The following is a 56,699-nucleotide window of genomic DNA, read 5'->3' as shown; positions in this document are numbered from 1 at the left end:
CGGCCGGGGCGTCGTCGACGTGGTCCTCAACACGCGGGTGACCTGGCGGTTGCGGCTGATCGGCGGGGTCAGCGACCACGTCCTCGACCTCTCCGACGCGCGGCTGTCGGGTTTGGAGCTGATCGGTGGCGCGGCCCGGGTCGACCTGCGGCTACCCCCGACGACCGGCACCCGCACGGTACGGATGACCGGCGGTGTCAACCAGTTCGTGGTCCGGGCGCCCGACGGGCCCCCGGTGCGGGTCCGGGCGGGCTCCGGCGCCGGCAGCGTCGTCTGGTACGGCGATCGGCGGGACGGGCTGGCCCGGGGGGCGACCGTCGGCTCGCCGAACTGGGACCGGGCACCCGACCGGCTCTACCTCGACCTCGTCGCCGGGGCCAACACGGTCACCGTCGTCGAGGACTGAACCGGCCGGCCCCGCGCCGGGGCGGGCGGGCCGGCATAGAGTCGGACGGTGGACCGTACCGAATCGTTGCCGGCGCAGACCCGACCACCCGGCATGGCCGACGAGGACCCGGGCAGCGTGCTGCTGCCCGGCCACGACGTGCCCCTGGGTCGCTACACCACGGTGCGCCGGCTGCTGCCGCAGCGGGCCCGGCGGATGGTCGGGGCGTGGTGTTTCGTGGACCACTTCGGCCCCGACGACGTTGCGCAGCGGCCCGGCATGGAGGTGCCCCCGCACCCGCACACCGGCCTGCAGACGGTGACCTGGCTGCTCGACGGTGAGATCGTGCACCGCGACAGCCTCGGCAACGTCCAGCCGATCCGGCCCGGTCAGCTCAACGTGATGACGTCCGGGCACGGCATCGCCCACTCCGAGCGGTCACCGGCCTCCCACCCGCCGTTGATGCACGGTGTGCAGCTGTGGGTGGCGCTGCCGGATCCGGCGCGGGCCGGTGCGGCCGACTTCGCCCACCACGCCGACCTGCCCCGCTGGCGCACCGGCGACTGGGACCACACCCTGCTCGTCGGTGAGCTGGGTGGCGAGCGGTCCCCGGCGGTGGTGCACACGCCGCTGGTCGGTGCGCAGCTCCAGGCACACGGGCCGGCTCCGGCCACGCTGGGCCTGCGACCCGGCTTCGAGTACGCCCTGCTGGCGATGTCCGGCCGGGCCCGGGTCGACGGACTGTCCCTGGAGCCCGGCGCGCTGCTCCTGCTCGGCGGGGGGCGCGACCGGCTGGAGCTGACCGCCGAACCGGGGAGCCGGCTGATGCTGCTCGGCGGTGAGCCGTTCGACGAGCCGCTCGTCATGTGGTGGAACTTCGTCGGTCGTTCGCACGAGGAGGTGGCCGCCGCCCGGGACGACTGGATGGCCGGCCGGGACCGGTTCGGGCGGGTCGCCGACGACGCGGCCCCGCCGCTGCCCGCCCCGGAACTGCCGACTGTCCGGTTGAAGGCCCGGGACCGGCGGGGGGACCTGCACGGTTGACCCGCCGCCCGGCCGTGTGCTAGCCCACACTATTTCAACAATCAGCCGTACGGGTGATGGCGTGTCATATGATGATCGTGGCAGCGATGCCCACCCGGTTCGGGTGGCCACCCGGCGGTTGGCCGGTGAACAGGCACGCGTGCGCCCCAGGTCACGGTTCGTGACCCGGGGCGCCCGCCTGTGTGGGGACCCCTCCCGCCTCCCGGCCCCGCCGTCTCGCCGGCCGGGCAGCAGACCACCTTCGCCGCCGGCGGCTCAGATGCTCCGCAGGTGTTGTGCGACCCGCAGGTGACGCCTGCGGTCGCCCTGTTCCGCGCGTCGGGCCGGGTCGCCCTCCGGCGCCGGGTCGAGCGCGGCGCAGCGGGCCACCTCGGCGGTGTCGGCGTAGTCCACCGGCGGTAGCGCGCGCAACGCCCGTACCACCTCCGGTGGTGCGCCCTCCCGCTCGGCCTGGCGCACCACGGCGTCGCGCGTCGCCGGGCAGTCCAGCCGGGACAGGTACCGCAGGACCTCGGTTCGACTGGCCACCGGTGAGCCTCCTCGCCGCCTCGTGCCGGTCACGATCGGCGGCGGTTACCCGTCCGCCGGCCGGTCACGCGCCCCGAAGCGGAAAAGTGGCTCGTTGCCGGTGGTACGGCCCGCAGCGGGATCCGGCGTCGGAACCGGACCCGGGCGAGGGCGGGGAACCGGGTCGTTTCCGGGTCGCCGTGGCGGGTAACCGACCGGCCTCATGTCGAAGGGAGCCCCGCATGAACTACGACACCTTCGTCGACCAGGTGGCCCGTCGGGTCCGCACCGACCCGGAGCGGGCCGTGGTGCTGGTCCACGCGACCCTGGCCACCCTCGCCGAGCGGTTGACCGGTGGGGAGGTGCTCGACCTCGCCACCCAGTTGCCCGCGCCGCTGCGGCTGGCACTGCGGCCCAGCCCGAGCACCGAGGCGGCCGAGCGGTTCGGTGCGGCCGAGTTCGTCGCCCGGGTGGCGCAGCGGGCCGACCTGGACGAATCGGCCGCCCGGGACGTGGTGCGGGCGGTCTTCGTCACGGTCCGCGAGGCGGTCAGCGGTGGTGAGTTCGACGATCTGGTGACCCGGTTCCCCCGCGACTACCGGGAACTGGTGGAACCGGCGCTCACCCCCGGGGTGGCCGCCCTGCGCCGGGCCTGACCCCACCGGTCGACCCCGGTGCCACCGGGTGGTCGGGCTCCGGCGGGGGCGTCGGGCCGACCGCCGCCCCGGGCACACAGCCGTTGACCAGGGCAACGACGCCGTGACGGTGGTGCGCCCTGACTTGGCGAGTTGCTCGGACCTGGCCTAACCTGGACCGCACGAGGGGAGTACTTCCCACGAACCATTCCGGTCAGTACGGCGCGCCCCGGGTGCGCCTCGGGTGGTTGCCCACGGCGAACGTGGGTGAAGGAGACCTCGAACATGGCACGGTGTTCGAGGAGGCTCCATGACCGATCTGTCGTACTTTGCTGCCGGTGGGTTGTCGTCGGTCGGCACGCCCACCCTGTGGGCGGTGACCATCGTCGGCGTGCTCGCCCTGCTGGTCCTCGACTTCCTGGTCACCCGACGCCCGCACGAGGTGTCGATCCGGGAGGCGCTGGGCTGGTCGGCCTTCTACATCGCGTTGCCGTTGGCCTTCGGCGGTTGGGTCTGGTACCGCTTCGGCTCCCAGCAGGGCGTCGAGTACCTGACCGGCTACCTGGTCGAGAAGTCCCTGTCGGTCGACAACCTCTTCGTGTTCATGCTGCTGCTGGCCGCCTTCGCGGTGCCCGCGGTGCTCGCCCAACGGGTGCTGCTCTACGGCATCGCCGGGGCGCTGGTGCTGCGCGCGATCTTCATCGCCCTCGGCGCGGCGGCGTTGCAGACCCTCGACTTCGCCTTCCTGCTCTTCGCCATCATCCTGATCGCTACCGCGGTCAAGCTGCTGCGCGACGCCCTGTCCGGGCACGAGCAGGAAGTCGACATCAACAAGATGCGGTCGGTGCGGCTGCTGCGCCGGTTCATGCCGGTCGTCGAGGAGTACCACGGCACCCGGATGACGATCCGGCAGCAGGGTCGCCGGGCCCTCACCCCGTTCGCCCTGGTGGTGGTCGCGGTGCTCGCCACCGACATCGTCTTCGCGGTCGACTCGGTGCCCGCCGTCTACGGCATCACCGAGGACCCCTACCTGGTCTTCGCCACCAACGCGTTCGCGCTGCTCGGGTTGCGGGCGCTCTACTTCGTCCTGCATGCCGCGCTGAGCCGCCTGGTGCACCTCAGCTACGGTCTGGCCATCATCCTGGCCTTCATCGGCGTCAAGCTCGGCCTGCACTGGGCCCACGGGATCTGGTCGGGCGTGCCGGAGATCCCGACCCTGGCCTCGCTCGGCGTCATCATCGGCGTCCTGGCCGTGGTCACCCTGACCAGCCTGCGGGCCACCCGCGACCGGGAGCCCGGCGAGGTCGAGGTCGTCACCGACAAGCACTGACGGTACGCGCCCGGCGGCGACCCGCGACCGGGTCGCCGCCGAAGGCGTGCCGGTCGGCGGGAACCCTCCCGCGCACACCCGCCGGGTGGTACGACTGACGGGTGGGAATCGTGTCACCGGGCTTCCAGGGCCGACGCCGTACGACCGATCCGGCCCTGCCGCCGGGGCAGTACCTGACCGAGGACTTCCCGGTGCTGTCCGCCGGGCCGACCCCCCGGGTCCCGCTGGACCGTTGGGAGTTCGTCCTCGCCACCGAGACCGGCGACGAGTTCCGCTGGTCCTGGGCGGAGCTGATGGCCCTGCCGCAGGAGACCCCCACGGTGGACATCCACTGCGTCACCCGGTGGTCCAAGTTCGGCACCAGCTGGCAGGGCGTCTCGCTGGACGTGCTGCTCGACGGCGTGGACACCGCCGCCGACTACGCCCAGGCCCACTCGTACGGCGGATACACCACCAACCTGCCGCTGGACGACCTGCGTGACGGTCAGGCCTGGGTGGTGCACGGGTACGACGGCGAACCGCTGCCCGCCGAGCATGGTGGCCCGGCCCGGCTGCTGGTGCCGCACCTCTACTTCTGGAAGTCGGCCAAGTGGGTGCGGGGCCTGCGGCTGACCGTGGAGGACGAGCCCGGTTTCTGGGAGACGGCCGGCTACCACGACTACGGCGACCCGTGGCGTGAGCAGCGCTACCAGGGTGACTGAGGTGACCACAGCCGCCCCGGGTGGCCGGGTGGCCGCCCCGCTGGGCTGGCGGGTGGCCCGGCTGGCGCAGCGCCGGATCGAGACGCCCACCGCGCAGACCCTCGTCCTGTCGGTGCCCGGCTGGCCGGGACACCTGCCGGGGCAGCACGTCGACGTCCGGCTCACCGCCCCCGACGGCTACCAGGCGGCCCGTTCCTATTCGTTGGCCGGCCCGCCCGACGGCGACCGGATCGCGTTGACCGTGCAGCGGGTGCCCGACGGCGAGGTGTCGCCGTACCTGACCGACGCCTGGGCCGAGGGGGACCCGGTGGAGGTGCGTGGCCCGGTCGGCGGCTGGTTCGTCTGGCGGTCCGAGCAGACCGCGCCGGTCCTGCTGGTCGCCGGGGGTTCCGGGGTGGTGCCACTGATGGCGATGGTGCGGGCCCGCCGGGCCGCCGGCAGCCGGGCGCCGTTCCGGCTGATCTACTCGGTACGCACCCCGGCGGACGTCATCTACGCCGACGAACTACGTACCCGCGCCCGCGACGACTTCGGCCTGGACGTCAGCTACGTCTACACCCGCGAGGCCCCCGACGGGTGGCGGGGCGAGCCGCACCGGATCGGTCTGGCCGACGTGAACACCCACGGCTGGCCGGCGGACCTGGAACCGCTCTGTTACGTCTGCGGTCCGACCGGTTTCGTGGAGACCGTCGCGGACCTGTTGGTGGGGCTGGGCCACCCGACCCGGCGGGTCCGGACCGAACGGTTCGGGCCGACCGGCTGACCGGCGAGGAGAACCGATGACCGAGATGTCCTACCTGGACGGCAACATGCTCGACGGGCCGTTGCGCGAGCTGCTCGCGGTGGACCTGAGCACGGCGACCGGGCGGTGCGCGTCCTGTGGCATGGTCGGCCCGATGGCCGGACTGCGCGTCTGGGCCCACGCCCCGGGGCTGGTGGGTCGTTGTCCCTCCTGCGCCGAGGTGATGCTGCGGCTGGTCCGGGCCCCCGACCGGGCCTGGCTGGACCTGCGTGGCGCCACCTACCTCCAGGTGCCGATGCCGACCGCCGAACCGTTCCCCCGACCACTCTGACCCGCCACCTGCCTTCGTCCCCGCCGCCGTCGCGGGGTGCGACCGGGCTCGCGGCCGGACGGCCCGGACCCGTGTGGTCCGGGCCCGCGGTCGGCACCTGCGGGTTCCGCCGGTCAGTGCGGTGCGGCGGCGACCGACGCCCGGCGGACCAGCGGGCAGGGCATGGCGACGTGCCGGGCCACCCGGCGGCGGGCCCCCTTCGGCCGGTCGAGCAGCTCCACCATCGTCTCGACCGCCCACGCGCCCATCCCGTGATGCGGCAACGCCACGGTGGTCAGCGCGGGGAACAACCCGTCCGCGATGACCTCCTGGTTGTCGGAGCCGACCACCGACAGCTCCTGCGGCACCCGCAGGCCGAGTTCGGCGGCGGCCCGGTAGACGCCCATCGCCATCCGGTCGGTGAAACAGAACAGCGCCGTCGGCCGGTCGGCCGCGTCGAGCAGGACGCGGGCGGCCCGGTGCCCGCCGGCGGGGTCGCCGACGTCGGCACGTACCAGCTCCGGCCGGTACGGGACCCCGGCGGTCCACAGCGCCTCGCGGTAGCCGAGCAGCCGGCCCCGCGCGGCGGGAACGTCGTCGACGGTGGTGACGAAACCGATCCGGCGGTGCCCGTGGGCGAGCAGTTCCCGCACCGCCGCGGCGGCGCCACCGCGCTCGTCGGGCACCACCGAGGGGAGCGTGGCGTCGTCGCTGCGGGCGTTGAGCAGCACCACCGGCATCGGGCGCAGCTCGTCGGGGACCCGCACCACCCGGTGGTCCGTGGTCGCGTAGAGCACACCGTCGACCCGGTGCCGCGACAGCGCCCGGATCTCCCGCCGTTCGGCCTCGAGGTCGCGTCCGGTGGTGAGCAGCAGCACCCACCCGCGCGCCGATGCGGTCTCCTGCGCGCCGAGGATGAGCCGCCCGGCCTGCCCGGTGGCGGCGATGACGTCGCCGAGCAGCCCCAGCGCGTACGACCGTTGCAGCCGTAGCCCCCGGGCCAGCCCGTTCGCCGCGTAACCGAGTTGCCGGGCCACCGCCTCGACCCGTTCCCGGGTCTGTGCGCTGACCCGGGTGCCGGACTTGTTGTTCAACACGTGGGACACGGTGGTCACCGAGACGCCCGCCGCGGCGGCGACGTCCCGGATGCTCGCCTTCGGTCCCATCGGCTCACCTTCGTGCTGCTCGTGGCTCGGCCGCCGGGGCGACGGTCCGACAACGCTAGCCGAACCGGCCGGGAAGCGGAGACGACGTTCGGCACCCGGTCCACGGGTTGGGCGGGGCGGCGACGGCCCCCGGCACGTGCCGGGCCGGGCGGGTGCTGGCGGTACGGCGGCGTCGCCCGGGCCGATGCCCGCCCGTGCGGTGCACCGGCGGGCATCGACGTCCGGCTCAGATCCGGGAGGTGAAGGCGACCAGCACCTGGTACGGGGCGGGCGTGCCGGTGTTGTCGAAGCAGATCACGTCCACCGGGGCGTCCACCGCGTACGACCACGGCTGGGTCAGGTTGCAGTAGTTGGGCCCGGTGCCCTGCGCGGTGACCTGGGCGTGCGTCTCCTTCTGGCCGAGCTGCTTGAAGGTGACCAGGTAGCGGCCGGCCGGTGCGAGCGGTGCGATGGTGTTGACGCCCACCCCGAGCTGGGAGTTGTCGTTGGTGGGGCCGCCCGCCGCGCTGGCCAGGTGACCGAAGAACTTCGGCGGGGCCAGCGACCCGATCACCGACCGCCCCCGGTGGTAGGAGAGGGTGAAGTCGGTGTTCACCGGCGCACCGGCCTGGTCGAAGCAGAACACGTAGACCAGCACGTCCGTGCCGGAGGCGCCCCACCGGGCCACGGTGCACCGGCGCGGACCGGCGTTCGGCTGGATCGCGGTGGCCTGCACGTTGCCGGCCAGCACCCCGGCCAGCCCGACCCCGGGCAGCCGCACCGACCACTGCCCGACCCCCAGCGGGGCCAGCGCGGCGGGGGCCCCGGTGGACACGTACGACTGGACCAGGCCGCTGACCCCGCCCTGGACGTAGGCGTGTGCGGTGCCGGCCGGCAGCACCCCGGAGCTGGCGGTCCACAGCACGGTGAACCGGCTGTCGTCGCGGGTGCCGCCGGGGGCGAAGCACTGCACGTCGACGATCTCGTCGGTGCCCGACTGGAACCAGCGCACCACGGTGCAGTAGTGCCCGGCCCGGTCCACCGGGGTCACGTGCGGCACCCCGCGCGCACCGGCGCCGATCTGCGGGAAGCGTACCTGGAACCGGCCCGGGGCGAGCTTGATGCCGGTGGCCCAGGCGGCCGGGAAGGCGGTCTTCCAGGTGCCCCACTGCCGGGTGGTGTCCAGCACGGTCCAGCTGGTGACGGTGGGGTTGTCGACGTAGGCGAAACCCCAACGGTCCGCGGTGGCCGCCGCGGCGGGTGCGGTCGGCGCGAGCCCCACGGCCGCCAGCAGGGCGGCCAGTGCGACGGCGACGACACGGCGAACTCTCATCTGTCCCTCCGATTGGTGGTGGTCGAACAGGAACTCAGCGTGAGCGGAAGGCGCGTCGAAAGCAACGGTGTCGTCTACGCGGTGTGACTACAGTCGGGAGCCCGTCACTGATGTATCAGGCGGGCCGGAACGCCCTCGTGCACCGCACGCGTCCTCGCGCGGCGGCGGGAACGGTGACTCCGGGTCACCGGCCGCCCCGCTCCGCTCCGGCGCGCTCCGCCCCGCTCCGGTGCGACGGTGCCGGGGCGATCCGACACGTTTGTCGTGCTGACCGCCGGGAAGGGAGCGGGCATGACGAAACCTCGTGTGGTGATCGTGGGCGCCGGTTTCGCCGGTTACCACGCGGCGAAGACGTTGCGGCGGTTGGCCGGTGGGCGGGCCGAGATCGTGCTGCTGAACTCGACCGACTACTTCCTCTATCTGCCGCTGCTGCCCGAGGTGGCCGCCGGGGTGGTCGAGCCGACCCGGATCTCGGTCCCGTTGACCGGCACCCTGCCCGGGGTGCGGGTCGTCGTCGGCGAGGCCGACCGGGTCGACCTGGCCAACCGCTGGGTGGGTTTCACCAACCCGGAGGGGGAGCGGGGCCAACTGGCCTACGACCGGCTGGTGCTCTGCGTCGGCAGCGTCAACAAGCTGCTGCCCATCCCCGGGGTGACCGAGTACGCCCACGGCTTCCGGGGCCTGCCCGAGGCGGTCTACCTGCACGACCACGTGGTCCGCCAGATCGAGCTGGCCGAGCAGGCGCAGGACCCGGCCGAGCAGCAGGCCCGCGCCACCTTCGTGGTGGTGGGGGCGGGTTACACCGGCACCGAGGTCGCCGCGCACGGGCAGCTCTTCACCGACGCGTTGCACGCGCAGCGCCCCCGGTTGACGGTCCGGCCCCGGTGGATGCTGCTGGACGTCGCCCCCCGGGTCCTGCCGGAGCTGGACGAGCGGATGTCGCGCACCGCCGACCGGGTGCTGCGTCGTCGGGGTGTCGACGTCAGGATGGGCACCTCGGTCGCCGAGGCCACCGCCGACGGGGTACGCCTCACCGACGGCGAGTACGTCCCGACCTGCACGCTGGCCTGGTGCGTCGGGGTCCGTCCCGACCCGTTCGTGGCCGAGTTGGGGCTGCGGACCGAGAAGGGCCGGTTGGTGGTCGACGAGTACCTCAACGTCCCCGGTTTCCCCGAGGTGTACGCCTGCGGCGACGCCGCCGCCGTGCCGGACCTGACCCGCCCCGGCCAGGTCTGCACGATGACCGCCCAGCACGCGCAGCGGCAGGGGAAGCTCGTGGCGCGCAACATCGCCGCCTCCTACGGCCAGGGCCGGCGTCACCCGTACAAGCACCACGACCTGGGTTGGGTGGTCGACCTCGGTGGGAAGGACGCGGCGGCCAACCCGCTGAAACTGTCGCTGTCCGGGTTGCCCGCCAAGGCGGTCACCCGGGGCTACCACCTGCTGGCGATGCCCGGCAACCGGGCGCGGGTGAGCGCCGACTGGGTGCTCGACGCGGCGCTGACCCGCCCGGCGACGCAGCTCGGCCTGGTCCCGGCCAACGCCGTGCCGTTGGAGAGTTCCTCGCCCGAGGTGTCGGCGCGCACCCGCTGACCGAAGCTGATCGGTCCGGCCGCCGGCTCACCCCCGGCGGTCGGACCGGGCCGCGTCGGACCCGCCGACATCGTCACCCCTGCGGTGGTCGACGGGTCCGAACTCGCGCAGCAGCACCTGGACGACCCCGGCCGCCGGGATGGCCAACAGCGCCCCGACCAGCCCGGCCAGTTCGGCCGCGACGAGCACGCTGACCAGCACGGTGAGCGGGTTCAGCCGGACCGCCCGGGACATGATCAGCGGTTGCAGCAGATGGTTCTCCACCTGTTGATAGACGACGAAGAAGACCAGCACCACCAGCCCGGCGGTGGGGGAGCGCAGGAAGCCGGCCCCGGACGCGACGACCGCCCCGAGCGTCGCGCCGACCAGCGGAACCAGGTCGGCGATCCCCACCAGTAGCGCGATCACCGCCGCGAACGGCACCCCCACCAGCACCAGCACGACGTACGTCCCCAGTCCGCAGATCACGCTGATCAGCAGGTTGCCGCTGAGATAGCCGGTGATGACCCGCGAGGTGCCCCGCCCGATCCGCCGCAACCGCACCCCCGTGCCGGCACCGACCGCCCCGAGCATGGTCCGGATGATCCAGGGCGCCTCCAGGACCATGAGGTAGGCCAGCACGACGACGGTGACCAGGCCGGCGAGGGTCCGCAGGACGCCCCGGAACAGTTCCACCGCAGGCTGGCGCAGCTCACCGCCGTACCGCTGGACCTGGTCGCCGTGGCGACGGGCGTAGTCCAACAGGCCGGTCCGGTCGAGCAGGCCGCCCAGCGGTCCCTGCCCGGCGCGGGCCTGCCGCAGCAGTTCGGGGGCCCGGTCGGCGAACCGTCCCAGCTCGTCCAGCAGCGGCACCAGGATCACCGCGCCCACCGCCGCCAGCAGCCCGAACACGGCCAGGAAGACCAGCAGGGTGGCCGTGGCCCGGTGCCGCACCAGCCGGCGCTCCACCAGGTCCACCAGGGGTCTGAGGGCCATCGCGAGGAACGCCGCGAGCAGGATCCAGATCAGCACCCGACGGGTGGACCAGAGCAGGCCGAGCCCGATGACGACCGCCAACACCAGACCGATCACGATCAGCGCCCGGCGGGCGGTACGACGATCGTCGGTGGTCCCCATCCGGCGCGGCTACCCCCGGTCGGAGCCCGGAAACCGTTCTGCCGGACCCCCGGCGGGCGGCGGCTTCACTCGCCGGGGGTGAGGGGCGCTCACCCGTCCGGGGCAGATCATCGAGGCGACCGGAGGTCTTCCGAGGCACGCGGAAGGGAAGGTCGTCATGAAGAGGATCGTGGAGATTGTTCCGGCTCGTCCCGGCTGGTACTCGCGGTGGCGGATCGGCCCCGAGGCGACACGGTGCTACCCGGTGAGCCTCTGGGCGCTGGTGGAGGAGGCCGACGGTTCCGGTCGTGAGGTCGTCGGTGTGGACTGCGCCGGGCAGTGGCCGGGAGCGGAGGAGAACGAGTCGGGTGGGGGATTCGTCCGTTACCTGTTCCAGCTGCCCGATTCCGGTCCTCCGGAGGACGTCGAACGACCCTCCCCCGTCGAGGTCCGGTCGACCGGTCCCCGCCGGCAACCCGCCGTCGTGACGCAGGAGCCCGCCGTCGCCGGATGACCGTCGGCCGTACGCCGACGGGGTCGACCGGGCCGCCCGCCGCCCGCCGCCGGCCCCGGCACGAACATGACCGGGGCGTAGCTGACCCGCCCGGACCCCTCCCGGCCCCCGGCCCCTGGTCCCAGGGTCGGGGGCCACCCCGGCAGCCGGGTGGCTCAGCCCACCTCGCGGACGTCGTCGGCGGCACCTGCCGTCGGTCGCTCCACGGCCAGCAGCTCGGTCAGGCCGGTGCGGTCGAGCAACTGCTGGAGCCGGTCACCCACCCCGGTCAGCCGCAGCGGCCCGACGCCGCCCCGGCTGAGCACCAGGAAGGCGCTCAGGCCCGACGAGTCGCACAGACCGACCCCGCCGAGGTCGACCGTCAGCTCGTGGCAGCCGTCCGCGCGGACCCGGGCCGCCGCCTCGAGCAGCTCCGGAGCGGTGTCGAAGTCGAGGTCACCGGTCAACCGCAGCCGGGCGTGGCCGGCATCGGGCCGGGTCACCTCGATGGACAACAGCTGCGGGCGCATGCCCTCATGTTCCCAGCAACCCCGGACCGGGAAACGTCGGGGGTTCGCGGGACCCATCCGGGGCCGGGCGCGGTCGCCGGGGGTTCAGGCGGTGGCGGCGGGTGGCTTCGGTGCGGCGACGGCGGACTGCTCCGGCGCCTGACGGGCCAGTAGCCCGGTGACCCCCGTCATGTCCAGGATGGTCCCCAGGAACCGGGGCGTGGCTCGCAGGCGGATCAGCGTCCCGGCCCGCTGGCCCTCGCGCCAGGCGTGCACGATGACCGACAACCCGGTGCTGTCGATGAAGGTCAGGCCGGCGAAGTCGATGACGATCACCGGAGGCCGGCCCGTGAGCAACCGGTCGATCTCGGCGCGCAACGGCGCGGAGGTGGTGTAGGCCAGCTCACCCCCGACCGCGATGACCGGTGACCGGGGGTCGGACCCGTCGACCGACATGGTCAGCGGGGCAGCTTCGAAAGTCCTGCCAGGGGATGCCACAGCGCGCCTTTCCGCAGGGCCGACGGTCGGGCTGGATCAGCCGGATCGTAACAATCTCCCGGCGGGTCCGCAGGAGCGCGTATCCGGGCCGCCGGGTGCCGTGCGGTGGCGAAACCCGCCGTGCGGCGTAGGCTGAGCGGAACAGATTGGCGCATACGGACGACCTCCGCGGCCCGGCGAACGGTGACAGGCGGACGGTGACAAGGGGAGTGGGGCTCAGCTGGTGGCTGCTGCCGACGTCAGGGGTTTCGACCCGGGCGACGGACGGATCTCCACGCCGAGTGCCGGACGGGCTCCGGCCCGGTCCGTCGGCGCCCCCGCCGTGCTGCCCCCGCTGGCACCGGACGGCACCAGCCCCGAGCCCGCCCGGTCCGAGCCCCCCTGGCCCGAGCCCGCCCGGTCCGAGCCCGCCTGGTCCGAGGTCGTCGAGCACTTCCGTGAGGGCCTGATCATCTGTGACTCCGACGGCGTGGTGAGGCACGTCAGCCCCGTCGCCGAGCGGTTGCTGCCCGAGGTGACGCCCGGTCGTGGCCTGGCCGCCGGGCTCGCCGTGCTGACCGGGGTCACCGACCCCGACGGGTTCGGCCATCACGGCCGGCGGCTGCGGGTCCGCCGGGTGGCGCTGTCCGGGTCCCGCAGCTGTCTGTACGTCGAGGACGTCACCGACAGCGTCTCCCGGGCGGACGCGCTGCTCGCCGAGCGGGCCCGGTCCGCCTTCCTCGCCGTCGTGGGGGAGAAGCTCGGTAACCCGCTGCACCCCGACCGGGCCGCCGCCGCCGTCATCCGGCTGACCGTACCCACCCTGGCCGAGGTGGCGGTGCTGGTGCTGGCACCCCGGTCCGGGCGGGCCCGGTGGTGGCGGGCGACCCGGGCCGACCACGAGTCCCCCACGGTGGACAGCGGCGTGCTGCCCGCCGCCGCACTGCCCCCGGCGATCGCCGAGGGGCTGTCCGGTGTCGAGCCGCATGCCGTGGACTGGCTCGTCGAGCAGGCGGTCGAGGCCGGTTGGCTGCCGGGGCTGGCCACGTCGGAGGTGACCGCCCGGATGGTCTCGCTGCCTGGCCGGGAGGCCCCGGCCGGGGTGCTGCTGGTGGCCCGCCGCACCCGCTGGTACGACGAGGCCGACCTGGATCTCGTCCGGGCCTTCGCCGCCCGGGCCGGCGCCGCGCTCACCACCGCGGTCCTCTACCGCAACCAGGCCGAGGTGGCCGACACCCTCCAGGCCAGTCTGGTGCCGGTGGAGCCGCCCGAGGTGACCGGCGTGCAGTGGGGGACGGCCTACCGGCCGGCGCAGGCGAGCCTGCGCATCGGTGGCGACTTCTACGGCGCGCACCGGCTGGCCGACGGTGGCGCGGTGTTCTTCCTCGGCGACGTCTCGGGCAAGGGGGTGGAGGCCGCGGTCTTCACCGGCCAGTTGCGTCAGTGTCTCCAGGCGCTCCATCGTGTCGAGTCGCACCCCGGCCGGCTGGTGAAGCTGCTCAACGACGCCCTGCTGGAGACCACCCAGGCGCACGGTCAGGGCCGCTTCGCCACCCTGGTGCTCGGGACGGTACGCCCGCACCGCGACGGCGGCCTGTCGCTGACGATGGCCGGTGGCGGGCACCTGCCGCCGCTGGTGCTGCGCAACTCCGGCGAGGTCGAGACGGTGCCGCTGCGCGGCATGCTGATCGGCGTGGTCCCCGACCCCCGCGTCGGTGAGGTCACCGTACGCCTGGCCGTGGGGGAGACCTGTCTGCTCTACAGCGACGGGGTGACCGAGGCCCGGGGCGGTCGACGTGGTGACGAGCAGTTCGGCCAGGACCGGTTGGTCCATGCGGTGACCGCCTGCCACCGGATGCCCGCCCCGGCGCTCGCCGAGCGGGTCGAGCAGGTCACCTGCGACTGGCTGGGGCACGGTGACCACGACGACATCGCGGTGCTGGCCCTGCGGGCGACCGGGCCGGGCGGTCGTCCCCGACGGCACCTGCACTCCGTCCCGGCTGTCCCGGGCACGGCCGAGAGGAACCCCCGATCGTGACCGTCCCGACCGCCCCGGTTGACCCGGCGCACGCCTTCGCCGACTTCCTCGCCTGTCTGGAGGAGGCGGACGAGTACGGCGCGATCGAGGTCGCCACCGGGTTGCTCGACGCCGGTGTCCCCGCGGAGCGGGTGCTGCTCGACCTGGTCGCACCGGCCCAGGTCGAGGTGGGTGAGCGGTGGGCCCGCAACGAGTGGAGTGTGGCGCAGGAACACGCGGCGACCCACATCAGCGAGCGGGTGGTGGCGGCGATCGCCGGGTACGCCGATCCGCGTCCCACCCGGGGGCGGATCGTGGTGGCCTGCATGGATGGTGAGTGGCACGCCCTGCCGCCCCGGCTGGTCGCGGAGGTGCTGCGACTGCGCGGCTGGCAGGTGACGTTCCTGGGGGCCAGTGTGCCGGCTGCGCACCTGGTGTCCTACCTGCACCGGCACGACGCGCACGCGGTCGCGTTGGCCTGTGCCCTGCCCATGCGGCTGCCGTACGCGCACCGGATGATCGAGGCGTGCCGGCGCTCGGACGTGCCGGTGGTGGTCGGCGGGCGCGGGTTCGGTGTGGACGGCCGGTGGGCCCGGCGGCTCGGGGTCGCCTGGGCGGCGGACGCCCCGGGCGCGGCCGACCTGGTCGCCGACGAGCGGCGGTTGCGTCGGGTTCCACCTGCGGAGCTGTCCCACCTCGCCGACCACGAGTACGCGGGCCTGGTGAAACGGCGTGGTGAGCTGATCGACTCGGCGGTGGCGGACCTGCGGGTCCGGGTGCCGTCGGTCGGGGAGTACACCTCGACGCAGTGGGATGCCACGATCGGTGATCTCGGCTACATCGTGGATTCGCTGGCCGCCGCCGTCTACGTCGACGACCCGGAGTTGTTCACCGACTTCGTGTCCTGGCTGGCGACGATCCTGGCCAGTCGGGGGGTACCGACCGCGGCGGTCGCGTCGACCCTGGGCCACTACGGGCACGCCCTGCGTGACTTCCCCCGGGCGGGACGGTTCGTGGCGCTGGGTGTGGCGGCGACCGTCGCATCCGGGGTCGTCCGGCACTGACGCGGCGTTGCGGGGCGCCCGGGGAGCGCTGCGTATACTTGCTGCACTGCAAGGGTCTTCCTGCGGTGGAAGCGAGAGGGACGACGTTGACCTTCACCGTCACGCACGACGAGCGCGATGGTGGCGGCGTGTGCCTGCGGCTCGCGGGCGAGTTGGATCTCGGTGCGGCCGGGGCGCTCAACGCCGAGATCGACCGGCTCGTGGCCGACGGCGAGCGGCACCTGCTGCTCGACCTCGGCGCGTTGACCTTCTGCGATTCCACAGGCATCGCGGCCTTCGTGCGCGGTGACAACCTGACGGCCGCCCGGGGCGGGTGGTTGCGGCTGTCCGGGGCGACCGGCCGGGTGGATCGGGTTCTCCAGATCACCGGGCTGGCCGAGGTGCTGCGTTACCAGCCGGACACCGCCGACCCGCGGTCGCCGTCCGCCCGGTGATGGGCTAAATTTCCCCGCCAGCGGATGACCGACCGGTTTCCCACCTCGCGGATGACCGCGTTCGGTTCTCCCGCCGACGGGGTACCGAGACCGTCGTCCCCGATCGCCGAGACAGACAGGTTGGACCCATGGACCGAGGCGCCACGAACCCCGTCCGCATCCTGGTGGTCGACGACGACCCGGGTGACGTGCTGATGATCGAGGAAGCCCTGGCGGATTCCGAGATCGCCAAGGTCATCGACGTGGTCGGTGACGGCCAGGAGGCGATGGAGTTCCTGCGTCGGGAGGGCCGGCACGTCGACGCCCGACGCCCCGACGTGATCCTGCTCGACCTGAACATGCCCCGGATGGACGGGCGTCAGGTGCTCGGCGAGGTCAAGCAGGACGACGACCTGCGGACGATCCCGATCGTGGTGCTGACCACCTCGAACGCGGACACCGACATCGTGGGCAGCTACAGCCTGCAGGCCAACGCCTACGTCACCAAGCCGATCGACCTGGACGACTTCAACGACGTGGTGCGCCGGATCGACGAGTTCTTCGGCCGGGTCGTGGTGCTGCCGAAGCGTTCCTGACCGCGCGGTTCGCCCCGGCGCGTCCCCCGCGCCGGGGCCCGGTCGGCCGCCGGCCCCGCAATTGCTGAACATTTTTCCCGAACCGCCCCCGTGTCGGCCGGCTGCCGCCAGGATCGAGCTGGAACAGACGTATCAGCTTCCTGGGGGGCGACACGTGATGAGGTTCTCCGTCGTGCGGTCCGGCTCCGACCGGCAACAGGCCGATTCCTTCCTGGACGAGCTCGGAGTCCGGTTGACCCGACTCGCCGCGCGGGCGGAGGTGATCGCCGGCGCGGGGCGGGATTGGGATCAGATCCGCCAGGAGACCACCCTGCTCCTGGCGATGGTCGACCGGCGGCGGGCCGACGCCGGCCGGGCGGTCCGCCCGGCGGAGCCGGCGGCCGAGCTGCTGGCCCGGGCCCGCGACGAGCTGGACGCCGCCCGGGAGGAGGCCCGGCAACTGCGGGAGCGGGTGTACGCCGAGGCGGTGCAGGCCCGGCGGGAGTTCGAGGCGTCGCTGCACGAACGGCGGCACCGGGCCGCCCGGGCGGATCAGCTCCTGACCGGGGTGGCCGTCGAGACGGTGCCGGTCGACACCCCGACCGCCGCCGCCGGGGGTGTGCCGGCGACCCGGGTGGCCACCGGCGTCGACGAGGTGCCGGCCGACCAGCCTGAGCCGGGGACCTGGGTGGCCTGACCGGGCCGCACCCGCTGCCGGCGACCCACCCGGGGCCGTCGGGCCTCAGCGGTCGATGCCGCCACCTGCGGCGACCGCCCGGGGTCGTCGGGCCTCAGTGGTCGGCGCCGCCACCGCTGCGGTGACGGGCCGGGGTCGTCGGGCCTCAGGTCAGCGCGGCCACCACGGTGGTGGCCCGCTGCTCGTGCCGTGCGTAGGCGTGGGGGTAGGCGGAGATCTGCACGGCCTGCGCGGCGGCGGTGACGCTGAGCTCCCGCCAGCCGGGGATCTTGGCCAGCGCCGCATAGAAGGCCCGAGCCGCATAGTCGGGGCGCATCAGCTGGGCGACGGTGCCCCAGCCGCTGCTCGGGCGTTGCTGGAACAGGCCGACCGAGTCGTGGTCGGAACCGCTGCCCTGGTGCGGGTGGTCGTACGACTCGGGCAGCACGTCGCTGGCGAGGTTGTGCAGGTCGCTCTCCTGCATGGCGGTGGCGACGGCGACCACCATGCCGCGTCGGGGCACGCCCAGATCGACACCGGCGTCGACGATCTTCTTGGCGTTGTCCATCTGGACCGGGGTGAGGCCGGCGACCGGACGGGGCCGGCCCGGCTTCGTCGGTGTCGGTGAGGCGCTGCGGGCGGCCGGTGGGTGCGGGCTCGCCGACGCCGGGGCGGCCGGGGGCGAGGCGGCCCGGTCCCGTGCGCGGGAGGCCCGCTGTTCGTCGGCGGCCCGGTCGGCCAGCACCTCCTGCACCGGCCGGGGCCGCTGCCGGTCGACGTGGTGCGTACCGGCGAACGCGATGAGCCCCAGACAGCAGGTGACGCCGCCGGCGAGGGCGATCCGGGCGGGGACCGAGGCGAACGGGGTGCGGACGCCCCGCCGGGGCGGCTCCGGTGCGCGGTGCCGGCCGATCCTCCGTTCGTCCGAGGTGGCCCCGGTCGAAGGGTCAGCCGCGTGCTGTCGGGCCGGTCGCTGCTCATCGGTGTCGTCGGGGTGCACCCGCCGAGGCTAGAGAGGTTTCGGCCGCGGACCACCGCCGTGCCGGGTGGCCTACGCCACAACGGGTCACTTTCCGCCCGGATCTTCTCCGCATATCGCTAGGGGAGCCGCGTAAGCCTCAGGCCGCTTCTATCGCTTATAGCATTACTTCTTTGGCGATAGCGGGCAGAATGTCATCGTTGCTGATCGATCGGTGGGCATCGTTCGTCCGGTGGGGGCGATGGTGGCCGTACCACCGATGGTGCCTCCACCGGCCGAACGATGTGGCTCAGTGCCGGCCGTTGTCGGCCGCGCTCACCGTCAACCGGTGCCGGCTGCTGTCGTCGCTGGAGAACGGCCAGAGCCGGTCGGCGTACGCGACCAGCTCGGCCAACTGGTCGCGGCTCAACCCCACCGACGAGATGCTGGCGTGCACGTCGGCCCGGTACCGGCCGTCGTCGTCGCGTCCCAGCTTCGCCTCGGCGGTCACCTGCACCGTGTGCGCCTCGTCGGTGATCTCCCCGGCCGCCTCGACCGCCGCGTGGTGCAGGCAGGAGGCGAAGGCGGCGGCGAGCAGCTGCTCCGGGGTCAACCCCGTGCAGTGCGGCGCGAGCGGCGACGCCAGCGCGGTGGAGAGCCCACCGTCGTCGGTGCGTACGTGCCCGCCCGTGGCGGTCGCGCTGGCCTCGTGCAGCCAGGAACTCGGATCCGGCATCGCGTTCCTCCCTCACTCGTGGGCCGGATTCCCGGCCACGAACGGGTGAAACGCCGTGCCGCGCGGCCGGCGGAACCGGGATCAGACCGATCCGGTACGCGACCAGTCGTGCAACGCCACCACCTCGGTCGCCTCCGCCGCCGCCCGCTCGGTCCAGGGCGACATCGACGCCGTCCGGGGCCGGGGCACCGGTGCCAGCATCGGCACGTAGACCCGGGCGTCGACCACCTCCGCCAGCTCCAGCGCCGCCACCAGACTGCTGGGCCGCTGCCGGGGGTCGTCGTCGAGGCAGCGCCGGCACAGGTCCACCACCTCGGGTGGCAACCCCGCGATCGGCGGCAGCGGTTCCGCCGTGATCTTCCACCGGGCCCCGACCAGTTGGGTGGCGGTGGTCCCCGCCGCGTACGGCAACCGGCCGGTGAGGCAGTAGTAGAGCAGGACCCCCACCGCGTACATGTCGGCGGCGGGGGTGGCCGGCTGCCTGTCGAACTGCTCCGGGGCCAGGTACGCCGGGGTGCCCACCACCATGCCGTCCGGGCTGCGGTCGGGGGCCCCCGCCGGGGTGGCGATGCCGAAGTCGAGCACCTTCGCCCCCGACGGGGTGAGCATGACGTTGGCCGGTTTGACGTCGCGGTGCACGATGCCGTGGGCGTGCGCCGCGGCGAGCCCGGCGGCCACCTCGGCGCAGACCCGTACGGCGATGCGCCAGTCCAACGGCCCGGCCCGCAGGTGCGCGGCGAGGGTCTCCCCCTCCACCAGCTCCATCACGATGTACGGCATCTCCCGGCCCGGCAGCGTCGTGGAGGTGCCGAAGTCGTGGACACTGGCGACGTTGGGATGCACGAGCCGGGCGGCGGAGCGGGCCTCGGTCCGGATCCGCTCGACGGAGGTCTCCTCGCCCCGGTGGGCGGGGGACATCAGCTTGACCGCGACCGGCCGGTCCAGCACGACGTCGTGCGCCCGCCAGACCTCCGACATCCCACCCATGCCGATGCGCTGTTCGAGCTGGTACCGCCCGGCGAGCGTCCTCATCGACCCGCTCCTGTCCATGCCGACCGCGTCGCCGGGATGGCGATGGCGCTGCCGAGCCGGTACCCGGCCGCTGCGCAGGGCAAACCGTCCGCCCGCCCCGGTGGACCCCGGAACCGCCAGGTGCCGGCCCGTCGTGCGGCCTCCGTCGTGCGGCGTCCGTCGTGTGCCCCCGGCCCGGCCGGGTGTGCGGTAGCTTGCCGGGGTGGCCGGCGTACCGTCGGCCCACCACCGGGAGGGTCGATGGGCGAGGTGACCGTACGCTTCCTCGGTGGGCCGGCCCACGACCTGGTCAGGGCGTTGCCAGCCGACCAGGCGGGCGTGCCGCCGGTGCGTTGGGTGCTGCGCCACCCGGACACCCCGCCGACCCCGGGCGGGGGCGGCCCCGACCACCTCTACCAGCGGGACCGGCCGACCGCCGACGGGGTCTGGACGATGTCCTTCGTGCACACCTACCCGCTCGGCGCGGGCCAGTAGCGGCCCACAGAAGCACGATCGGCCCACCCGACCCCGTCCGGCCCGGTACGGTCGAGCGGGGCAGCCGCACGCGCACAGCCGGCACACAGGATGCGCATAGATCAGGACCAGCAACCGGTCCCACGATGGGGGCATGGTGACCGACGGGCAGACCGTACCGAACCGGATCGAGCTTCGCCGTCCCGACGGTGAGCCCGTCCGGGTGCTGGTGGTCGACGACGAACCCACCCTGACCGACCTGCTCTCGATGGCACTGCGCTACGAGGGCTGGCAGGTGCGCAGCGCGGGCAACGGGATGGCGGCGCTCAGCGCGGCCCGGCAGTTCCAACCCGACGCGGTGGTGCTCGACGTGATGCTGCCCGACCTGGACGGCTTCCAGGTGCTGCGCCGGCTGCGCGAGCAGACCCCGACCGTGCCGGTGCTGTTCCTGACCGCCCGTGACGCGGTCGAGGAACGGATCGCCGGGCTGACCGTCGGCGGCGACGACTACGTCACCAAGCCGTTCAGCCTGGAGGAGGTCATCGCCCGGTTGCGCGCCCTGCTGCGGCGTACCGGCTTCGCGGTGACCGCCCGGGAGGAGGCCGTGATCACCGTCGGCGACCTCACCCTCGACGAGGACAGCCACGAGGTACGCCGGGGCGACGACCTGATCACCCTGACCGCCACCGAGTTCGAGCTGCTGCGCTACCTGATGCGCAACCCGCGCCGGGTGCTGAGCAAGGCGCAGATCCTCGACCGGGTCTGGAACTACGACTTCGGTGGGCAGGCCAACGTGGTCGAGCTGTACATCTCGTACCTGCGTAAGAAGATCGACGTGGGACGCCGCCCGATGATCCACACCTTGCGCGGCGCCGGTTATGTCCTCAAGCCCGCGCCGTGACCCGGTCGGCCGGCTGCGTCGCCGGCTGTCCGGTGCGGTCCGGGCACGGTGGCTGGCCGGTTGGTCCCTGCGCCGCCGGCTGGTGCTCACCGTGGTCGCGCTGCTCGCGCTGGTCAGCATCGGCATCGGCGGGCTGACCACGATCGCGCTGCGGCACTTCCTGATCAACCAGGTCGACAACCAGTTCGCCATGGACAACCGCCGCTTCGACAGCCGGCTGCCCTGGGACCGATCCCCGGACCAGCCGCGCCCTCTCGACCAGTCCGCCAACCGGCAGGGGTCACCCGATCCACCGCCGACGTTCCCGGTCGGCTCGGTCGGTATGCGGGTCACCCCGCAGGGGGAGACGTCGGCCCGCATCCGTAGCAGCTCCGGGGCGACCGAGGCGCTCACCGCCGCCGAGGTCGCCCCGCTGACCCGGCTACCCACCGACCGTGCGCCGCACACCGTCGCACTCGGCGACCGCGGTGACTACCGGGCGGTGTCCCGCCGGCTCCCCGATGGCGACATCCTGATCTTCGCCATCCCGCTGCAGCTGGTGCAGGAGACGGTGTGGTGGATGGTCGTCGCCCAGGCGGGCGTCGCGGCCGCCGGTCTGCTCGTCGCCGGCAGCCTGGGCGCGTTGATCGTCCGGGCCACACTGCGTCCGCTGCACCGGGTGGCGGCCACCGCCGGACGGGTCGCCGAGCTGCCGCTGGACCGGGGCGAGGTGGCCCTGTCGGTGCGGGTGCCCGACGCCGACACCGATCCGCGTACCGAGGTGGGGCAGGTGGGAGCGGCGCTGAACCGGATGCTCGGTCACGTCGCCGCCGCGCTCGCCGCCCGGCAGGCCAGCGAGACCCGGGTACGCCAGTTCGTCGCCGACGCCTCGCACGAGCTGCGCACCCCGTTGGCCGCGATCCGGGGCTACGCGGAGGTGGCCCGCCGGGGCCGCGACCAGGTGCCGCCGGACGTCGCCCACGCGCTGCGCCGGGTGGAGTCCGCCAGCACCCGGATGACCAGCCTCGTCGACGACCTGCTGCTGCTGGCCCGGCTCGACTCCGGCCGGCCGCTGGCCACCGGGCCGGTCGACCTGACCGCGCTGGTGGTGGACGCGGTCAGCGACGCCCACGTGGCCGGCCCCGAACACCGGTGGCAACTCGACCTGCCCGACGAGGCGGTGGAGGTGCCCGGTGACGCCGTCCGGCTGCACCAGGTGGTGGCGAACCTGCTGGCCAACGCCCGGGTGCACACGCCGCCCGGCAGCACCGTCACCACCCGGCTCGCCCCGATGCCCGGCGCGGTGCAGATCAGCGTCACCGACGATGGCCCCGGGGTGCCGGCGGAGCTGCGCGACGAGGTCTTCGAACGGTTCGCCCGGGGGGACAGCTCGCGGTCCCGGGAACACGGCAGCACCGGCCTCGGCCTGGCCATCGTCGCCGCCGTGGTCGAGGCTCACCACGGCACCGTCGCGTTGGAGAGCCGACCGGGCCGCACCGTCTTCACCGTACGGCTGCCGGACTCCACCGCCCCCGCGCCCCCGGCCTCGGACCCGCCGACACCGGCACGTCCCGCCGCCCCCGCGCCGCAGGTTTCCGTCGCGCCCGCGCGGTCGGACGGCGACGGGCCCGCGTCCCCGGATTCCACAGCGCACGCATAGCCAGGGCACGGGATCGACCCAACCAGCCCGGCCAGGCTGACCGCATGGACAGAACCGAGAGCCTGCTGACGACGCCGGCCAGCCCGCCGGACGCCGCGACCGCACCGCCGTCGGGCCCGCCCGACGCCGCGACCGTACCGCCGGCCCGGTCGGCGACCGTCCACCCGGACGCGGGCGACGCGCCCCCACGACGGGACCCGCGCTGGGTCAGACCCGCGCTGGCCGTGCTGCTGCTCGGCACCGCCCTGCTCTACCTGTGGGGCCTGGGGGAGTCCGGCTGGGCGAACTCGTTCTACTCGGCGGCCGTGCAGGCCGGTGCGGAGAGCTGGAAGGCGTTCTTCTACGGCTCCTCCGACGCGGCCAACTCGATCACCGTCGACAAGACGCCAGCCTCGCTGTGGCTGATGGCCCTGTCGGTACGGATCTTCGGGCTGAACAGCTGGGCGATCCTGGTGCCGCAGGCGTTGCTCGGCGTCGCCTCGGTCGGCGTCCTGTTCGCCACCGTCCGCCGCTGGTACGGCCCGGCCGCCGGCCTGATCGCCGGGACGGTCCTGGCGCTCACCCCGGTCGCCACCCTGATGTTCCGGTTCAACAACCCGGACGCGCTGCTGGTGCTGCTGCTCGTGCTCGGCGCGTACGCCACGGTGCGGGCGGTGGAGACGGCCAGCACCCGGTGGATCGTGCTGGTCGGGGTGTTGGTCGGCTTCGGCTTCCTCACCAAGATGCTCCAGGCGTTCCTGGTGGTCCCGGTCTTCGCCGGGGTCTACCTGCTGGCCGCGCCGACCGGTTTCTGGCGGCGGATCCGGCAACTGCTGCTGGCCGGTCTGGGGCTGGTCGTGGCCGCCGGGTGGTGGGTGGCGACGGTGGAGCTGGTCCCGGCCAGCGCCCGGCCCTACATCGGCGGGTCGCAGGGCAACAGCATCCTGGAGCTGACCCTGGGCTACAACGGCCTCGGCCGGATCACCGGCGACGAGGAGGGCAGCGTCGGCGGCGGCGCCCGGCCGGGCGGCGGTGGGCCGTTCTCCGGGCAGACCGGCTGGTTGCGGATGTTCGACACCGAGGTCGGCGGCCAGATCTCCTGGCTGCTGCCGGCCGCGTTGATCCTGCTCGTCGCCGGCCTGGTGCTGGCCGGGCGGGCGGCCCGCACCGACCGCCGGCGTGCCGGGCTGCTGCTGTGGGGCGGTTGGCTGCTGGTCACCGGGCTGATCTTCAGCTTCATGTCCGGCATCTTCCACGCGTACTACACGGTGGCCCTGGCCCCGGCGGTCGGCGCGCTGGTCGGCATCGGCACCGTCCTGCTCTGGCGGGAACGCCGGGCCGCCGCCCGACCCGCCACCCCGGTCACCGGTACGGCGACGCCCGCCGCGCCGGTCACCGCGTCGGCTGTCCACCCGGGACCGACGCCGGGGGCCGACCCCGGGCCGGCGCAGCCTGTCGCCGGTGCCGCGCCGGGGGCCGGTGGTCGGCGGTCCGCCCGGTGGCGGGGGGTGTTCGCCACCGTCGTCCTGGCCGGCACCCTCGCGGTGACCGCCTGGTGGTCCTGGACCCTGCTCGGGCGCAGCCCCGACTTCCACCCCTGGCTGCGCCCGGCCGTGCTGGTGGTCGGCCTCGCCGTGGCGGTGCTGATCCTGGCGGCCCGACTGCTGCCCCGGCGGCTGGTGCCGGTGGCGCTGGCCCTCGGCGCGTCGGCCGCGCTGGCCGGCCCGGCGGCGTACGCGGCGCAGACCACCGGCACCCCGCACACCGGGTCCATCCCGAGCGCCGGCCCGGCCGTGCAGGGCGGCTTCGGCCCGGGGCGTGGCGGACCCGGCGGCCGGATGGGCAACGGCATGGAGTTTCCCGGTGGCGGCTTCCCGGGCGGCAACCGGCCCGGCGGCACCGGCCAGAACGGTCAGCCTCCCGGCTTCCCCGGTGGTACCGCCGACGGCGGCCCGGGCCAGTTCCCCGGCTTCCCCGGCGGCACCGGCCAGAACGGCGGCCCGGGGCAGGACGGCGGCACCGGCCGCAACGGTGGCACGGGGCAGGACGGCGGCACCGGCCGCAACGGTGGCACGGGGCAGGACGGTGGGCGTACCGGGGGTGGCCAGGGGCGCACCGGCGGTGGGATGGGCGGGCTGCTCGACTCCCGCGAGCCGAGTGCCGCGCTGAAGGCGCTGCTGACGGCCGACGCCGACGACTACACCTGGGTCGCGGCGGCCGTCGGCTCCAACAACGCCTCCGGATACCAGCTGGCCACCGGTCGTCCGGTGATGGCGGTCGGCGGCTTCAACGGCAGCGACCCGTCGCCCACCCTGGCCCGGTTCCAGGAGTACGTGGCCGCCGGGAAGATCCACTACTTCGTCGGCGGGGGCGGCTTCCGGGCCAACGGGGGCAGCTCCGCCTCCCAGGAGATCGCCGCCTGGGTCGCCGAGACCTTCACCGCGCAGACCGTGGACGGGGTCACCGTCTACGACCTGACCAGTGCCGGACAGGAGGCACAGGGATGACCACGATCGGCAGCCCCCGACGCGCCATCGAGACCCGGACCGACACCCCCACCGCCGTGCTCGACGTGGTGGTGCCGGTCTACAACGAGGAGACCGACCTCGGCCCCTGCGTACGTCGGCTGCACGAGCACCTCAGCGCGCACTTCCCGTACCCGTTCCGGATCACCGTGGCGGACAACGCCAGTGTCGACGGCACCCTCGGGGTGGCCGAGGCGCTCGCCGCCGAACTGCCGCACGTCGAGGTGCGGCACCTGAGCGCCAAGGGTCGGGGCCGCGCGCTGCGGGCCGCCTGGTCGGCCTCGGACGCCCCGGTGCTGGCCTACATGGACGTGGACCTGTCGACCGACCTGGCCGCGTTGCTGCCGCTGGTCGCCCCGCTCATCTCCGGTCACTCGGACCTGGCCATCGGCACCAGACTGGCGCGGACCTCCCGGGTGGTGCGGGGCGCCAAACGGGAGGTGATCTCCCGGGCCTACAACCTGCTGCTACGGGGTGCCCTCGCGGCCCGGTTCTCCGACGCGCAGTGCGGTTTCAAGGCGATCCGCGCCGACGTGGCCCGGGAGTTGCTGCCGTTGGTGCAGGACACCGGATGGTTCTTCGACACCGAGTTGCTGGTGCTCGCCCAGCGGGCCGGGCTGCGCATCCACGAGGTGCCGGTGGACTGGGTCGACGACCCGGACAGCCGGGTGGACATCGTGGCCACCGCCCTGGCCGACCTGCGCGGCATCGGCCGCCTGGGGCGGGCCCTGCTCACCGGGGCGTTGCCGCTGGCCACCCTGCGCGCCCAGTGGGGCCGGGCACCGCTGGCCGGGCAGCCGGCGCGGGTGCCGGTCGGGCTGCCCGGCCAGTTGGCCCGCTTCGCGCTGGTCGGGGTGGTCAGCACCGTGGCGTACCTGGTGCTGTTCGTGGCGACCCGGGGGGTGCTCGGCGCGCAACCGGCGAACCTGGTGGCGCTGCTGGTGACCGCGGTGGGCAACACCGCGGCGAACCGGCGGCTCACCTTCGGCATCACCGGTCGTCGGTCGGTCGGTCGGCACCACCTCCAGGGCCTGCTCGCCTTCGCCCTCGGGCTGGCGTTGACCAGTGGTGCGCTCGCCGCGCTGCACGCCGTCGGCACCCCGGCCCGGTCGGTCGAACTAGTGGTGCTGGTGGCGGCGAACCTGGCCGCCACGGCGCTGCGGTTCCTGCTGCTACGCCTGGCGATGCACCACCGCCGGCGCTGACCGGCCGGGCGGCGACGCGTCGTGGCCGCCGTACCCCGCACGACCGGCCCCCGGCACCGGTCCGGGTGGCGCGGGGCACGGGCGGATCCGGTCCGGGCGGCACGGCGGGTGCCGGCCGACCGGGTCCGCCGGGCGGCCGTCAGTTCACCGGTGTGCCCACCCGGGACACCGCCGGCAGCGCGACGGTACCCGCCACCGCCCTCGTCGCGTCGGGGAGGAAGTCGGCGGTGGTCGCCCGGACGACCAGCTCCGGGGCCAGCCGCACCGACGTGGTGCTGCCCGAGTCGAGCAGGGTGAGCAGGGCGTGCAGCGCCTGCGAGCCCATGTCCCGCAGCGGGGTACGGATCGAGGTGAGCGGCACCAGGAGCTGGGCGTCCACGTCGATGTCGTTGTACCCGACCACCGCCACCTCCCGACCGACCCGCAGGCCGTGGTCGCGCAGGGTGCCCATCGCGCCGATCGCGGCGAAGTCGTTGACCGCGAAGACCCCGTCGGGACGACCGGTGGCCAGCAGCCCGGCCATCGCCGAGGCCCCACCGGCGACGTCGAAGGTGGACGGTGCGACCCACCGGGGGTCGACCGGGACGCCCCGGGCCTTCGCCGCGGCGAGGAAGCCCGCGACCCGGTCGGCGGAGGTGCTGGCGTGGCCGGGGCCGGCGATCACCGCCAGTCGCCGGCAGCCCACGTCGATCAGGTGCTCGGCGGCGAGCCGCCCACCGAGGCGGTCCCGGCCGGTCACCGACGGGAAACCCCGGGAGGCCCGGCTGACCAGCACGAACGGCACCCCGTCGGCGGCCAGCCGGGCCAGCATCGGGTCGTTGCGGCGGGCGTCACCGATGATCAGCCCGTCCACCCGTTCCCCGATCAACCGCTGGATGCGCAGCGCCCGCGCCTCGTCGTCGTCCCAGCTGCTGCTGACCACCGCCTGGTAGCCGGCGGCGGCAGCGGCGGCGTCGATGCCCTCGAAGACGGTGGCCAGCACGATGTCGGTGATCCGGGGGACCAGCACGCCGATCACCCCGGTCTTGCCGCTGCGCAGGCTGGCCGCCCAGCGGTCCCGGTGGAACCCGAGCTGCTTGGCGGCCTCCACGATCCGGGTCGCGGTCGCCGGGGCGACCCGCACGTCGTCGCCGCGCAGCACCCGGGAGACCGTGGAGACGTGCACCCCGGTGAGGCTGGCGACATCGCGCAGGGTCACCCGTTTGTTCACTGTGCCTCCCGTGCCGGACCGGTACCCGTACCCGGCAACCTAGCTGAGATGACTGCCCCCGTTCACATCGAAGGTCATGCCGGTGACCGTGGCGCAGGAATCGGAGAGCAGGAACAGCACGATGTCGGCGATCTCCTGTGCCGAGGAGACCCGGCCCAGCGGCATCCGGGCCCGCAGCCCCGCCTTCTGCTCGGCGGTGAGCCGGTCGTGCATCGGGGTGGCCACCGGGCCGGGCGCGACGGCGTTGACCCGTACCCCTTGCGGTCCGAAGTCGACGGCCAGGTGCCGCATCAGGCCCAGCACCCCCGCCTTCGCCGCCGCGTACGCCGTGCCCGACAGCCGGGTGCCGCCGTCACGGGCGTTGAGGCTGCTCATCAGCACCAGCGACCCGCCGCCGGCCGCCGCCATCCGGGGCACCACGGCCTGGCTGACGACGAACGCGGCGGTGAGGTTGTTGCGCAGGGTGCGTTCCCACTCGGCGAGGCTGGTCTGTTCGATGCCACCGGAGCTGACCACCCCGGCCAGGTGGGCCACCCGGCGCGGGGTGCCGATCGCGTCGACGAACTCGCCCACCGCGACCGGGTCGGCGGCGTCCACGCCGGTGGAGACGTCCAGCACGTGGACCGTCTCGCCCCGGGCGCGGGCGGCGGCGACCACGGCCGCGCCGATGCCGCTGGCCCCGCCGGTCACCAGCAGGCTCACGACGTGCCGCCGAGGATCTCGTCGCGGGCCCGCCGGTAGGCGTCGGAGAGCAGCATCTCCGGCTGGGAGTAGACGACGAAGCGGACGCCCCGGTCGATCCAGCGGCGGGCCTCCTCGGCGGAGTAGGCCAGCATGCCGGCGACCCGGCCGGCGGCGACGACCCGCTCGACGAAGTCGACCGCGTGCTTCTCCACCTCCGGGTGGGTGGGCTGGTAGCCCAGGCCCAGCTTGACCGACAGGTCGGCCCGCCCGAGCATGAGCACGTCGAGGTCGGCGGCGAGGATGTCGTCCAGGTTGGCCAGCCCGGCAGGGGTCTCGACCAGGGCGACGACCGTGGTGTTCTGTCCGGCCCAGGTCAGGTAGCGGTCGAAGTCGCCCCGGGCGGTGCCGTGCCCGGCGGCCCGCGCCGCCGAGCACAGCGTCCGGTCACCGACCGGCGGGTAGTGGGTCAGCCGGGCCGCCTCGACGGCCTGCGCGCCGGTCTCCACCAGCGGCAGCACCACCCCACCGGCACCGCTGTCCAGGGACCAGAGCAGGTCCTTCTCCTCGATCCGGCGCAGCCGGACCAGCGGGGTGGTCCCCGCCGAGCCGGCCGCCCGGACCATCGCCAGCACGCTCTGCTCGTCGGCCGCGGCGTGCTCGGTGTCCACGACCAGGAAGTCGTAGCCGAGGGTGCCGAGGATCTCGCCGATCGCCGGTTCCTGGAGCAGGGTCAGGCTGCCGAGGGCGACGCCACCGTCGCGCAGCACCTCGGCCAGCCGGCTCGGACGGGGATACATCAGGACTCCAGCTTCTGCACGCCGCCGCAGTCGCGGTTGGCCGGCACCTCGCCGACGATCTTCAGGGCGGCGTCGACGACGGAACCGTCGTGCCACTCACCGACCTCCGGCAACTTTTCGATGATCTTGTTGTCGAGCAGCCACTTGCCGTCCTCGGCGGTCACCGTGGCGGTGTCCACCCGACCGTTCGGGTCCATGTACGGCCACTGGTCGGTGCCGTACAGCTTGGTGATCGTCTCCGCCGGCACCTTGGTCCGCTCGGCCACGATCTTGATGACGTCGTCCTTGTTGGCCGGGTCCTGGTAGTAGCGCACGCCCTCCAGCCAGCCGGCCATCCACCGGGCCGCGACCTCGGGCCGCTTGCTGATGAAGTCCTGCGACATGGTGATCAGGCCCTGCTCCTGGTTGGGCGCCACCTCGTTCATCGCCAGCACCCGCTTGGCCTGCCCGTCGGTGATGAGCTGGTACGCCAGCGGCTGCACCACGAAGCCGGCGTCCACCGCACCGCTCTTGAGCGCGTTGGCCGTGTCCGGGTAGCTCAGGGTGACGATCTGCCCCAGGTCGGACTGCTTCAACCCGACCTCACCCAGCGCCCGGTCCAGCCAGTACTCGGTGGTCGAACCCTTGGCCAGGATGGCGACCTTCTTGCCCTTGAGGTCGGCCACGCTCTTCAGGCCGCCGTCGAAGGCCTGGGTACGGGCCAGCAGGAGGTTGTCCGACGCGCACCGGTACTGCTGCCGGTCGGCCACCGCCCGCACCCGCAGGCCCTGGTTGACCGCGTTGAACAGCGCGCCACCGGTGCCCGGGATGTTCACGTCGAGCTTGCCCTGACCCTGCACCGCCAGCCGGGAGTAGATGTCGGCGTTGCTGAACTCCACCTCGACCTGGTGCTTGCCGAAGAAGCCCTTCGCGTCGGCCACCATCATCGGCGCCAGCGAGAGGATCTCCAGCGAGTTGACCGTCACCTTGTCGGTGCCGTCGGCGCCCTTCGACTCCGCGTCGTCACCGCAGGCCGCGGTGCCGAGCAGCAGGCTCGCCCCCAACAGCGCGGCGATGACACCTTTTTGCTTGATCGTCGTGATCCGCTTGATTGTCATGATTGGCCCTCCGTCCAGCTGAAGAAGCGCCGCTGCACGCGCAGCGTCACCGTGGTGAGGAAAAAGCCCATCGCCGCGATCACCGCGAGCGTGGCGTACATGTTGTCGATCTGATAAATCTGCCAGTACCGCCAGGTCATCGACCCGACGCCGTCACTGGCGGCGAGGAACTCACCGGCGATGGTGCCCAGCAGGGCCAGCCCCGCGGCCAGCCGGATGCCGGCGAAGATGGACGGCAGGGCGCCCGGCAGGACGATCTTCCAGAGGATCTGCTGCCGGCCGGCGCCCAGGTTGCGGGCCATCAGGATCAGCCGCTCGTCGACCTGGAGCACCCCGGACATCGCGTTCACCACGGCCGGGAAGAACGAGATGATCCCGGCGAGCACCACGATCGGCCGCCCGCCGGTGCCGAAGATGACCAGCAGCAGCGGCAGGATCGCCACCACCGGGATCGGGTACGTGATGGCGATCAGCGGGTCGATCAGCACCCGAACCCACCTCGACCGTCCCATCGCGATGCCCAGCAGCGTCGCCGGGATCACCCCGAGCAGGAAGCCGAGCAGGATGCGCTGGGCGGTGATCCCGACGTTGGGCAGCAGCTCCCCGGAGGAGAAGAGCTCGACCAGGGCCTGCACGCACTCCGACGGGGCCGGGAAGAAGGTCTTGTCGATCAGCCCGGCCATGCTGCCGCCCTGCCACAGCGCCAGCACCACGACCACCGGGACCATGCTGCCCAGCCCGCTGCTGAGCAGCTTGAAGCCGCGACCCGGCGGGCGTTCCGCGCGGGGGTCCACCGCGTAGCGGACCACGGGTTCGTCGGGCGTCCGCTCCCGGGTCGGCACGCTCTGCTCGCTCATCGGTCCCCCTTCGCTTCCGCCCATTCGGCCGCCAGGGTGGCGTCCCGCAACTGCGCCCACAGGTGGCGTTTCAACTCGGTGAACCGCGGGTCCAACTCGACGTCGCGGGTACGCGGCCGGGGGAACGGCACCCGGATCTCCTCGACCACCCGGGTCGGCCGGGGCCCGAGCACGATGATCCGGTCCGCCAGCAGCAGCGCCTCCTCGATGCTGTGCGTGATGAACAGGACCGTCTTGCGGTGCTTCGACCAGACCTGGAGCAGCTCGTCCTGCAACAGGGTCCGGGTCTGGGCGTCCACCGCCGCGAACGGCTCGTCCATCAGCAGGACCTCGGGGTCGCTCGCCAGGGCCCGGGCGATCCCGGCCCGCTGGCGCATCCCGCCGGACAACTCGTGCGGCTTGTTGTCGGCGAACGCCTCGATGCCCATCATCGTCAGGTGCTCCCGGGCCACCTCGCGCCGCCGGGCGGCGGGCACCCCGCGCAGCTCCAGCCCGAAGCCGACGTTGTCGGCGATGGAGCGCCAGGGGATCAGCGCGTAGTCCTGCCAGACGATCGAGGTGAGCGGGCCGGCGGCGGTGCGCTCGCCGACGAAGCGGATCTCCCCGTCGTCCGGCCGGCGCAGCCCGCCGAGCAGGCCGAGCAGCGTCGACTTGCCGCACCCGCTGGGCCCGATCACGCAGACGAACTCCTGCGCCTCGATCGTGGTGCTGAGGCTGCCGACCACCGACAGTCGGCTCCCGTCGGCCCGGGGATACCCCTTGGCCACGTTGTCGATCTCGATGCGCATGGTCACTGCCCTCCGTGGGCCGGCAGGTCGGAGTAGTTGTGGTGCCACCAGTCGGCGATGTCGCGCCGCCTGGCGAACCAGACGCCGGGCAGGTCCTGCGCCCAGGCGATCAGGTCACGCAGCGCGGAGGCCCGCCCGGCCTGGCCGATCAGCCGGGCGTGCAGCCCGATCGAGATCATCTTGGGGGAGGTCTCGCCCTCCTCCCACAGGTACTCGATGCCCCGCCGGCAGTTCTCGAAGAAGTCCGTCGGGTTGCCGTAGCCGGGGCTGAAGGCGAACCGGCCGTCGTTGTAGGTGTGGGTGTACGGCACCACCAGGTGCCGCTGGTCGGCCACCTGCACCCAGTACGGCAGGTCGTCGTTGTAGGCGTTGGAGTCGTAGCGGAAGCCACCCTCCTCGACCAGCAGCCGTCGGGTCCGGTCCGACGGGGCGTAGCGGGAGTACCAGCCGACCGGGCGTTCCCCGCACAGCTCGGTGATCGTCGCCACCGCCTGCCGGATCTCCGCGCGTTCCTCGTCCTCGGTCATCCCCGACGGCTCCCGCCAGCGCAGGCCGTGCGAGCAGATCTCGTGCCCGGCGTCGACGAACGCCTTGGTCAGCGGCCGGTTACGGGCCAGCGCCTCGGCGCAGCCGTAGACGGTCACCGGGGTCTGCGTGCGGTCGAACAGCCGCAGCAACCGCCACGCCCCGGCCCGGCTGCCGTACTCGTAGACCGACTCCTGGGACAGGTCACGGTGCTCGGCGCTGGTCGGCGTGTACGAGATCTCGCCGACCCACTCGTTGACGCTGTCGCCGTCGAGGAGGCTGTGCTCGGCGCCCTCCTCGTAGTTGAGGCACAGGCTCACCGCCACCCGGGCACCACCGGGCCACTCGACGCGGGGCAGGTCCGCGCCGTAGCCGATGAAGTCCCGCTCGGTGCCGGGTTCGACTCTGATCACCATGACGTCATGTCCTTTCTGCCGGATGGGCCGGGCCCAGCGGGAACCGGCGGCGGGCCGCCGTTCGGATTCGGTGCCCCACCGCGCACCAGCGCGGTGAGGTCTCGCAGTCGGGTCGCCCCGGGGGCCCGGGTCAGCCCGTGCAGCAGCTCGGCCGCCCCCGCCGGCACGCCCGGCGTACGCAGCAGCGCGGCGTCCACGGCGGCCAGCTCGTCGGCCGTCATCGGGTCCTCCCGGTCGCCGTGGTGGAACCGGGCCCGCCCGGTCAGCCGGGCCCCGCTGCGGGTGGTCACCTCCACCACCGCCGGCCGGCCCGCCGGATATCCCTGGTCCAGCCCGGGGTCGTGGCGTACGGTCACCCGCTCGGCGAGCCGGGCCGCGCGGGCCCGCCGGTCGTCCGCCGGCCCGTCCGGGGCACCCGGGTCGGTGCCGACCAGCCCGCAGGCGACCACCCACGGGATGCTGAACTGGCGTGCCAGCCGGCCGACCGGACGACGCTCGGCAAGCAGGGCCGCGCCCGCGTAGGTGTCCACGGTCACCGTCGCCACCTCGTCGGCCGTCAGGTCCCGGGCCATCGCGCGGGCCACCGTCCACCCGGTCAGGGTGTGCGCGCAGACCCCCACCGGTTTGAAGTAGGCCTCCGGCAGCAGCGGTCGGGATCCCAGCGCACCGTCCACGGGCCGGTCGGTTCCGCCGTGGTGGACGGTCCGGGCGAGGTGCGGCAGCGCCGGACCGGTGGCCGGGAACCCGGCGTCGGCGAGCCGGGCGACGGTCAGCCCGTTGGCAGTGCCGAGGGCGGGCAGCAGGTAGTGGGCGGCGTGTCCCCGCCGGGTGTCGGCTTCGGGCCCGGCCAGCGCCACGGTCAGCGCCAGGTTCACCGTGTCGGTGACCCCGGCGGTGTCCTGACCGGTGACGATCCCGGCGGCGGCCGCCGCCGCGCCGGTGCCCCACCCGCCGTGCGGGTGCACCCCGGGGCGGGGTGCGCCGAGGAGCAGACCGAGCCGGGCGCCCACCTCCCAGCCGACCGCCAGCGCCCGCAGGAACACCCGCAGGCTGCGGCCGTCGGCTTCGGTGGCGGCCAGCGCGGCGGCGTACGCGTGCAGCCCGGGGTGCCCCCGGGATTCGCGCAGGCCCTCGTCGCACTGGCTGACGGTGATCGCCGTCGCCGTCACCGCCGCCGCCCGCGCCGGCTCGTCCGTCCCGCCCGGGGCGGCCAGCAGGGTGCACCGGCCGTGCGGGTCGCCGGGGGTGTCGAGCCCGGCGGGCAGGTGCCCCCGGGCCGCGACGGCGTTGGCGGTCAGCCGGGCTGCCACCTGCCGGACCAGCACCTGTCCAGCGCCGGTGGCCAGCAGCGTGTCGGCGGCCTCGACGGCACCGGCGACGAGCGTGGCCAGCACGTCGCCGCGGGCATCCCCCCGCCGGTGGTCGGTCACGGTGTGATCACCTGCTTGCCGAGCACCCGCCGGTCGGCGAGCGCCTGGTGGGCCCGGCCGGCGTCGGCCAGCGGGAGGACCGCGTCGACCCGGGGGGTGAGTTGTCCCGCCGCGACCAGGCCCAGCACCCGGGCGATCTCGTCGGGGCGCTGGCTGCGCGACCCGCGCAGCTCGTACTCGTTGCGGAAGGTCTCGATGAGGTCGAGGTGCGGGTGCTCCCCGGCGTGGCCGCCGCCGACGATCAGTCGGCCGGTGGGGGCGAGGGTGCCCAGCGCGGCCTCGAAGACGTCGCCGCCGATGTGTTCGACGATCACGTCGAAGCCCGCACCCCCGGTGATCTTCCGGGCCTCGGTGGCCCAGTCGGGATCGCGGGTGCTCAGCACCGCGTCGGCGCCGAGGGAGGAGACGAAGTCGGCCTTCGCCGGGTCGCCGATCAGGCCGACCACCCGCGCGCCGCCGAGCTTGGCGAGCTGCACCACCGCGTGCCCGAGCCCACCGGCGGCACCCGGGGCGAGGACCCACTCGCCGGGCGCGAGTCGGCCGATGGAGTACAGGGTGCGCCAGGCGGTGCCGAAGGAGATCGGGGTGGAGGCGGCGACCACCGGGTCGAGGTCGCCGATGTCGAGCAGGCCGCGCGCCGGGGCCACCGCGTGCCGGGCGTAGCCGCCCCACCTGGTGATGCCGGGCATGTCGGCGTTCGGGCAGAGGTTGGCCCGGCCGCCCAGGCAACGGGGACAGGTCCCGCAGGGCGTGTTGGGCAGCACCAGCACGCGGTCGCCCGGGGCCCGGTCGGTGACCCGGGAGCCGAGCCGTTCCACCACGCCGACGACCTCCCGGCCGAGCACGTGTGGCAGCCGCAGCGGCATCCGGGACACCCCGCTGCGCAGGTCGGCGTCGAGGTGGTTGACGGCGACCGCGAGCACCCGCAGCAGGACCTCGTCGGGGCCGGGTTCGGGCAGGTCGACCTCGGTGAGGGTGAGCGTCTCGGGGCCGCCGTACCCGTTCATGGTCACTGCTTCGGTCTTCACGCGTGACGTCCTTCCACCATGGTGCGCAGGGCTGCCGGCACGGCGCCGGGTTCTTCGACGGCCAGGGCGAGGGCCAACGCCACCCGGGCCTGGGTGCCGGTGAGGTCACCGGCGAAGAGCGCGCCGGCGCGGGCGAGGGTCGCCCCGCCGCCGGCGTAGACCGGGCGGACCCGGCCCGCCCCGGTCCGGCTGGTGATGACCACGGGTACGCCGCGTCGGCCGGCCTCCGCGACGGCCTCGGCGACCGCGGGTGGGGCGTTGCCCGCGCCGAACGCCTCGACCACGATGCCGGCGGCACCGGCGCGCAGCGACGCGTTCAGGTGGGTGCCGTCCACACCGGCGACGAGCTTGACCAGGTCCACCCGGGGAAGTGCGGTGGGGACCGGTCGGTCGGCGTAGTGGCTGCCCCGGGCGGCGGTGGAGACGCGGAGCACGCCGTCCGGGTCGACCAGGGCCAGCACCCCGGCCGTTCCGCCGGAGAACGCCGACACCGCCGAGGTGTGCACCTTGCGGCTCTCCACCGCGGCGTAGGCGACCCCGCCCATGACCGTCGCCGCGCCGACCGGCTGCGGGGCGGCGACGATCCGGATCGCGTCGGCGAGGTTGCGTCCGGCGTCGGAGTCGGGCTCGTCGGCGCTGCGTTGCGCGCCGGTCAGCACGACGCGGGCGTCGGGGCCGGTGAGCTGCCCGGTCAGGTAGGCGGCTTCCTCCAGCGTGTCGGTGCCGTGGGTGACGACGACGCCGGAGAACCCGTCGGCGAGCTTGGCCCGGACGGCCCGGACGGTGCCGAGCATGTCGTCCAGGGAGAGCGCGAAGCTCGGCCGGCAGGACAGGTCGAAGCCGTGGATTTCCACGCCGGCCGGGACGGTGACGTTCTTCAGCAGGTCCGTGACGGAGTCGGTCACGGCCAGGCCCTCGTCGGGGTCCCACCGCGACGCGATCGTCCCACCGGTTGCCAGAACCGCGATCCGCACCAGCCACACCCCCTTGCGCAAACGATTGCTCAACTGGGTGATGACAGTTGCACAAACGTTCGCCCTGCACAAGAGCTGCGGGAACGCGGAAGCGAGGAAGTTATGCGATGGCGATCTGCCAGGTGACGGCCCGATGTCCGGCCTGTTTCGGTGTCCGTCGTCGTCCGGTTCGGGCCGGTGGCCGGTGGCGTGGCGCGGTCCCCGGCCGGTGGCGTGGCAGGCTGGGTCCGTGTACCGGGAACGGCCTGCCGAGATGATCGTCGGCGCGGTGCTCTGGGCGAGCGAGAGTCGACCGGACGCCGCGCCGACGCGGGTGCTGCCCGATGGCTGCCTGGATCTGCTCTGGTCGAGCCGGGCGGGCCTGCTGGTCGCCGGGCCGGACCGCACGGCCTACCTGAGCCTGTCCCGGCAGGGGGAGCGGTGGCGTGGTGTCCGGCTACCGCCCGGGCTGGGCCCGGCCGTCTTCGGCGTCCCCGCCGACGAGTTGCGCGACCGTCGGGTGCCCCTCGACGCCCTCTGGGGGCGGACCGCCCTCCGGCTCGCCGACCAACTCGGCGCGTCGCCCACCGCCGCCGATCTGGCCACGGTGGCGGCCGACCGGCTCGCCCGGGTGGGCGGCGCGGACCCGCTGGGCCCCCGGGTGGCCGCCCTGCTCGCCGCCGGCGCCACGGTCACCGCGACCGCCGCCGAGGTCGGCCTCGGCCCGCGCGCCCTGCACCGACGCAGCCAGGCCCTCTTCGGGTACGGCCCGAAGACCCTCGCCCGCATCCTGCGGCTGCGCCGCGCCCTCACCCTGGCAGGTCGCGGGGTCGGCCTGGCCGAGGTGGCTGCCCGTGCCGGCTACGCCGACCAGGCCCACTTCACCCGCGACGCCCGGGACCTGGCCGGAGTCCCGCCGACCACCCTGCTCGCCCGGTGACCCCGCCCCGTCGGCAGTGGTGCCCCTTGACCCGCGCTGTCCGTTGCCCGGTAGTGCCCGTTGCCAGGGTGTTGCCTGTCGCTGTCCGTTGCCCGGTAGTGCCCGTTGCCGTTACTCGGGGCTGCCCGTCATCGGGTGCCTTGGCAGCCGTGGGCGGCTCCGTCGACATCGGCGCGACGACGGACGGGGCAGTCGGTCGTCAGTCACGTCGTGGTCGCCGTGGGCCGGGTGCTGGGCAAGCGTGGCCGGGCGATGGCCCGGAAGTCCGTTGCGGAAGGGCCGCCAGCGGACGCCGGGCCACGGCGGGCATCGTCGGGCTGATCGAGACGATTCCGGTGCTCCGGCCGGCGCACTGAGCGCCGGGCCGTCGCCCGGGCCATTACCCGGGCCGTCGCCCGGTCGTCGGACAGCCCGGCTGACCATGTGCTGTCCGGGCCCTTTCGAGCTGATGACCCAAACGACTCACCACCCTGCCTCCGCCCCGGTCGTCCGGAGTCCTCGTCGGTCACCACCCTGCTTCCGCCCCGGTCGTCCGGAGTCCTCGTCGGTCACCACCCTGCTTCCGCCCTGGTCGTCCGGAGCCCTCGCCAGTTTCTCCAGGACCTTCCACGCCCGCCGGTCGGCGTCGGAGGGGAGGGCTGATGACGCCACCGACCGACGATGTCGGCTCGGGGATGAGAGGGTGGCGGGCCGGTTCTGTCCTCGTTCTCCCCGCTCCGCCTGCCCGAACCGGCCCGGCAGCGGCGAAGTCGGTGGGCGGGCTGGTCGAGTGAATCGTTGACGTCATCAGCTCGAAAGGACCCGAATAGCACCACGCCTGGTCCCGCTCCCGGCAGGATCCTGCGTCCGGGTGGCATCCCGGGCAGTGTGGCGCGCGGGCGCGGGCTGTGGTGGTGCGGGGGAGTGGCCGCGCGGGCTGTGGTGGTGCGGGCTGTGGTGGTCGCGCGGGCTGTGGTGGTGCGCGGGCTGTGGCGGGGCAGGCGGTGGCCGCGCGTGGCTGTGGCCCCGTGGGGCGGTGGCGCGGGCAGTGGTGGCGTGAGCCGGGTCTTCTCGGTCTCGGTTACCACGCCGTCCCGCCGGCAGCAGGTGGGAATGCCGGCAAATCCGTGGCCGCCGTGGTCAGCTCGGGTCGAGCGGGGCGAAGAGGTCGACACCGTTGCCGTCCGGGTCGTGCAGGACGGCGTACCGCTGGCCCCAGAAGGCGTCCCAGGGGGCGACCTCGCCGTGGAAGCCCGCGTCGGTCAGCGCGGTCCAGTACCGGTCCACCTCGGCCGGGTCGGCGCAGCGGAAGGCGAGGCTGGCGCGCGGGCTGCCGCTGGGTGGCGTCCAGTCGGGGTGGAAGCCGCGCAGCAGCGTCACGGTGTCCCAGGCCAGCCGCAGCCCACCCGGCAGGGCGACCTCGACGTGGTCCTCGTGGTCGGCGTCGGCGGGGATGTCGAGCCCGAGCCGGCGGTAGAAGTCCAGGGTGCGGGCCATGTCGTTGACCGCGGTGCCGATGAGGTCGAAGCGGGGCGTCATGGGTTCAGGCTAGGTCGGTGCCCGACCCGGGGTCTTGAACGGAACGGACCGAGGAAACCATGTGCCCCTCGCGCGGGGACCGGACGACGTACGGTGTCAGGGGAGAAACCCGCCTTTCAGGTTCAAATGCCTCGTAACGGCGTGCCTGTCGGCGGTCCATGACGGCGAGGGAAGGGAGCGGCCGATGATGCACCTGGCCTACCTGGACGCGGGATCCGGCAGTCTGATCGTGCAGGCGGTGGTCGGCGGAACAGCGGGCGCAGCGGTCGCCGCCAAGCTCTACTGGCGGCGGGTGGCGGCCCGCTTCCGGCGCCACCCCACCGAACCCGTCGAGGCCCGCCCACCCGGCCAACCCGCCGGGCAGGCCGAGGCCACCGCGACCGGGCGGCAACCGGTCGCGACCGGGCGGCACCCCTCCGTACCGGCCGAGGCCACCCGGACCGACCGGCAACCGCGACAGCCCGCCGGCAACTGACGGGCCGGCGCACGGATGACCACCGCCGACCTCGGGATCCGGGCCGAACCCGGCTCCTTCCGCGACCCCGCCAATCGGGTCTTCCACCTGGGCGAACAGGTGCTGCGCGGGCTCGGCCCGCAGGGCACCGCCGACTGGCAGGCCCTTGCGGCCAGCGGGTTCTTCGCCGCGCTGCTCGCCGAGGGCAAGGTCTGCGCCACCTCGGCGGTGGACCCGGCGACGCTGCCGGACACCGGGTGGACCACGGTGCTGCGGCACGAGCGCATCCCGTTCGTCTCGCATCCGTACGAGTGGTCGTTCGGCATGTTGCGCGACGCCGCCCTGCTGCACCTGGAGATCCTGCGTCGGGCGCTGGAGGCGGGGTTCACCGTCAAGGACGGCTCGGCCTACAACCTCCAGTGGCGGGGGGCCACCCCGGTCTTCATCGACATCGGCTCGTTCGCGCCGCTGACCGAGGGCGAGCCGTGGGCCGGCTACCGGCAGTTCTGCCAGACCCTGCTCTATCCGCTGCTGCTTCAGGCCCATCTCGGGGTGGACTTCCAGCCCTGGCTGCGGGCCCGGGTCGACGGCATCACCCCCGACCAGCTCCGACCGTTGTTCCGGGGCGTGCGCCGGCTGCTGCCCGGGGTGCCCACGCACGTGCACCTGCACGGCGCGATGCAGGCCCGCAACGCCGACGCCAGCAGCAACGCCGTCGCCGCCCAGCTGCGCGACGCGGGCTACTCCCGCCAGCTGGCCCTGGCCACCGTACGACGGTTGACGCGGCTGGTCAGTCGGCTGGACCGTCGGGTGGCCGGCAGCCACTGGGTCGACTACCCGCGCACCTGCGGCTACACCACGGCGGACCGGGCGGCCAAGGAGAGCTTCGTCGAGGCGGCGGTGGCGGCGGGCGGCACCCCCCGGCTGGCGCTCGACCTGGGCGCCAACGACGGCCGGTACGCCCGGATCGCCGCCCGGCACGCCGCCCAGGTGGTCGCCGTCGAGCAGGACCCGGCCGTGGTCGACGCCCTCTACCGGGCGCTGCGTGCCGAGGGTGACCGGCGGATCCTGCCGTTGGTGATGGACCTGGCCGACCCGTCACCCGGCGGCGGCTGGCGGGGCGTGGAACGGGCCGGGTTCGCCGCCCGGGCCCACGCCGACGTGGTGCTCGCCCTCGCCGTCGTGCACCACCTGGCGATCGGCCACAACGTGCCGCTTCCCGAGGTGGTCGACCAGCTGGTCGGGTACGTCCGACCCGGTGGTCGGCTGGTGGTGGAGTTCGTCGATCCGCAGGACCCGATGGCGCGGCGGCTGCTGGCGAACAAGCCGGCCGGGATCTTCCCCGACTACCGGCGCGACGAGTTCACCCGGCTGCTGACCGCCCACTGCCGGATCGAGCGTCGGTGCGAACTGCCCTCCGGCACCCGGACGCTCTACCAGGTGGTGGTGGGTGACTGAGCCGACCCTCACCCGGACCGAGCCCGTCGCGCCGCCCGCGCCGGATGAGCGGAGCGCGCCGTCCACCCGCCGGGTCGAGCTGCGCCGGGCGGCGGAGCTGGTCGCCCTGGTCGGCCTGGTGGTCACCCAGCCGTTGCTCGACGTGCTCGGGCGCAGCCCCGACTTCTTCCTGTTCCACCGGGCCGGCAGCGGGGACGTGCTCGCGCTGGTGGCGTTGGTCGCGGTGGTGCCCGGCCTCGCCGTGGTACTGCTCGGGGCGGCGACCCGGCTGGCCGGGGCCCGGGTCCGGGCCGGTGCCCACACGGTGCTCGTCGGGCTGCTGCTGGCCGGGCTGGCCGTGCAGGTGGGCCGGCAGGTGACGGCGCTGCGGGGCGTACCGCTGGTGGTGGTGGCGGTGCTGGCCGGGGCAGCCGGGGCGGTGGCACACCGGCGCTGGTCGCTGCCCGGCCGGGTGTTGCGGGTGGCCGCCGTCGGACCGGTCGTCTTCGTCGGGTTGTTCCTGTTCGCATCGCCCGCCTCGGCGGTGGTGCTGCCCGGCGCGCACGAGGGTGCCGCCGGGGTCGCCGGCCCGGGCTCGCACCCGCCGGTCGTCATGATCGTCCTGGACGAGTTGCCGCTGGTGTCGCTGCTCGGTCCGGACGGACGGATCGACGCGGCCCGCTACCCGAACTTCGCCGAGCTGGCCGGCGGCTCCACCTGGTACCGCAACGCCACCGGCGTCAGCGGGTGGACGCCGTACGCGTTGCCGGCGATGTTGACCGGCCGCTACCCGTCGACCCCGGCCGCCCCGCACTACTCGCAGTACCCGGACAACCTGTTCACCGCCCTCGGCGGCCTGTACGACATCCGGGCCCAGGAGAGCATCACCCGGCTCTGCCCGCCCAGCCGCTGTGACCAGCCGGTCGCCCCCGAACAGGGGCTCGGCGTGCTGGTCCGGGAGAGCGGGGCGCTGCTGGGCCGCATCGCCGCCCCGGTGGACAGCCGGGTCGACCCGCAGGAGTCGTACCGGGAGCAGACCGCCGCCGAGGTGGGCCTGGACGCCGCCGAACCGGTCCCGGCCGACCCGAAGTTCCGTTGGGACAGCCTGAACGACAACCAGCCGGCCCGGTTCACCGCTTTCCTGGCCGGGCTGCGCCCGTCCGACCGGCCGACCCTGCACTTCCTGCACCTGCTGATGCCGCACGCCCCGTGGGTGTACCTGCCGTCCGGAGCGCGTTACGACGCACCGGACGACCTGCCCAACGACGGCGCGGGTTGGGCGGAACTGGCCCGGGCCCGGCACCTGGCCCAGTTGCGGTACACCGACCGGCTGGTCGGCGAGACGCTGCGCACCCTGCGCGCCTCCAGCCTGTACGACAGGTCGCTGGTCGTGCTCACCGCCGACCACGGGGTGAGTTTCGCCCCGGACTGGCAGGGGCGGGGGATGGGGGCCATCACGCACGCGCCCGGCGAGGTGGCCTGGGTGCCGCTGTTCGTCAAGGAGCCCGGTCAGCATGCCGGTCGGGTCGACGACCGCAACTGGGAGCACGTGGACCTGCTGCCCACCATCGCCGACGAGGTGCACGTCCGGGTCCCGTGGCGGCTCGACGGCCGGTCTGCGCAGCAGCCGCCCCGGGAGCGTGCCGAGAAGTTCTTCTACGACCAGCCCGGTGAGCGGGTGGCCCTTCCCGGCGGGGTGCCGGCCCGTCCCGCGCCGCCCGTCCCGCATCCGCTGGTCGGCACGACGGTGGGGGAGAAGCCGTCGGGTGGTACCGCCTCGGTGGCGCACCTGGGCGCGTTCGACCACGTCGATGCGGGGGCGGGGGAGCTGCCGGCCCTGGTGTGGGGGACCGTGCCCAGGCAGGTGCCCGACGGCACGCTGCTCGCGGTGGCCGTCAACGGCCGCATCGGCGCGGTCGTCCCGGTGGTGCCCCCGGACCGGGGGGGTCGCCGGTTCGCCGCGTTCCTCCCCGACGACCGGCTGTTCCGGGCCGGGGCGAACCGGTTGGACATCTACCGGGTGGGCAGCGGCGGCGATCTGCGTCGATTGACCCTCTCCTAAGCTGTAGTGCAATTTCCTGGCATTTCGCCGCTTTTCTGCGTCCCGTCACCGGTGTCCGGCTCCGGCCGTACCCCCGGGCCCGGCGGGGTTTCCGCGCCGCTGGGTCGGGAATCGGGTGACGCATACCTCACCGCAGAACCACGGGGGGCGGTATCCCCGCGACCGCGATTACGGTAAAAGCGAAGGCAATTCAACGAAGATTCGCCGGCGAAGCGAGGAACCACATGACGGAAGTCAAGCTCGACCACCCCGGTGGGCAGCTTTCGATGCCGGTGCAGGGCGCGGTCGAGGGCCCTGCGGGCATCGGGGTCAGTAAGTTGCTCAAGGAAACCGGGATGACAACATACGACCCCGGTTTCGTGAACACCGCATCCTGTTCTTCCGCGATCACCTACATCGACGGTGACGCGGGCATCCTGCGGTACCGCGGCTACCCGATCGATCAGCTGGCCGAGAAGTCCTCCTTCCTGGAGGTCTCCTACCTGCTCATCTACGGTGAGCTGCCGACCCAGCAGCAGCTGGGCGAATTCAGCGAGCGGATCCGGCGGCACTCCCTGCTGCACGAGGAGATGCGCCGGTTCTTCGACGGCTTCCCCCGGGACGCCCACCCGATGGCCGTGCTGTCCTCGGCGGTCAGCGCCATCTCCACCTTCTACCAGGACAGCCTGGACCCGTTCGACTCCGAGCACGTGGAGATGTCCACGGTCCGGCTGATGGCGAAGGTCCCCACCATCGCCTCGTACGCCTACAAGAAGTCCATCGGTCAGCCGCTGCTGTACCCGGACAACTCCCTGGGTTACGTGGAGAACTTCCTGCGGATGAACTTCGGCGTTCCCGCCGAGCCGTACGAGGTCGACCCGGTGGTGGCGCGGGTGTTGGACATGCTGTTCGTCCTGCACGCCGACCACGAGCAGAACTGCTCGACCTCCACCGTCCGGCTGGTCGGCTCCAGCAACGCCAACCTCTTCGCCTCGGTCTCGGCCGGGGTGAACGCCCTGTTCGGTCCGCTGCACGGCGGGGCGAACCAGGCCGTGCTGGAGATGCTGGAGAAGATCGAGGCCGACGGCGGTGACGTCGCGTCCTTCGTCCGCAAGGTCAAGGACAAGCAGGACGGCGTCAAGCTGATGGGCTTCGGGCACCGGGTCTACAAGAACTACGACCCCCGGGCCGCCATCGTCAAGAAGGCCGCCCAGGACGTGCTCGGCCGGATGGCCAAGCCGGACCCGCTGCTGGACATCGCGATGCAGCTGGAGGAGATCGCGCTCGCCGACGACTTCTTCGTGTCCCGCCGGCTCTACCCGAACGTGGACTTCTACACCGGGTTGATCTACAAGGCGATGGGCTTCCCGACCAAGATGTTCACGGTGCTGTTCGCGCTGGGCCGGCTGCCCGGCTGGATCGCCCAGTGGCGCGAGATGATCAGCGACCCGGAGACCAAGATCGGCCGGCCCCGGCAGGTCTACACGGGTGCGCCCGAGCGGGAGTTCACCGCGATCTCGCAGCGCTGACCCCGGTCACGACGAAGGCCGCCGACCCCGCTGGGGGTCGGCGGCCTTCTCGCGTACGGGAGACCGGGCGTCGGGGCCCGGTGGATCAGCGCAGGCCGGCGGCGACGAGCAGGTTGCCCGCCGGGATCGGGGCGGTGACCCGGCCGGTGGCCATCCGCTGCTCGGCCCGCTGCGCGGTGAACGCGGCGTCCCCGGCGATCGCCGAGGCGTACGCTGTCGCGGTGCGGGCGGCGATCGCCGACCAGCCGTACTGCTCGTGGACCATGGCGCGGGCCCGGCGGGCGAGCACCCGGGCGCGTTCCCGGTCCGACAGCAGCGCGTGCACGGCCTCGGTGAGGTCGGCCGGGTCCTCCGGGGCGAAGGTCATCCCGGTCACCCCCGGCTCGACGATCTCGGCCAGCCCGCCGGTCTCGGCGACCGCGAGCGGTGCGCCGGCCGCCGCGCCCTCCAGGGCGACCATCCCGAACGGCTCGTAGATGCTGGGCACCGCGAAACAGTCCGAGGCGGCCATCACGGCCGGCAGGTCGGTGCCGCCGAGGAAACCGGGCATGGCGACCGTGCCGCCCAACCCGAGCCGGCGCACCTCGGCCTCCAGCTCCGCCTTGTACGGCCCGTCGCCGACGATCACCGCGCGCAGGCCGGGGTGCCGCTCGCGCAGCCGGGGCAGGCCGGCGAGGAGGTGCTGGACGCCCTTCTCGTAGACCAGCCGGCCGGCGAAGGTGACCAGCGGCCCGTCCCCGGCGAACCGGGCGCGGGCCGCGGTGACCGCCGAGGTCGGCACCTTCCACCGGTGCGGCTCGACCCCGTTGGGGACCACGTCGACCCGGGCGGTCGGCACGTCGAACAGCGCGCCCACCTCGTCGCGCATGTACCGGGAGCAGACGATGACCCGACCCGACTCGGCGGCCAGCCACTGCTCGACGCCGTGGATGGTCCGGTTCATCTCTCCCGGCAGCCAGCCCTGGTGCCGGCCGGCCTCGGTGGCGTGGATGGTGGTCACCAGCGGCACGTCCAGGTGGGCGCGCAACGTCATGGCGGTGTGCGCGACCAGCCAGTCGTGGGCGTGGATCACGTCGTACGCGCCGGACTCGGTGGCCCGCAGGGCGGCCCGGGTCAGGGTGTGGTTGAACGCCATCGTCCAGGCCAGCAGCGAGTCGGTGGCCAGCGGGAAGGTGACCGGGTCCTCGGCGGCCCGGACGATCCGCACGCCGTCGGCGTACTCCTCCAGCGCCGCGCCCTCGGTGTGCCGGGTGACGACGGTGACCTCGTGCCCGGCGGCGGCCAGGGCCACCGACAGGGCGTGCACGTGCCGGCCGAGCCCGCCCACCAGCACCGGCGGATACTCCCAGGAGAGCATCAGAATGCGCCGGGTGCGCGGGGGCACGCCGGAGCCGCCGCCCTGCTGGGGGAGCTGGGGCCGGAAGGTGGGGGTGGGCCGGCGGGTCCGGTCCACAGCGGTCGCGAGCTGGTCGCTGACCCGCAGGGTGGTCACATCAATCTCCGTCCATGCGCACGCGATCACGCCGGCAGCGGTGACGGCGGGAGGGGGCGGTGGTGGGGGTGGCCGAGGGCCGAGTGGCGACGTGCCCGCGCGGGCGCGTCGCGTCTAGCAAAGGGCATCGGGCGGCTCGGCGCATCTCGAAAGGGCCTATCGTGACGGACGACACCTGACGGTGGGTGATCCCTCGGACGGGTGGAAATCGGGTGCCGTCCGAACGGGTGGATTGGCCGACCCGGCCACGGGGCATCAGTGGCGTGCGCATCGGCCGGTCCCCGACTCGGTAGGTGTGCTCATGATCATGGGCCGAAGGAGCGACATGCAGGTCTGGCCGGGTGAGCGTTATCCCCTGGGCGCCACCTACGACGGGATGGGCACCAACTTCGCGATCTTCTCGGAGGTCGCCGAGAAGATCGAGTTGTGCCTGTTCGACGAGTGGGACACCGGCGCGGAGCGCCGGGTCGAGCTGCGTGAGGTCGACGCGTACGTCTGGCACGCGTACATCCCCGGGATCGAGCCGGGCCAGCGGTACGGCTACCGGGTCCACGGCCCGTACGACCCCGCCAACGGTGTCCGGTGCAACCCGCACAAGCTGCTGCTCGACCCGTACGCCAAGGCGGTCGACGGGGAGGTCAGCTGGGACCCGGCGGTCTACGACTACGAGCTGGGCGGTGACCCGGACCGGATGTCGCAGACCGACTCGGCCCCGTTCATGCCCAAGTCGGTGGTGGTGAACCCGTACTTCGACTGGGGCAACGACCGGCCGCCGCGCATCCCCTACCACCACTCGGTGATCTACGAGGCACACGTGCGCGGGCTCACCATGCGTCACCCCGGCATCCCGGAGGAGCTGCGCGGCACCTACGCGGCGATCGCCTCCCCGGTGATGATCGACTACTTCCGGCAGCTCGGGGTGACCGCCATCGAGCTGATGCCGGTGCACGAGTTCGTGCACGACCACCGGCTGGCCGACCTCGGCATGCGCAACTACTGGGGTTACAACAGCATCGGCTTCTTCGCCCCGCACCACGGCTACTCCGCGCTGGGCCGCCTCGGCCAGCAGGTGCAGGAGTTCCGGGGCATGGTCAAGGCGCTGCACGCCGCCGGCATCGAGGTCATCCTCGACGTGGTCTACAACCACACCGCCGAGGGCAACCACCTGGGCCCGACGTTGAGCTTCAAGGGCGTCGACGCCCCCAGCTACTACCGGTTGTCCGAAGAGGACCGCCGGTACTTCGTCGACTACACCGGCACCGGCAACAGCCTCAACGTGCGCAGCCCGCACTCCCTCCAGCTGATCATGGATTCGCTGCGCTACTGGGTGACCGAGATGCACGTCGACGGGTTCCGCTTCGACCTCGCCGCCACCCTGGCCCGCGAGTTCTACGAAGTCGACCGGCTGTCCACGTTCTTCGAGGTGGTGCAGCAGGACCCGGTGGTCAGCCAGGTGAAGCTGATCGCCGAGCCGTGGGACGTCGGCCCCGGCGGCTACCAGGTCGGCAACTTCCCGCCACTGTGGACGGAGTGGAACGGCAAGTACCGCGACACGGTCCGCGACTTCTGGCGCGGCGAGCCGGCCACCCTGGCCGAGTTCGCCTCCCGCATCTCCGGCTCGGCCGACCTCTACCAGGACGACGGCCGCCGCCCCTTCCACAGCATCAACTTCGTCACCTGCCACGACGGGTTCACCCTCAACGACCTGGTGTCGTACAACGACAAGCACAACGAGGCCAACGGTGAGGAAAACCGCGACGGCGAGGGCCACAACCGGTCCTGGAACTGCGGCGTCGAGGGGGAGACCGACGACGCCGGCATCACCGCACTGCGGGCCCGGCAGCGCCGCAACTTCCTCGCCACCCTGATGCTCTCCCAGGGCGTGCCGATGCTCGGCCACGGCGACGAGCTGGGCCGTACCCAGCACGGCAACAACAACGCCTACTGCCAGGACAGCGAGCTGGCCTGGGTGGACTGGGAGCGCGCCGACGACGACCTGCTGGCCTTCGTCCGGCGGCTCACCGACTTCCGCAACCGGCACCAGGTGTTCCGTCGCCGCCGGTTCTTCACCGGCCTGCCGGTGGGTGGCCGCAACGCCGAGGCGGGGCTGCCGGACCTGGCCTGGTACACCCCCGACGGCCGGGAGATGACCGGTGAGGACTGGGGCAACGACTTCGGCCGGTCGGTGGCCCTGTTCGTCAACGGCGACGGCATCCCCGAGCGCGGCCAGTACGGCCAGCGGCACCGGGACTCCTCGTTCCTGCTCTGCTTCAACGCCCACGACGCGCCGCTGGACTTCACCCTGCCCGGTGCGGAGTTCGGGCAGCGCTGGGAGTTGGTGATCAGCACCGCGGAACCGGATCCGGAGAAGCCGACGGTGGTCGAGGCGGGCGGCGCGGTCTGCGTGCCGGACCGTTCCCTGGTGGTCCTGGAGAGGACGGTCTGACATGCCCGCTCAGCCCGCACCCGACTCGACGGCGACGGTCGGGTCGACGTACCGCGTCCAGGTCCGACCCGGGTTCGACCTGGACACCACCGCCGGGCTGGCCGACTGGCTCGCCGACCTGGGCGTCACCCACCTCTACACCGCACCGCTGCTCACCGCGACCCCCGGCTCCGCGCACGGCTACGACGTGGTCGACCACCGCGCGGTCAACCCGGAGCTGGGCGGGGAAGCCGGCCGGCAACGGCTGGTCCGGGCGTTGCGGGCGGCCGGGCTGGGCCTGGTCGTCGACATCGTGCCCAACCACGCCGGGGTTGCCCAGCCGGCCGCCAACCCGGCCTGGTGGGACGTGCTGCGCCGGGGCCGGGACTCGGCCTACGCCGACTGGTTCGACGTCGACTGGGAGCGGGGGCGGCTGCTGCTGCCGGTGCTCGCCGACAGCCCCGACGCGACCGACGACCTCAAGCTGGTCGACGGGGAACTGCGCTACCACGAGCACCGGTTCCCGATCGCCGACGGCACCGCCGACGGCAGCCCCCGCGACGTGCACGACCGGCAGCACTACGAGCTGGTCTCCTGGCGGCGTGGCGACGCCGAGCTGACGTACCGCCGGTTCTTCGCCGTGTCCGACCTGGCCGGGCTGCGGGTGGAGGACCCGGCGGTCTTCGACGCCACCCACGCCGAGGTGCTGCGCTGGGTGGCCGCCGGTGAGGTCGACGGCATCCGCGTCGACCACCCCGACGGCCTGCGCGACCCGGCCGGCTACCTGACCCGGTTGCGGGCCGCCGCCCCGCACGCCTGGCTGGTGGTGGAGAAGATCCTGGAGTACGGCGAGGAGCTACCGGACTGGCCGGTCGACGGCACCACCGGCTACGACGCGCTCGCTGCGGTCTGCGGGCTGTTCGTCGACGGGCGGGCCGAGGGCGACTTCACCGCCCTCGACGCCCGGCTCACCGGCCGGCACACCTCGTGGCAGGACCTCACCCACACCACCAAGCTGGAAGCCGCCACCCGGCTGCTCGCCGCCGAGTTGGGCCGGCTCGCCGCGCTCGCCCCCGACCTCGACCGGGACGCCACCCGGGCGGCCCTGGCGGAGTTGGCCGCCTGCTTCCCGGTCTACCGGGGCTACCCGCCGCACGGGGCCCGGCACCTGGCCGCCGCCCGCGCCGAGGCGGGCCGCCGCCGGCCCGATCTCACCGCCACCCTCGACGCGGTGACCGCGCTGCTGCGCCGTCCCGAGCACGAGCTGGCCGCCCGGTTCCCGCAGCTCACCGGTGCGGTGATGGCCAAGGGGGTGGAGGACACCGCCTACTACCGGTGGAGCCGGTTCGTCGCGTTGAACGAGGTCGGTGGCTCGCCGGCCCACTTCGGGGTGCCGCCGGCGGAGTTCCACCGGTTCGCCGCCGCCCGGCAGGTCCGCTGGCCCACCAGCATGACCACGCTGTCCACCCACGACACCAAGCGCGGCGAGGACGTCCGGGCCCGGCTGGCCGTGCTCGCCGAGCTGCCGGCCCGTTGGGCGGAGCAGGTCGGTGACTGGATGGCCCGTGCGCCGCTGGCCGATCCGGCCTTCGCCCACCTGCTGTGGCAGACCGCCGTGGGTGCCTGGCCGATCGACCGGGAGCGGCTACACGCGTACGTGGAGAAGGCCGCCCGGGAGGCGTCGACCTCCACCAGCTGGGCCGACCCCGACCCGACCTTCGAACACGACCTGCACGCCCTGGTCGACCGGCTGTACGACGACCCGCTGCTGCACGACGAGGTCAGCGCGTTCGCCGCCGAGCTGACCCCGGCCGGCTGGTCCAACGCGCTCGGCCAGAAGCTGGTCCAGCTCGCCATGCCGGGGGTGCCCGACACCTACCAGGGCACCGAGTTGTGGGAGAACTCGCTGGTCGACCCGGACAACCGCCGCCCGGTCGACTTCGCCGTACGCCGGGAGCTGCTGGCCCGGCTCGACGCCGGCTGGCAACCGGCGGTGGCCGCCGACGGCGCGGCCAAGCTGCTGGTGGTCTCCCGCACGCTGCGGCTGCGCCGTGACCACCCGGAGCTGTTCGCCGGCTACCGGCCGGTGGCCGCGCACGGGCCGGCCGCCGCCCACGTGGTCGCCTTCGACCGGGGTGGTGTGATCGCGGTGGCGACCCGGCTGCCGGTGGGGCTGGCCCGCGACGGCGGCTGGCGTGACACCCGCCTGTCGATGCCCGGCAACAGTGTTACCGACGTGTTCACCGGACGGGTCTACAGTGGTTCTGAGCTGCTCCTTCATGATCTGCTGAGCACCTACCCCGTCGCGCTCCTCGCGCCCACCGCCCTGCTGGCTCCCACCGACCCCGTGGAGGCTGCCGCATGACCGAGTTCACCGTCTGGGCGCCCGACGTCGCCCGGGTCCGGCTGCACCTGCCCGGCGTCGCCGACCGCGACATGCGGGCCGGGCCGGACGGCTGGTGGCGGGTCGAGGTGCCCGCCGCCGGCCCCGGCACCGACTACGCGTTCCTGCTCGACGACGACGACACCCCGCTGCCCGACCCGCGCTCGGCCTGGCAGCCGACCGGGGTGCACGGGCCGAGCCGACGCTACGACCACGCCGCCTTCGCCTGGACCGACCAGGGCTGGCCCGGCCGGCAACTGCCCGGCAGCATCCTCTACGAGCTGCACGTCGGCACGTTCACCCCGGAGGGCACCTTCGACGCGGCGATCGACCGCCTCGACCACCTGGTCGACCTCGGCGTCGACCTGATCGAGTTGCTGCCGGTGAACGCCTTCAACGGCGAACACAACTGGGGCTACGACGGGGTGTGCTGGTTTGCCCCGCACCAACCCTACGGCGGGCCGGACGGGCTGAAACGCCTGGTCGACGCCGCCCACGCCAGGGGGCTGGGGGTGATCCTCGACGTCGTCTACAACCATTTCGGGCCCTCCGGGGCCTACGCGCCGAGGTTCGCGCCCTACCTGACCGAGCAGGACAACTCCTGGGGCCGCACGGTCAACCTCGACGGCCCGCACTCCGACGGGGTGCGCCGCTACATCGTCGACTCGGTGCTGATGTGGCTGCGCGACTACCACGTCGACGGCCTGCGGCTGGACGCCGTGCACGCGATGCCCGACTCCCGCGCGGTGCACGTCCTGGAGCAGGTGGCGGTCGAGGTGGAGGCGCTCGCCACCCACCTGGGCCGGCCGCTGTCGCTGATCGCCGAGTCCGACCTCAACGACCCCCGGCTGATCACCGCCCGGGAGGCGGGCGGCTACGGCCTGCACGCGCAGTGGAACGACGACGCCCACCACGCCCTGCACACCCTGCTCACCGGGGAGCGGCAGGGCTACTACGGCGACTTCGGCTCGCTGGAGTGCCTGACCGACGTGCTGACCGGGGCGTTCTTCCACGCCGGCACCTGGTCCAGCTTCCGCAACCGCAGCCACGGCCGGCCGGTGGACCGGCACGCCACCCCCGGGCACCGGTTCGTGGCGTACCTGCAGAACCACGACCAGATCGGCAACCGGGCCACCGGCGACCGGATCTCCGCCGGGTTGTCGCCCGCGCTGCTGCGGGTCGGGGCGATGCTGCTGCTGACCGCGCCGTTCACCCCGATGCTGTTCATGGGGGAGGAGTGGGCGGCCAGCACGCCGTGGCAGTTCTTCACCAGCCATCCGGAGCCGGAGCTGGCGGCGGCGGTCGCGACCGGCCGGCGGCGCGAGTTCGCCGCGCACGGCTGGCCGCCGGGCGACGTGCCCGACCCGCAGGACCCGCAGACCTTCCTGCGTTCCCGGCTCGACTGGGCCGAGCTGGACAAGCCCGAACACCGCGAGATGTACGACTTCTACCGGCGGCTGATCGCGCTGCGCAAGGCCCGCCCCGACCTGTCCGACCCCCGCCTGCACCAGGTGGAGGTACGCCACGGTGACGAGTTCCTGGTGGTCCGCCGGGGCGGATGCCTGGTGGTGGCGAACCTCGCCGGTCGACGCCAGCGGATCACCCTGCCCGGGGTGGCCCGCCGGGTGCTGCTCACCACCGGAGAGGGCGTCACGGTGATGCGCGACCGGGTGGAGCTGCCGGCGGAGACCGCCGCGATCGTGGCTCTCTGAGCGCCGCGCCCGGCTGTGCCACGGCTGGCTGTGCGCGGCAGCGGTCGTGGCCCGGGGTCATCTGCGCGGGCCCGCGCGTTTCTCGGGTGACACGGGCGGTGCGGCGGGTAGCGGCGGGCCGCTGCTGCCCGCTGCTGCCCGCGGCAGCATCGGGGATCGCGAGGGTGCATGTCCCCGCGAGGGGTCGTCACGCTGGGTCACGGGTGCGGCGGGAGCCAGTGTGCGCGCAGAGCAGTATGCCTGTCCGTCATATTTATGCCTGTGTGTCATAAGCCCGATCGGACCATGACACTCCAGACCCGACCTCGCGCCGCCCGCTGACGGGCGACGAGCATCAGCCCGCAGCTCAGGACTCCTCGAACAGCTTCCCGGTCACGTAAGTGCCCTTGCCCTGGCGTCCCTGAAGCTCGCCGGTGATCTGGAGATGTTCGATCGCCCGCCGCACCGTGCCGATGGAGCAGTCGTACCTCTCGGCAAGTTCAGGCAGCGACGGGAGTTTGTCGCCTTTCTTGAGCTGCCCCGAGGCGATCGACGTCCGGATGTCGTTGATGACCATCCGGAAGGTCGGGACGTAGCCACTCATGGAATTCAGTAGATCAGTCGGCCCAGCTAGCCATGTCCAGTATGTCTTTGTTTCAACATTGCTTACACTGTCTACTCTGCTAGTAGAGTTGGACCCCGGTCAGTGATGAAGAGGGGTGTCATGCCGAGACGAAAGTGGTACCAGCATCCGGTCTATTCGGTTCAGGACGATCCGTCCCCTCCAAGGAACCGGGGTGAGCGGATTGATGCAGCTGAGCAGGAGGCGGCTCGGTGTCGCCTGCTCGCGCAGGCCGAGGCGGAGCGGGTACCCGTGGAGGACACGACGCGCGCCGTGCCGGATCGGCGGTGGCGGCGTGGGCTCTGAGGAACTGCCGGTCGGACGGCGGGTGGCGCGCTGGCGGGTACGGCGGCGGATGACCCAACAGATGCTCGCCGACCGGCTCGGCAAGTCGAAGAGCTGGGTGGACAAGGTCGAACGCGGGGTCCGCACGTTGGACAGGTACTCGGTCATCCAGGAGATCGCCGAGGTGCTGCGGGTCGATCCGGCGGTGCTGCTCGGCACCCGGCTGCCGTCGGCGGGCGGGACCGGCGTGGACGGGGTGGACGGGCTGCGCGCCGCCCTCGCCCGTTACGACGTCACGGTCGGGGTGGTGTCACCGGCGGAACTGCGGCGGCATGTCGGGCACGCCTGGTTGACCTATCAGCACGCGCACTACGCGCAGGTGCTGCGGGCACTGCCGGGGTTGCTCGACGCGGCCCGCAGCCGGCACTCGACCGCCCCGGAGGGCGCGGCGGAGGCGCTGGTGCAGACGTACCGGATCGCCTCGGCGGTGCTGGTGAAGCTCGGCGAGGCCGACCTCGGGTGGTTGGCCGCCGACCGGGCGGTGGCCGTGGCCGGCGACGACCCGGTACTGGCGGGTACGGCGGCGGTCGCGGTGGGGCAGGCGTTGCGGGCCCTGGGCCGTGGCCGGTTGGCGCTCGCGGTGGCCGTGGCCGCCGCGCGTCGCGTCGCCCCGAGGCCGGTACGCGACGCCCCGGCGGGCCGGCAGGCGCTCTGCGGGACGCTGCTGCTCCAGGCCGCCCTTGCCGCCGCCGAGCACGGCGACACCCACCGGGCCGACGAGCTGATCGACCTGACTGCCGGGATCGCCACCCGGGCCGGGAGCGGTGACGATCCGCACCGGATCTGCTTCGGGCCGGTCGCCGTCGAGCTGGCCCGGGTGGTGGCGGCGATCGAAGTGGGCGACGGTGGGGAGGCTGTCTACCGGCACGAGCAGGTGGTCCGTCGGGAGGGGTGGCAGCTGCTGCCGGCCGAGTACCGGGCCGCCTACCTGGTCGACGCCGCGCGGGCGTACCTCCAGGTCGGTGACCTGTTCGGGGCCGGTCGGGTGCTCGTCGACGCGGACGGCATCGCGCCGGCCGAGGTGCGCTGCCGGCCGGCGGCGCGTGCGGTGATCGCCGAGATCGCCCGGGGGCGGCCTACTGTGGCCGGTGTCGCGCGACTGGCCACGCTGGTCGGCCTCACGACCCGGTGACCGGTCGCCCTCCGCCTGCCCCGCCCGCCTGCCCCGCCCGGCCGGGTCCGCCGCCTCCGCCTGCCCGGCTTGCGGCCCGCCCTTGGCCGTCGCCGCCGACGGGCCGCAGGCCGCGCCGGCCGTGCCGACCGGGCTGCCCGTGGTGGTGGCCCGGCCGGTCGGACCGGCCGGGCCACCACCCGCAGGCCGGCGGTTACAGGGTGACCTGCCGGCCGCCGAGGGTCACCACGAGCCGCCCGTCGGAGGCGAAGGACCAACCGATCGCCCCGGTGTACGACGCGCAGCGGGAGCCGTTGGCGCCGTTCCAGAACTGGTTGGAGCTGTCGGCGTTGCCGACGATCTTGTCGTTCGAGCCGCTGCCGCTGCGGCACGAGGTGTTGCTCCGGAACACCGAGCTGCCACCGTCGAACGAGAAGTTGCGCTCGGTGTTGTCGATGCTCAGGTTGTTCGAGATCGACATCGAGCCGAGGTTGCGGTTGTAGGTGAACCCGTGCTTGCCGTTGCGGAAGGCGATGGTCCGCCGCACGACGTGGTTGACCGCGATGTCCTCGCCGCCGAGCTTGAAGCCGTTGCGGTCACCGTTGCCGTTCTGGGTGCCGTTGCTGAGCGTCCCGTTGTTGTAGGCCAGGGAGTCCTCGATGGTCACCACACCGATGGCTCCGGTGTCGGTCTTGGTGTAGAGGTCCCACCCGTCGTCGATGTTGTTGTGGGACACCGCGTACCGGAAGACGTTGCCGTTGCCGACGGTGAGCTTGGCGGCGAAGCCGTCGGCGTCCTCCCCGTCGGAGTCGGCGTTGTCGTGCGACTCGGCGCTGAGCACCAGGTTGTTGGCCGGCCACTGGTCGCGCGGGGTGCTGGAGGCGATCCGGGAGAGCTGTAGCCCGCTGTCGCGGTTGAAGCGGGTCACCGTACGTTCGATGATGTTGTTGCTGCCGCCCACGAAGATCCCGTTGTCGCCGGCCCGCTCGACGACGATGCCCTGGACGTGCCAGTACGACCCGTTCAGCGCGAGCCCCCGGTTGGCCGGGTCCTCGCTCATCGCCGAGAAGTTCAGCACCGGCTTCTCGCCCGGGTAGGCGAACAGCTTCTTGCGGGCGCTGGCGGTGCCGTTGTTGCCCGGTTCGATGGTCACGGTCTGCGCCAGGTTGTACGTCCCGGCGCGGACATAGATCGTCCCACCGGCGGTGACCCGGGTGATGGCCGAGGCGAGCGTGGTCGGGTTCGTCTGGGTGCCGGCCGCACCGGCGCTGCCGTTCGGTGCCACGTACAGCGTGCTGCCCGACGGCGGGGGTGTCGTGGGCGGTGGGGTGGTCGGCGGCGGCGTGGTGGGTGGGGGTGTGGTGGGCGGGGGTGTCGTCGGGGGCGCGCTGGTGGGGGTGCCGGTGGTGGGGGTGACGCCGCCGGTGCAGGCCACCCCGTTGACCGCGAAGTTCGTCGGGACCGGGTTGCTGCCGGTCCAGGTGCCGTTGAAACCGAACGAGACCGTGCCGTTGGTGGCGACCGCCCCGTTGTAACCGGCGTTCGCCGCGCTGACCGTGCTGCCGCTCTGGCTGAACGTGGCGTTCCACCCCTGGTCGACGCGCTGCCCGGCACCGAACGTCCAGGTGGTCGTCCAGGCGCTGAGCGGGTCGCCCAGATTGGTGAGGTTGACGCTCGCGGTGAAACCGCCGGACCACTGGGTGGACACCGTGTAGTCGATCCGGCAACCGGCGGCGGCCTGGGCGGCGTTCGCGGTGATCACGACTCCGGTCGCGGTGAGCGTCGTCGCCGCCACTGCGGACATCCACAGTGCCGTCCGACGCTGTCGGTAGATCATGGTCTTCTCCTGGGGGTTGGGGTACGAAGCCCGCCCTGCCCCGGGGCCGCTCCGGGAGGTGGTGGGTCGGCGCGTCAGTCGAGGTAAGCGCTTTCCAAGGTACTGAGCATCGTCTATGCCGTCAATCCGCCCGTCCGCCCCGGCACCCCTCCACCCTGGGGAGGAGGCGGCCTCCGACCGGGGGCCGTGACCGGGGCTTCCGGTCGGGCGCGGCCGGGCCGGCAGCCGGCGAGGCTCGACACATGACTGAACTGATGTCCCGGGCGGCCGGCCGGCACCGCCCCCTGATGGTGCTCAGCGTGGCGGCGGCGGTGCTCGCCGTCGTCACCGCCGTCGGTGTGGTCGTCGACGGGCGGGTGCTCACCGGCGTGCCGATCTGGCTCAAGCCGTTCAAGTTCTCGGTGTCCTTCGCGCTCTACGCCGCCACCCTCGCCTGGATGCTGGCGCAACTGCCGCGCCGCAGCCGGATCGCGGAGTGGTCGGCCGGCGTGGTGGTGGCGACGGCCCTGGCCGAGATGGTGGTGATCGTCGGGCAGGTGCTGCGCGGCACGACCAGCCACTACAACCAGACCACCCCGCTCAACGCCGCCCTCTGGCAGGTGATGGGAATAGCGATC

General features: G+C 73.3%; 51 protein-coding genes and 1 pseudogene (2 of these 52 only partly in view). 29 read left to right on the top strand and 23 right to left on the bottom strand.

All coding sequences use genetic code 11. From position 1 onward, the window contains the following. Nucleotides 1-406, top strand: the end of a protein-coding gene (locus AB0C22_RS06710; RefSeq protein WP_357533874.1) for a hypothetical protein. It extends 518 nt beyond the left edge of the window; the window shows 406 of its 924 coding nt (coding positions 519-924); its start codon lies beyond the left edge, outside the window; it ends in the stop codon at nt 404-406. Nucleotides 407-454: 48 nt separating this feature from the next. After that, nucleotides 455-1,429, top strand: coding sequence for a pirin family protein (locus AB0C22_RS06705; protein ID WP_219460930.1), 975 nt, complete (start codon nt 455-457; stop codon nt 1,427-1,429). 255 nt (nt 1,430-1,684) lie between these two features. Here the strand turns inward: AB0C22_RS06705 and AB0C22_RS06700 are convergent, their stop codons facing one another. Next, complete coding sequence (locus tag AB0C22_RS06700) at nt 1,685-1,957, bottom strand: DUF2795 domain-containing protein (protein ID WP_219460935.1); 273 nt, start codon at nt 1,955-1,957, stop codon at nt 1,685-1,687. Between the two features lie 221 nt (nt 1,958-2,178). Here AB0C22_RS06700 and AB0C22_RS06695 point away from each other — a divergent pair, with 221 nt between their 5' ends. From AB0C22_RS06695 to AB0C22_RS06675, 5 genes are all read left to right on the top strand, one after another. Then, on the top strand, nt 2,179-2,592 hold the full coding sequence (locus AB0C22_RS06695; protein WP_219460939.1) for a DUF2267 domain-containing protein: 414 nt from the start codon (nt 2,179-2,181) through the stop codon (nt 2,590-2,592). A gap of 289 nt (nt 2,593-2,881) precedes the next feature. Continuing rightward, nucleotides 2,882-3,901 (top strand): TerC family protein, encoded by a 1,020-nt coding sequence (locus tag AB0C22_RS06690; RefSeq protein WP_219460943.1) that lies wholly within the window; start codon nt 2,882-2,884, stop codon nt 3,899-3,901. A gap of 101 nt (nt 3,902-4,002) precedes the next feature. Beyond that, nucleotides 4,003-4,602, top strand: a complete 600-nt coding sequence (locus AB0C22_RS06685) for a sulfite oxidase-like oxidoreductase (RefSeq protein WP_307799081.1) — start codon at nt 4,003-4,005, stop codon at nt 4,600-4,602. Between the two features lie 28 nt (nt 4,603-4,630). Further along, nucleotides 4,631-5,365: a ferredoxin reductase gene (locus tag AB0C22_RS06680; protein ID WP_219469924.1), complete on the top strand. Its 735-nt coding sequence runs from the start codon at nt 4,631-4,633 to the stop codon at nt 5,363-5,365. 16 nt (nt 5,366-5,381) lie between these two features. Beyond that, nucleotides 5,382-5,675: a DUF6510 family protein gene (locus tag AB0C22_RS06675; protein WP_357533870.1), complete on the top strand. Its 294-nt coding sequence runs from the start codon at nt 5,382-5,384 to the stop codon at nt 5,673-5,675. A gap of 113 nt (nt 5,676-5,788) precedes the next feature. Here AB0C22_RS06675 and AB0C22_RS06670 read toward each other — a convergent pair whose 3' ends face one another. Together AB0C22_RS06670 and AB0C22_RS06665 are read right to left on the bottom strand one after the other, a co-directional pair. Then, nucleotides 5,789-6,820, bottom strand: coding sequence for a LacI family DNA-binding transcriptional regulator (locus tag AB0C22_RS06670; RefSeq protein WP_219460949.1), 1,032 nt, complete (start codon nt 6,818-6,820; stop codon nt 5,789-5,791). A 226-nt stretch (nt 6,821-7,046) separates the two neighbouring features. After that, nucleotides 7,047-8,132 (bottom strand): hypothetical protein, encoded by a 1,086-nt coding sequence (locus AB0C22_RS06665; protein WP_208566359.1) that lies wholly within the window; start codon nt 8,130-8,132, stop codon nt 7,047-7,049. Nucleotides 8,133-8,423: 291 nt separating this feature from the next. On the opposite strand from AB0C22_RS06665, the gene AB0C22_RS06660 reads away from it, so the two are divergent. Then, nucleotides 8,424-9,725, top strand: a complete 1,302-nt coding sequence (locus AB0C22_RS06660; protein ID WP_219460952.1) for an NAD(P)/FAD-dependent oxidoreductase — start codon at nt 8,424-8,426, stop codon at nt 9,723-9,725. 27 nt (nt 9,726-9,752) lie between these two features. On the opposite strand, the gene AB0C22_RS06655 is transcribed toward AB0C22_RS06660, so the two are convergent. Next, a complete protein-coding gene (locus tag AB0C22_RS06655; RefSeq protein WP_357533868.1) occupies nt 9,753-10,841 on the bottom strand; it encodes an AI-2E family transporter in 1,089 nt (362 codons plus the stop codon). Nucleotides 10,842-10,998: 157 nt separating this feature from the next. Here AB0C22_RS06655 and AB0C22_RS06650 point away from each other — a divergent pair, with 157 nt between their 5' ends. Beyond that, nucleotides 10,999-11,334, top strand: coding sequence for a hypothetical protein (locus AB0C22_RS06650; protein ID WP_208566356.1), 336 nt, complete (start codon nt 10,999-11,001; stop codon nt 11,332-11,334). 155 nt (nt 11,335-11,489) lie between these two features. Here AB0C22_RS06650 and AB0C22_RS06645 read toward each other — a convergent pair whose 3' ends face one another. Together AB0C22_RS06645 and AB0C22_RS06640 are read right to left on the bottom strand one after the other, a co-directional pair. Then, entirely contained in the window at nt 11,490-11,843 is a 354-nt protein-coding gene (locus AB0C22_RS06645; RefSeq protein WP_219460958.1) for an STAS domain-containing protein, read from the bottom strand. Nucleotides 11,844-11,927: 84 nt separating this feature from the next. Beyond that, nucleotides 11,928-12,278: an STAS domain-containing protein gene (locus AB0C22_RS06640; RefSeq protein ID WP_219460960.1), complete on the bottom strand. Its 351-nt coding sequence runs from the start codon at nt 12,276-12,278 to the stop codon at nt 11,928-11,930. Nucleotides 12,279-12,543: 265 nt separating this feature from the next. Here AB0C22_RS06640 and AB0C22_RS06635 point away from each other — a divergent pair, with 265 nt between their 5' ends. From AB0C22_RS06635 to AB0C22_RS06615, 5 genes are all read left to right on the top strand, one after another. Next, complete coding sequence (locus AB0C22_RS06635; protein ID WP_357533865.1) at nt 12,544-14,337, top strand: PP2C family protein-serine/threonine phosphatase; 1,794 nt, start codon at nt 12,544-12,546, stop codon at nt 14,335-14,337. Then, complete coding sequence (locus tag AB0C22_RS06630) at nt 14,334-15,380, top strand: cobalamin-dependent protein (RefSeq protein ID WP_357533863.1); 1,047 nt, start codon at nt 14,334-14,336, stop codon at nt 15,378-15,380. Before AB0C22_RS06635 ends, AB0C22_RS06630 begins: the two co-directional genes overlap by 4 nt. A 65-nt stretch (nt 15,381-15,445) precedes the next feature. After that, nucleotides 15,446-15,814 carry an STAS domain-containing protein gene (locus tag AB0C22_RS06625; protein WP_308290694.1) on the top strand — a complete coding sequence of 123 codons (369 nt, stop codon included), beginning with the start codon at nt 15,446-15,448 and terminating at the stop codon, nt 15,812-15,814. Nucleotides 15,815-15,942: 128 nt separating this feature from the next. Next, nucleotides 15,943-16,389 carry a response regulator gene (locus AB0C22_RS06620; protein ID WP_208566350.1) on the top strand — a complete coding sequence of 149 codons (447 nt, stop codon included), beginning with the start codon at nt 15,943-15,945 and terminating at the stop codon, nt 16,387-16,389. Between the two features lie 157 nt (nt 16,390-16,546). Further along, nucleotides 16,547-17,065 (top strand): ATPase, encoded by a 519-nt coding sequence (locus AB0C22_RS06615; protein WP_219460963.1) that lies wholly within the window; start codon nt 16,547-16,549, stop codon nt 17,063-17,065. Nucleotides 17,066-17,210: 145 nt separating this feature from the next. Here AB0C22_RS06615 and AB0C22_RS06610 read toward each other — a convergent pair whose 3' ends face one another. From AB0C22_RS06610 to AB0C22_RS06600, 3 genes are all read right to left on the bottom strand, one after another. After that, nucleotides 17,211-18,044: a hypothetical protein gene (locus AB0C22_RS06610; protein WP_219460966.1), complete on the bottom strand. Its 834-nt coding sequence runs from the start codon at nt 18,042-18,044 to the stop codon at nt 17,211-17,213. A gap of 268 nt (nt 18,045-18,312) precedes the next feature. Beyond that, on the bottom strand, nt 18,313-18,738 hold the full coding sequence (locus AB0C22_RS06605) for an OsmC family protein (RefSeq protein WP_208566347.1): 426 nt from the start codon (nt 18,736-18,738) through the stop codon (nt 18,313-18,315). A gap of 81 nt (nt 18,739-18,819) precedes the next feature. Continuing rightward, complete coding sequence (locus AB0C22_RS06600) at nt 18,820-19,770, bottom strand: serine/threonine-protein kinase (RefSeq protein WP_357533860.1); 951 nt, start codon at nt 19,768-19,770, stop codon at nt 18,820-18,822. 240 nt (nt 19,771-20,010) lie between these two features. Here AB0C22_RS06600 and AB0C22_RS06595 point away from each other — a divergent pair, with 240 nt between their 5' ends. The 5 genes and pseudogenes from AB0C22_RS06595 to AB0C22_RS06575 all read left to right on the top strand — a co-directional run bounded on the left by AB0C22_RS06595 (nt 20,011) and on the right by AB0C22_RS06575 (nt 26,472). Further along, nucleotides 20,011-20,244: a hypothetical protein gene (locus tag AB0C22_RS06595; protein ID WP_357533858.1), complete on the top strand. Its 234-nt coding sequence runs from the start codon at nt 20,011-20,013 to the stop codon at nt 20,242-20,244. Between the two features lie 133 nt (nt 20,245-20,377). After that, entirely contained in the window at nt 20,378-21,124 is a 747-nt protein-coding gene (locus AB0C22_RS06590) for a response regulator transcription factor (protein ID WP_219460972.1), read from the top strand. A 52-nt stretch (nt 21,125-21,176) separates the two neighbouring features. After that, nucleotides 21,177-22,640: pseudogene (locus AB0C22_RS06585) on the top strand (HAMP domain-containing sensor histidine kinase); the annotation flags it as partial. Between the two features lie 167 nt (nt 22,641-22,807). Next, complete coding sequence (locus AB0C22_RS06580; RefSeq protein ID WP_357533855.1) at nt 22,808-25,249, top strand: glycosyltransferase family 39 protein; 2,442 nt, start codon at nt 22,808-22,810, stop codon at nt 25,247-25,249. After that, nucleotides 25,246-26,472: a glycosyltransferase gene (locus AB0C22_RS06575; protein ID WP_357533853.1), complete on the top strand. Its 1,227-nt coding sequence runs from the start codon at nt 25,246-25,248 to the stop codon at nt 26,470-26,472. The genes AB0C22_RS06580 and AB0C22_RS06575 overlap by 4 nt, the downstream gene beginning before the upstream one ends. Before the next feature lie 139 nt (nt 26,473-26,611). On the opposite strand, the gene AB0C22_RS06570 is transcribed toward AB0C22_RS06575, so the two are convergent. From AB0C22_RS06570 to AB0C22_RS06525, 10 genes are read right to left on the bottom strand one after another with little or no spacing between them, the layout of a single operon-like run. Further along, nucleotides 26,612-27,682: a LacI family DNA-binding transcriptional regulator gene (locus AB0C22_RS06570; protein WP_357533851.1), complete on the bottom strand. Its 1,071-nt coding sequence runs from the start codon at nt 27,680-27,682 to the stop codon at nt 26,612-26,614. A gap of 39 nt (nt 27,683-27,721) precedes the next feature. Then, a complete protein-coding gene (locus AB0C22_RS06565) occupies nt 27,722-28,384 on the bottom strand; it encodes an SDR family oxidoreductase (protein WP_208566339.1) in 663 nt (220 codons plus the stop codon). Continuing rightward, nucleotides 28,381-29,163, bottom strand: coding sequence for an aldolase/citrate lyase family protein (locus AB0C22_RS06560; protein WP_357533849.1), 783 nt, complete (start codon nt 29,161-29,163; stop codon nt 28,381-28,383). The genes AB0C22_RS06565 and AB0C22_RS06560 overlap by 4 nt, the downstream gene beginning before the upstream one ends. Beyond that, nucleotides 29,163-30,260, bottom strand: a complete 1,098-nt coding sequence (locus AB0C22_RS06555; RefSeq protein WP_208566337.1) for an ABC transporter substrate-binding protein — start codon at nt 30,258-30,260, stop codon at nt 29,163-29,165. Before AB0C22_RS06555 ends, AB0C22_RS06560 begins: the two co-directional genes overlap by 1 nt. Then, a complete protein-coding gene (locus AB0C22_RS06550) occupies nt 30,257-31,117 on the bottom strand; it encodes an ABC transporter permease (RefSeq protein WP_357533847.1) in 861 nt (286 codons plus the stop codon). The genes AB0C22_RS06555 and AB0C22_RS06550 overlap by 4 nt, the downstream gene beginning before the upstream one ends. After that, nucleotides 31,114-31,905 carry an ABC transporter ATP-binding protein gene (locus tag AB0C22_RS06545; protein ID WP_232377477.1) on the bottom strand — a complete coding sequence of 264 codons (792 nt, stop codon included), beginning with the start codon at nt 31,903-31,905 and terminating at the stop codon, nt 31,114-31,116. Before AB0C22_RS06545 ends, AB0C22_RS06550 begins: the two co-directional genes overlap by 4 nt. Before the next feature lie 2 nt (nt 31,906-31,907). Then, nucleotides 31,908-32,846, bottom strand: a complete 939-nt coding sequence (locus tag AB0C22_RS06540; protein WP_357533844.1) for a polysaccharide deacetylase family protein — start codon at nt 32,844-32,846, stop codon at nt 31,908-31,910. Continuing rightward, nucleotides 32,840-34,276 carry an MmgE/PrpD family protein gene (locus AB0C22_RS06535; protein WP_357533843.1) on the bottom strand — a complete coding sequence of 479 codons (1,437 nt, stop codon included), beginning with the start codon at nt 34,274-34,276 and terminating at the stop codon, nt 32,840-32,842. The genes AB0C22_RS06540 and AB0C22_RS06535 overlap by 7 nt, the downstream gene beginning before the upstream one ends. Next, the gene (locus tag AB0C22_RS06530) at nt 34,273-35,304 is read right to left on the bottom strand and encodes an alcohol dehydrogenase catalytic domain-containing protein (RefSeq protein ID WP_357533841.1); all 1,032 of its coding nucleotides are present in this window, start codon (nt 35,302-35,304) and stop codon (nt 34,273-34,275) included. The genes AB0C22_RS06535 and AB0C22_RS06530 overlap by 4 nt, the downstream gene beginning before the upstream one ends. Continuing rightward, the gene (locus tag AB0C22_RS06525) at nt 35,301-36,311 is read right to left on the bottom strand and encodes an asparaginase (protein ID WP_219461002.1); all 1,011 of its coding nucleotides are present in this window, start codon (nt 36,309-36,311) and stop codon (nt 35,301-35,303) included. Before AB0C22_RS06525 ends, AB0C22_RS06530 begins: the two co-directional genes overlap by 4 nt. 220 nt (nt 36,312-36,531) lie before the next feature. On the opposite strand from AB0C22_RS06525, the gene AB0C22_RS06520 reads away from it, so the two are divergent. Next, nucleotides 36,532-37,197: a helix-turn-helix domain-containing protein gene (locus AB0C22_RS06520; RefSeq protein WP_357534037.1), complete on the top strand. Its 666-nt coding sequence runs from the start codon at nt 36,532-36,534 to the stop codon at nt 37,195-37,197. Nucleotides 37,198-38,316: 1,119 nt separating this feature from the next. On the opposite strand, the gene AB0C22_RS06515 is transcribed toward AB0C22_RS06520, so the two are convergent. Beyond that, nucleotides 38,317-38,715 carry a VOC family protein gene (locus AB0C22_RS06515; protein ID WP_219461008.1) on the bottom strand — a complete coding sequence of 133 codons (399 nt, stop codon included), beginning with the start codon at nt 38,713-38,715 and terminating at the stop codon, nt 38,317-38,319. Nucleotides 38,716-38,899: 184 nt separating this feature from the next. Between AB0C22_RS06515 and AB0C22_RS06510 the strand changes: the two genes are divergently transcribed. The 4 genes from AB0C22_RS06510 to AB0C22_RS06495 all read left to right on the top strand — a co-directional run bounded on the left by AB0C22_RS06510 (nt 38,900) and on the right by AB0C22_RS06495 (nt 44,176). Then, nucleotides 38,900-39,190, top strand: a complete 291-nt coding sequence (locus AB0C22_RS06510) for a hypothetical protein (protein ID WP_219470885.1) — start codon at nt 38,900-38,902, stop codon at nt 39,188-39,190. 15 nt (nt 39,191-39,205) lie between these two features. Next, complete coding sequence (locus tag AB0C22_RS06505; protein ID WP_219461010.1) at nt 39,206-40,627, top strand: methyltransferase; 1,422 nt, start codon at nt 39,206-39,208, stop codon at nt 40,625-40,627. Next, nucleotides 40,620-42,668, top strand: a complete 2,049-nt coding sequence (locus AB0C22_RS06500) for a sulfatase-like hydrolase/transferase (protein ID WP_357533838.1) — start codon at nt 40,620-40,622, stop codon at nt 42,666-42,668. The genes AB0C22_RS06505 and AB0C22_RS06500 overlap by 8 nt, the downstream gene beginning before the upstream one ends. A gap of 224 nt (nt 42,669-42,892) precedes the next feature. Then, nucleotides 42,893-44,176, top strand: coding sequence for a citrate synthase (locus AB0C22_RS06495; protein WP_219461036.1), 1,284 nt, complete (start codon nt 42,893-42,895; stop codon nt 44,174-44,176). A gap of 85 nt (nt 44,177-44,261) precedes the next feature. On the opposite strand, the gene AB0C22_RS06490 is transcribed toward AB0C22_RS06495, so the two are convergent. Then, complete coding sequence (locus tag AB0C22_RS06490; RefSeq protein ID WP_357533836.1) at nt 44,262-45,668, bottom strand: glycosyltransferase family 4 protein; 1,407 nt, start codon at nt 45,666-45,668, stop codon at nt 44,262-44,264. A 325-nt stretch (nt 45,669-45,993) separates the two neighbouring features. Between AB0C22_RS06490 and glgX the strand changes: the two genes are divergently transcribed. The 3 genes from glgX to treZ are packed head-to-tail and all read left to right on the top strand — an operon-like array spanning nt 45,994 to nt 52,188. Beyond that, complete coding sequence (gene glgX, locus AB0C22_RS06485; RefSeq protein WP_357533833.1) at nt 45,994-48,114, top strand: glycogen debranching protein GlgX; 2,121 nt, start codon at nt 45,994-45,996, stop codon at nt 48,112-48,114. A gap of 1 nt (nt 48,115) precedes the next feature. Next, on the top strand, nt 48,116-50,458 hold the full coding sequence (gene treY, locus AB0C22_RS06480) for a malto-oligosyltrehalose synthase (protein WP_357533831.1): 2,343 nt from the start codon (nt 48,116-48,118) through the stop codon (nt 50,456-50,458). Further along, entirely contained in the window at nt 50,455-52,188 is a 1,734-nt protein-coding gene (treZ, locus tag AB0C22_RS06475; RefSeq protein ID WP_219461048.1) for a malto-oligosyltrehalose trehalohydrolase, read from the top strand. The genes treY and treZ overlap by 4 nt, the downstream gene beginning before the upstream one ends. Before the next feature lie 346 nt (nt 52,189-52,534). Here the strand turns inward: treZ and AB0C22_RS06470 are convergent, their stop codons facing one another. Beyond that, on the bottom strand, nt 52,535-52,771 hold the full coding sequence (locus AB0C22_RS06470; protein ID WP_219461053.1) for a winged helix-turn-helix domain-containing protein: 237 nt from the start codon (nt 52,769-52,771) through the stop codon (nt 52,535-52,537). 313 nt (nt 52,772-53,084) lie between these two features. On the opposite strand from AB0C22_RS06470, the gene AB0C22_RS06465 reads away from it, so the two are divergent. Beyond that, the gene (locus tag AB0C22_RS06465) at nt 53,085-54,266 is read left to right on the top strand and encodes a helix-turn-helix transcriptional regulator (RefSeq protein WP_308290698.1); all 1,182 of its coding nucleotides are present in this window, start codon (nt 53,085-53,087) and stop codon (nt 54,264-54,266) included. A gap of 193 nt (nt 54,267-54,459) precedes the next feature. Here the strand turns inward: AB0C22_RS06465 and AB0C22_RS06460 are convergent, their stop codons facing one another. Then, complete coding sequence (locus AB0C22_RS06460; protein WP_357533828.1) at nt 54,460-56,082, bottom strand: cellulose-binding domain-containing protein; 1,623 nt, start codon at nt 56,080-56,082, stop codon at nt 54,460-54,462. 242 nt (nt 56,083-56,324) lie between these two features. Between AB0C22_RS06460 and AB0C22_RS06455 the strand changes: the two genes are divergently transcribed. Next, a protein-coding gene (locus AB0C22_RS06455) for a hypothetical protein (protein ID WP_219461060.1) crosses the window boundary here: on the top strand, nt 56,325-56,699 show its 5' portion. Its footprint extends 552 nt past the window's final position; only the first 375 of its 927 coding nucleotides appear in the window; it begins with the start codon at nt 56,325-56,327; its stop codon lies off the right edge, out of view.

Source organism: Micromonospora sp. NPDC048894 (genome assembly GCF_040649765.1).
Classification (GTDB): Bacteria; Actinomycetota; Actinomycetes; order Mycobacteriales; family Micromonosporaceae; genus Micromonospora; species Micromonospora antibiotica.
The sequence above is the reverse complement of the archived record's forward strand: the minus strand, read 5'-3'. Positions and strand labels throughout refer to the sequence as shown.

Bases quoted from the DNA above. Each gene is read 5' to 3' on its own strand.
- treZ (WP_219461048.1), top strand. From the start codon at position 50,455: ATGACCGAGTTCACCGTCTGGGCGCCCGACGTCGCCCGGGTCCGGCTG.
- AB0C22_RS06605 (WP_208566347.1), bottom strand. From the start codon at position 18,738: ATGCCGGATCCGAGTTCCTGGCTGCACGAGGCCAGCGCGACCGCCACG.
- AB0C22_RS06640 (WP_219460960.1), bottom strand. From the start codon at position 12,278: ATGTCGGTCGACGGGTCCGACCCCCGGTCACCGGTCATCGCGGTCGGG.
- glgX (WP_357533833.1), top strand. From the start codon at position 45,994: ATGCAGGTCTGGCCGGGTGAGCGTTATCCCCTGGGCGCCACCTACGAC.
- AB0C22_RS06545 (WP_232377477.1), bottom strand. From the start codon at position 31,905: ATGCGCATCGAGATCGACAACGTGGCCAAGGGGTATCCCCGGGCCGAC.
- AB0C22_RS06590 (WP_219460972.1), top strand. From the start codon at position 20,378: ATGGTGACCGACGGGCAGACCGTACCGAACCGGATCGAGCTTCGCCGT.
- AB0C22_RS06460 (WP_357533828.1), bottom strand. From the start codon at position 56,082: ATGATCTACCGACAGCGTCGGACGGCACTGTGGATGTCCGCAGTGGCG.
- AB0C22_RS06615 (WP_219460963.1), top strand. From the start codon at position 16,547: ATGAGGTTCTCCGTCGTGCGGTCCGGCTCCGACCGGCAACAGGCCGAT.
- AB0C22_RS06550 (WP_357533847.1), bottom strand. From the start codon at position 31,117: ATGAGCGAGCAGAGCGTGCCGACCCGGGAGCGGACGCCCGACGAACCC.
- AB0C22_RS06560 (WP_357533849.1), bottom strand. From the start codon at position 29,163: ATGTATCCCCGTCCGAGCCGGCTGGCCGAGGTGCTGCGCGACGGTGGC.
- AB0C22_RS06580 (WP_357533855.1), top strand. From the start codon at position 22,808: ATGGACAGAACCGAGAGCCTGCTGACGACGCCGGCCAGCCCGCCGGAC.
- AB0C22_RS06690 (WP_219460943.1), top strand. From the start codon at position 2,882: ATGACCGATCTGTCGTACTTTGCTGCCGGTGGGTTGTCGTCGGTCGGC.
- AB0C22_RS06510 (WP_219470885.1), top strand. From the start codon at position 38,900: ATGATGCACCTGGCCTACCTGGACGCGGGATCCGGCAGTCTGATCGTG.
- AB0C22_RS06655 (WP_357533868.1), bottom strand. From the start codon at position 10,841: ATGGGGACCACCGACGATCGTCGTACCGCCCGCCGGGCGCTGATCGTG.
- AB0C22_RS06520 (WP_357534037.1), top strand. From the start codon at position 36,532: ATGATCGTCGGCGCGGTGCTCTGGGCGAGCGAGAGTCGACCGGACGCC.
- AB0C22_RS06650 (WP_208566356.1), top strand. From the start codon at position 10,999: ATGAAGAGGATCGTGGAGATTGTTCCGGCTCGTCCCGGCTGGTACTCG.
- AB0C22_RS06675 (WP_357533870.1), top strand. From the start codon at position 5,382: ATGACCGAGATGTCCTACCTGGACGGCAACATGCTCGACGGGCCGTTG.
- AB0C22_RS06575 (WP_357533853.1), top strand. From the start codon at position 25,246: ATGACCACGATCGGCAGCCCCCGACGCGCCATCGAGACCCGGACCGAC.
- AB0C22_RS06595 (WP_357533858.1), top strand. From the start codon at position 20,011: ATGGGCGAGGTGACCGTACGCTTCCTCGGTGGGCCGGCCCACGACCTG.
- AB0C22_RS06540 (WP_357533844.1), bottom strand. From the start codon at position 32,846: ATGGTGATCAGAGTCGAACCCGGCACCGAGCGGGACTTCATCGGCTAC.
- AB0C22_RS06600 (WP_357533860.1), bottom strand. From the start codon at position 19,770: ATGAGGACGCTCGCCGGGCGGTACCAGCTCGAACAGCGCATCGGCATG.
- AB0C22_RS06505 (WP_219461010.1), top strand. From the start codon at position 39,206: ATGACCACCGCCGACCTCGGGATCCGGGCCGAACCCGGCTCCTTCCGC.
- AB0C22_RS06515 (WP_219461008.1), bottom strand. From the start codon at position 38,715: ATGACGCCCCGCTTCGACCTCATCGGCACCGCGGTCAACGACATGGCC.
- treY (WP_357533831.1), top strand. From the start codon at position 48,116: ATGCCCGCTCAGCCCGCACCCGACTCGACGGCGACGGTCGGGTCGACG.
- AB0C22_RS06665 (WP_208566359.1), bottom strand. From the start codon at position 8,132: ATGAGAGTTCGCCGTGTCGTCGCCGTCGCACTGGCCGCCCTGCTGGCG.
- AB0C22_RS06670 (WP_219460949.1), bottom strand. From the start codon at position 6,820: ATGGGACCGAAGGCGAGCATCCGGGACGTCGCCGCCGCGGCGGGCGTC.
- AB0C22_RS06555 (WP_208566337.1), bottom strand. From the start codon at position 30,260: ATGACAATCAAGCGGATCACGACGATCAAGCAAAAAGGTGTCATCGCC.
- AB0C22_RS06470 (WP_219461053.1), bottom strand. From the start codon at position 52,771: ATGAGTGGCTACGTCCCGACCTTCCGGATGGTCATCAACGACATCCGG.
- AB0C22_RS06620 (WP_208566350.1), top strand. From the start codon at position 15,943: ATGGACCGAGGCGCCACGAACCCCGTCCGCATCCTGGTGGTCGACGAC.
- AB0C22_RS06645 (WP_219460958.1), bottom strand. From the start codon at position 11,843: ATGCGCCCGCAGCTGTTGTCCATCGAGGTGACCCGGCCCGATGCCGGC.
- AB0C22_RS06660 (WP_219460952.1), top strand. From the start codon at position 8,424: ATGACGAAACCTCGTGTGGTGATCGTGGGCGCCGGTTTCGCCGGTTAC.
- AB0C22_RS06495 (WP_219461036.1), top strand. From the start codon at position 42,893: ATGACGGAAGTCAAGCTCGACCACCCCGGTGGGCAGCTTTCGATGCCG.
- AB0C22_RS06695 (WP_219460939.1), top strand. From the start codon at position 2,179: ATGAACTACGACACCTTCGTCGACCAGGTGGCCCGTCGGGTCCGCACC.